Consider the following 57,671-nt stretch of genomic DNA (forward strand, 5'->3'; position numbering starts at 1 on the left):
ATCAACTTGACATGAGGCACTACGGTCCCCGACGAGACTCATGGAAAGTCCCCGGGTGAACAGGGGCCGTGCCTCATGTATTTTTCCCCGCGAAATTTGTGGGTGTATGGCGACCATGGGGTATGGATCGTGAGGGATTGTCATTGAAGGCCAGGTATGAGGTGACTAAGAAGTACGCTGCGGCTTATGCAGCGGCTTCGAAGAAGGAGAAGACCATCATCTTGGACCAGGTGGTCGCGGTGACCGGGTGGAACCGGGACCATGCCCGGCAACAGCTGCGGGCGCGGTTGCGTCAGCCCAAAGGCCGGGCCACTGCCACGATCGCGGTGATCGATCGGCGCCGCACCAAGGCCTATAAGTACTCCTACGATGCCCGTAAAGTACTCCAGAAAGTCTGGGCGGCCAGTGGTGGAATCTGCGGGAAATACCTCGCGGCCTCTATGGGTGACTGGCTTGACCAGATGGAAGCCGAAGGCGCTCTCACCAAAGGAAGCGACCGCTACAGCCACCAGATTCGTGAAGAACTCTTAGCAATGTCCGCTGCCACGATTGACCGCTACCTCACCCCAACCCGGGCCAAAGACCCCATCCGGGGCAAAACAACCATCAAACCAGGAACACTGCTGCGTAACTCGATCACCATCCGCAAAGCCGGTGACGAAGTCGAAGCCGAACCAGGATTCTTCGAAGTCGATACCGTCGCCCACTGCGGACCAACATTCAAAGGCGAGTTCTGCCGCACCGTGAACTTCACCGACATCCACACCGGATGGGTCTTTACCCACACCATCCGCAATAACGCCCACCAGCACATCCTCACAGCATTCAACCTCCTCACCACCACCGTGCCCTTCGATATCACCGGCATCGACTGCGATAACGGCAGCGAATTCATCAACCACGACCTCATGGGATGGGCCAACGAACACAAAGTGTTCTTCACACGCTCACGGCCCTACACAAAAAACGACCAAGCCACCATCGAGTCCAAAAACAACCACCTCGTTCGCCGCTACGGCTTCTACCACCGCTACGACATGTCCCGCGTCAAGTAGTTGGCAGGATTTCCTTGGTTTTGAATGTCGGGGTGGTGGGGTCGGCCAGGCCCAGGTGCACCTCCTTGGGCCGGTTCCATGAGATGGCCTCGTGGGACCGGAGCTCGTTGTACTCGATCCGGTAGTCCTCGGCCCGCTCGGCGAGCACGATCGCGTCGTCAATCTCGTCCAGGTAGAGCCGTTCGTACTTCAGCGTGCCGAAGCCGCGTTCACGGGACCCGTTCTGCCCCGGGGTCTTCACTCGGGTGCGCACGTGGTGTAGTTCGGGGTGGGCGGCGATGAAGGACTCGAAGCGGAAGGACCGGAACGGCCCGCCGTTGTCCGTCACGATGGTCACCACGGGCAACAGCTCACCGGTCTCGGGATCGACCGGGCAGGCCTCGACCAGCGGGTGACCGAACATGGCCTCGTAGTCGGCCAGGGCCAACTCGATCGCGTCGATCGCGTCGTGCTGGTTCCCGGTGGGCGAAACGTGGAAGGGGTGCTCGTACTTGGACCAGTAGTCCCGGCACCCGGCCAGCCGCCAGGTCCCTCCGGTGGTGGTCTCGAACTCGCTGAAGTCCAGCTGCCAGACTTGGTTCGGACCGGTCGGCTCGGTGGCGAACGCGGCCTTGCGCCGCTCGGCCAGCTTCCGTCGCTCCCGTTGGTACTGCGCGGGCAGAATCAGCCCCTCGTCGCGCAGGATTCGCAACACGGTCGCCTCGGAAAGAACATGCCCGTCGTGGCGGACCATCGCCCAGATCTTCCGATGCCCCCACGCCGGATGGGCCAGCGCGTGCTTGACCACCAGTTCCCTGGCGGCCTGCCGTACCGGTTGCGGCCACGGTCCCTTCACCGCCGTCCCGGTGCGGGCCTTGGCCTGCCAGCGGCGCCAGGTCCGCTCGGGCATGTCGAAGAGCTGGCAGAACCTCGCGGTCGACATGCCCGCTTCCACGCGGATCACCTCGAGGTCCTCGAAGGGCCCAGCCGGCCCTCCGCCGACTTCTTCCACACCCTGGCCTCCAGGTGTGCCTCGCCCAAGGCCTGGGTCAGCTCGGCGACCTCGGCCTCCAGCTGTTCCTCTCGGGAGGATGGTCCGGACCTGCCGGCCACCAGGGCGGTCTTGCCGGCTTCCAGGAACTCGGCCTTCCACCGTCCGATGGACTGCTCACTAACTCTCTCCTTGCGTGCCGCTTCGGCGATGGACATCTCGCCGGCCAGCACGCTCAGCACTATCCGGGTCTTCTCCTCCGCCGGAATCGAGGGCGGTCTACCCATGTCTGACTCTCCTTCAGGACCTACATAACAGCCCTGCCACTAAGTCTGACGCGCGACACAGGCATCCTCAACCCCACACAACAAGCCGAACTCACCGCATACAAAACCACACTGAAACCAACAGCCATCGCCCGCGAAATAACCCGCATCCAAAACGAACTGAGCCGACTCGCCGCAACCAAAACCCGCAAACTCGAAGAACAACTCCACCCACACACCCCACCCGATCGAACCAGCCCAGCCCGACCCGGTGCCTGTCCCACCAACCGAAAACAGCCCCGAACTCGTCGAGGAAGTCGGTCCGTCGACCGGCAGCCTCGACCTAACCGACACAGTCTTGGACGTCCTCACTAGCCCCAACCTGTAAACCACATCTGGCTTACCCCGAAAGCCCGTACCCCGACCACCTGGGTACGGGCCTTTGTCGTGTGCCCACAAACGGGAAGGAACCCACTTTCTATGTCGCTCAAAGCTATCTGGGCCACGATCCAAACCGGCCTGGCCGGGGTCGGGGCCGTCATCGGCGCGTTCCTCGGAGGCCTCGACGGCCTGGTATACGCGCTCATCGCCTTCGTCGTAGTCGACTACATCACCGGCGTGCTCGCCGCGATCGCCGAACGCCGCGTCTCCTCAGCCATCGGGTTTCGAGGGATCAGCCGCAAAGTCGTGATCTTCACCCTGATCGGACTTGCCCACCTGCTCGACGTGCACGTCATCGAAACACCTGGGGCGCTACGCACCGCCACCGTCGTGTTCTACCTGTCCAACGAAGGCATCTCCCTGATCGAAAACGCCACCCGCCTCGGGTTGCCTGTACCAGCCCACATCCGGCGCGCCCTGGACCTGGTCACCCGTGACGTGACAGGCAAACCCGACCTCGAACACCACCCCAACCAAACCACCACCTCAGCAGAAAAGGAGAACCTCTGATGAAGAACTGGGCCACCCTCGAAGCCGACGAAAACCGGCTGATGAACAAGCACTACAGTGCCGGGCGAAGCGGCCGGAAGATCAACAAGGTCATCATCCACCACAACGCAGGCAACCTCACCATCAAGTCCATCTGGGACGTGTGGCAGACCCGCCAAGCATCCGCCCACTACCAGGTCGACTCAGGCGGCCGGATCGGCCAGCTCGTGTGGGATCGCGACACCGCCTGGCATGCAGGCAACTGGGAAGCCAACACCACCTCCATCGGTATCGAACACGCCGACATCTCCTCCAAGCCCTGGCGTATCTCCGAGGCCTGCCTCGACAACGGTGCCCACCTCGTCGCGGCCATCTGCCACTACTACAAGCTCGGACGACCCGTGTGGGGAAAGAACGTGTTCGGCCACAAGCATTTCTCTTCCACCGAATGCCCGGCCTCGCTGGCAGGAAGCCAGCATGCGGCCTACATGGCACGCGCCCAGTACTGGTACGACCGCATGAGCGGCACCAAGCCCGCCCCGACACCACCGGCAAAGCCCACACCGCCCGCACCCAAGCCCTCCGCCAACATCGACGCCCTCGCCGACGCGGTCATCCGAGGCGAGTACGGCAACGGCGAGGAACGCAAGCGCCGACTGGGAAGCAACTACGCCGCCGTGCAGAAACGCGTCAACGAGAAGCTCACCGGAGGAAACCCCACCAAGCCCTCCGTCAACATCGATGCCCTGGCTGATGCGGTGATCCGTGGAGACTATGGCAACGGTGAGGAACGCAAGCGCCGCCTCGGAGCCAACTACGCCGCTGTGCAGAAACGCGTCAACGAGAAGCTCGGCATCAGCTAACCCACGCGAAATCAACCCTTGGCCCCGTCATCACCTTCATCGAGGTGGTGGCGGGGCCTTTTCTGCGTTTGCGGAGCTGGTGTTTACCGCAGGTCGTCGAACGGGTCGATGACGGACTGCACTCCACAGCTCGGGCAGATGAACGCGATCCTGATGCCTTGACCTTCGCCTGCAGCAAACGGGTCAGGGACACAATCTGAGCCGCATTCTGAACAGGTTCGGTACGACTGGTCGTCGAGAAACACCGGGAGTTCAAAGTCGTCGCCAGTCATCTTCACCCGCCCTTGCTCTGTCGCGGTTCACACGTCGATCGGCCCGCATTGTGAATTGAGCAAAGAATAACTGCCTTATCTGAATAGAGGCGCAGATCCCAGCCACGGGTGCGAACGCGGCAGGGAGCATTGTTTCTGTTGTCCGGTTTCGTCTGGCGTGACCGGCGTATGGGCGACCACCTTTCGCCTCGTTCCCAGGAGGGCCTGCTCATGGCTCTGAACCAGACTGATCGCCATCACATCCAGATGATGCGCGCTGCAGGAGTTGCCTACTCTCGTATCGCCGCGCACCTGGATCTCAACGCCAACAGCGTCAAGACCTATTGTCTGCGACACGGCATCACCGTCGATCCTGCCGTTGAGCAGGTCACGGACCCAGTTGGAGTGTGGTGTTTGCACTGCTGCAAGCCAATCGAGCTCCGGCAAGGATCGAAGTTCTGCTCCACGGCCTGTCGACGAGCCTGGTGGGCCACCCACCGCAGAGTGGTCACCGAAGAACTGGTCTGCGCGAACTGCCACCGACAGGTCACTGTTGCTCGCACGAGCCAGGTGAAACGCAAGTACTGCTGCCACCCGTGCTACATCCAGCACCGCTTCAACACACGTGGCGGTAAACGATGAACATGGCAGCCGAGCTGACGGCTCATCACCAACTCACGCAGGTCAAGCAGCTTCTCGAACGCGGCATCCTCACCCCACGCGAAGCCATCACCGTCTGCCAGCGCCTCGACACCCCAGATGCGCCGCTAGCCGCCCTACAAAGAGCCAGTTTCGTTGACTATCTCGAGGGTTTGAGTGATGTATGGATACAACCTGAAACCCTGTCTGACTAGGAGAAATACCTTGAAGAGAATGGAGCAAATCACCCCGCCACCGATCAGCACTTCTCCGCTTGTGAAAGTGGCAGCGTATGCCCGCATCAGCATGGAAACCGAGCGCACACCGCTGAGTTTGTCCACCCAAGTTTCCTACTACCAGCAACTCATTCACGACACTCCTGGCTGGACGTTCGCCGGAGTGTTCGCCGATTCTGGAATCTCTGGAACCACCACAAATCGCCCCCAGTTCCAAGAAATGCTGGCCCTTGCCCGGGAAGGGGCAATCGACCTGATCCTCACCAAGTCGATCTCGCGGTTCGCTCGCAACACCGTCGACCTGCTCGAAACCGTTCGCGAGCTGAAAGACCTCGGGGTGGAGGTGCGATTCGAAAAGGAGAACATCTCCTCAACCAGCGCTGACGGAGAACTCATGCTCACCCTGCTGGCGTCTTTCGCGCAGGCAGAATCAGAGCAAATCAGCCAAAACGTGAAGTGGCGCATTTGGAAAGGCTTCGAAGAAGGCAAAGCGAACGGCTTCCACTTGTACGGTTACACCAACTCCGCTGACGGCACCGACGTGCAGATCATCGAAGAAGAAGCAGCCGTGGTGCGTTGGATCTTCGCCCAGTACATGAAGAAGACCTCGTGCGAAAAGATGGCCGCGCAGCTCATCGCTGACGGTAGGGTTCCGCACCTGGCTGATAACAAGATGCCCGGCGAATGGGTCCGTCACATCCTGAAGAACCCGCACTACACCGGCGACCTCCTGTTGGGCCGTTGGTCGACTCCGGAAGGCAGGCCTGGACGAGCAGTACGCAACACCGGCCAGTTGCCGCAATACCTGGTGGAAAACGCGATCCCCGCGATCATCGACCGCGACACCTTCACCGCTGTACAAACCGAGATCGCACGCCGCCGTGAACTCGGGGCCCGGGCGAACTGGTCCATAGAAACTGTGGCGTTGACGTCGAAGATCAAATGCGTGTCCTGCGATTGCTCGTTTGTGCGCAACGTACGCAATCCGAAAACCCAAAACTCGATCTCCACCGAGCACTGGATCTGCACCGAACGCAAGAAAGGCCGCAAAACCGGATGCGGCACCTGCGAGATCTCTGACACGGCACTCAAAGGCTTCATCGCGCGAGTCCTGGGTATCGATACCTTCGACGAAGAGGTGTTCAACGAGCGTATCGATCACATCGACGTGCAGGGAAAAGACCATTACACGTTTCATTACACCGATGGCACCAGCAGCTCGCACACGTGGCGACCAAACCTGAAGAAGAGCTCGTGGACCCCAGCAAGAAAAGCCGCCTGGGGCGAACTCGTGCGTGCCCGCTGGGCCGAAGCCAAAAGGCTCGGGTTGGACAACCCACGGCAAGCACCAACACCACCAGAAGCATTGGTGAAGCACCGGGCCGTGGCCAAGGCAGAGGCTGAGCGCCTGCGCGCCGAGCGAGGCGAACGCTAAATGGCCCGCACCGTCACAGCAATCCCCGCCACCCGAGCGCTCCACACTGGTGCTCCACTTGGACAGACAACCCTGCGCAGGGTCGCCGGGTATGCCCGCGTGTCCACCGACCACGACGATCAGGTGACGTCCTACGAAGCCCAGGTCGACTACTACACCCGCTACATTAGCGATCACGCGGGCTGGCAGTTCGTGAAGGTCTATACCGATGAAGGCATCACAGGCACCTCAACCAAACACCGCGCTGGGTTCCAGCAGATGGTGATCGACGCGCTCGACGGCAAGATCGACCTGATCATCACCAAGAGTGTGTCCCGGTTCGCCCGCAACACCGTCGACTCGCTCACCACCGTTCGAGCCCTCAAAGACAAAGGCGTGGAGGTCTTCTTCGAGAAAGAAGGCATCTGGACCTTCGACGCCAAAGGCGAGCTCCTCATCACCATCATGAGCTCGCTGGCGCAAGAAGAAGCCCGCTCCATCTCCGAAAACGTCACCTGGGGGCACCGCAAACGCTTCGCCGACGGCAAGGTCACCGTCCCATATTCTCGGTTCCTCGGATACGACAAAGGCGAAGACGGCAGCCTCGTCATCAACCCCGAGCAAGCCAAACTCGTGCGCCGGATCTACAACATGTACTTAGGTGGCATGTCCATCGGAACGATCGCCCGCACCCTCACCGACGAACCAGAGACCTTCACCGCCGCAGGCAACAAGACCTGGTATTACCGATCCATACGAGCGATTCTCACCAACGAGAAATACAAGGGTGACGCTCTCCTGCAGAAGTCGTACGTCGCTGACTACCTGACGAAACGTCAAGTCATCAACCAAGGCGAAGTACCCCAGTACTACGTCACCGCCAGCCATGAGGCGATCATCAGCCCGGCAGTGTGGGACTTCGTCCAAGCCGAAATAGCTAAAGGGGCTAGAGATCAGCGAACCCAGCATCGCACCAGGCCCTTCTCATCGACCTTGGAGTGCAGCCAGTGCGGGCACTTCTTCGGCTCGAAAACCTGGCACGCGGGCAGTAAGTACGAAAAGGTCATCTGGCGGTGCGGCCACAAATACGCAGGCCAGGAAAAATGCGCCACCGGGCACATCAGCGATCAACGACTCAAGTACATGTTCCTCGAGGCTATCCGCCTCCGCTTCGGCTCACCTGCCGATGACACCGTCAACCACGCCGTACTCGACGCGCTCGACACCAGCGACCTCGAAGTCGAAGCAGCCGGACTGATCGCCCAGATCGACCAGGTAGCGAAAAAGCTCGAATCACTAATCACCCACAACGCACGCGTCGCGCAAGACCAACAGGTTTACGAGAAGGCGTTCAACGCTAGCCACGAACAGCACCAGGCGCTGTTAGCTGAGCACGCTGCCGTGGTCGACGAAATCCACAACAAGCACAACCGACTAGCCGCCTACCACTACTACAGGCAAGAGACCGCCAACCTTGAACTTGAACAGTTGGCCTTCAACCCATACCTCTGCGTAGCTTTGCTCGACAAAGGCACCGTTAACATCGACGGTACGGTGACTTTCCACTTCCGCGACGGCAGCACCCAAGTAGTAGCCATCAAGGCGGACATTGGGCAGGCGCCAGGGTGTGATTAGAGTTGCCACTCCTTAATCAAGATCTCCAAAAGCTCTTTCTGACGTCGCTCGATAACACTCGGAGTCCACACCGGTTCTCCAAGTACCTGCGTGGTGAGTGCGAACACCGCCACGCCTTTCCCCGACTTGAAGTACCTCTCCTTCTTAACATCGAAGTCATAATTGCAAGCACTGGAGTTTTTCCGGCGATTGAGTAGCAGTAGGTTCCCAAGACGATGTGTCCATACTTTTGCTTCGCAGAAAATGACGGGCTCGATGGTGCTGGTTTTGGACAGGTCATCGGAATAGACCGTGCCGCGCAGTGCGTGGGCTTTGCCCTCGACCCGGTGTGCGGGTAGGACGTTTTTTCGTGCTGCCAGCCAAGCTGGTTGCCCGTTAGACGCAACTCCACGGCTTTTGGCACGGCGGGATCGGTGAAGTCCCACGATAGGGATGCTGATTCTCCGCCGATCTCAAGATCGGCCCTCACATTGGTTTTAGCGACGAAGCTGGGGTCACATGACGTTTTCGTGACGGTCGCTGCCTGCCCGTCGATTATCACCTCGCTTTGAGTCTTGGCGAATAGAGCATCGAGTGGCTCGAGCTGAGCTTTGCGCTCAGGGCTCGGTGCGTACTGGCCGTTGGCTACCGACTGATACGGGTCGTCGCGATGATGGCTCTCGTCAGACGTGCAGTCGATCTCCGCTTGGATTTCCATAGCCTTGAGTTCGGCCGCACCGTCGCCGCTGATTTCACGCACGGAGGCCTCGATCCGCCAGCGGTCTGCGTCAACACTCACGAGCGGGTCACGTCCAAAGTAGTCGCCTCCCCAGGAGTGCAGGGTGTTGCCGGCTTGCCATATCACATCCTTGACGGCGCCATCGGCAACCTTGACGGTGAGCAACGACTGCGGCTGATCCGGTGTTTCGAATGACATCGTTGATTCCCCGTCGATCGTGGCGCACGCGGCAGATGTCAGGGGCTTATCCGTGCTGTCAACGCTGAGCTTTGCGCTGATGGAAGGAGCTGAGGTGGTCGGGGGGTGATCTCGTGGCAGGCGAGGCCGAACTCTCAGGTGCGGTCTCGTCGCCACAACCGGCGAGCGTAGCTGCAAAAACCAGAGCCATTGCTGCACAGCGTTTCTTGATGCCATCCTTTCAACCCGGCGGTGAGCTGGGTCACGTAGGCTAGGGCGTTGAATCTACCGTAGGGCTTGGCGGGAGCACTAGCGCACGCGCCAAGCGCTGGCGGCCTGCTGCTGGCGCCAGTATGCGGCGAAGCGGCCATCAAGGGCGAGCAGGTCCTCGATGCTGCCGTCCTCGATGACGCGGCCGGCATCGAAGAAGATGACGCGGTCGGCCTGGCGGATGGAGGACAGGCGGTGCGCGACGATGATGCGGGTGCGGGGCGTGGTCTCCGAGCTCAGGGCAGCGGCGACGGCGCGTTCGTTTTCGGTATCGAGCGCGCTGGTGGCCTCATCGACTAGCAGCACGGGGGCGCAGCTGAGCAGGGCGCGGGCGATCGAGACGCGCTGGCGCTGCCCGCCCGATAGCAGCGTGCCACCGTCGCCGACCATTGTGGCCATGCCGTCGGTGAGTTGCGCGGCAACGGCATCCACGCGCGCGAGTGCGGTGGCGCGCTCGATCTGCTCGCCGGTGGCGTGGGGATTACCGATGGAGATGTTGTCCAGCAGTGTGCCGTCAAACAGGTACGGGTCTTGGAAGATGACGGCGATGAGGGCGCGGCGGGCGGCGGGAGTGAGCTCGGCGAGGTCCGTGCCCTGGATACGGATGCTTCCGGAGGTGGGCTGGTGGAGCCCGGCCAGCAGGAACAGCAGGGTGGATTTGCCCGAGCCAGAAGGCCCGACGATCGCGGTTGTGGTGCCCGGCTGGAAGGTGAGGTTCAGGCCGTCAAGCACGGGGCGCTCGCGCGTGGCGTCATAACCGAAGGTGACGTCGGCGACCTCGATCTGGGGAGCGGTTGAGAAGGTTGGTGTCGCGGTTCCGGGGTGCTCGCGCGGTGCGGCAAGCACGGTGTGGATGGTGCGCAGTGCGTTCGTGGTCAGTTGCAAGCCGGCGGTGATATCGGCCACGAGCGCCAGGGGCTCCAAGAAGCGGACGATGACGACGATGAGCGCGATCGCGGCGGCGGGGGAAACCTCGCCGGTGACGGCGCGGCTGACCGCGAGGGCGCCGAGCGCAATGAGGGCGAGCTGGGTCAGCAGAGTGAAAACCAGCTGCTCGGGCGCGCGGTAGGCGAGCAGTCGACTCATCGCATGAGTGCGCGCGGCAAGTGCCTGGCCGACATGGCTGCTCTCGGTATCGACGCGGCGGGCGGAGCGCAACGCCTGCTGGGTGCGGGCGAACTCCAGGAGGCGCTCGGACAGCTGGGCGTGGGCGCGATCCGCGGCGGCGTCGGCGCTGCGCGCCAGGCGCATCGAGAGGACGAGGGCGCCAAGCAGCAGCGGCAGGAACGCCAGCGCTGCAGCGCCGAGCGTCGGAGAAAACCACAGCAGGCCGATGCCGATCGCGGCCGGAAGAATAAGGGCGTTCAGCAGCGGCGTCACCAGGTAGGCGATCAACCCGACGAGTTCGGGACCGGTGGCAGCGACCGCCTGACGCGTGGTGGCCAGGTTATCGCCGGTCAGCCACTGCAATCGGATGGTGGTGATGCGCTCGGCGACGGTGTGCTGAGCGTGATCCAGCAGCACGAAGCCAACAGCGTAGGCGTGGCGGGCCGCGGCGCTATCGCACCCCCAGCCAAGCGCCGTAGCGATCGCGATCATGGCCAGAGGGCGCCAGGCATCACCCGGCTGCGAGCTGAACAGGGCCGAGATGAGCGGAATGAGGGCGAGCGCCGCTGCGGCGCGTAGCGCGATACTTAGCGCCGTGAGCGCCAGGTAGGGGGTGATATGGCGGCGCTGGGCCGGTGGCAGCAGGTTAATGAGCGTGCGGATCATGAGGTGGCCTTCGTCTCGGCGGCTGCCCAGAGTTCGGCGTAGCGACCGCCGCGTGCGAGCAGTTCCTCGTGCCGACCCTGCTCGATGATCTGGCCGCCATCGAGCACAACGATGGTATCGACGCCAGTGATGGTGTGCAGGCGGTGAGCGATGAGCAGCACGGTGCGTCCGGCGGTCAGGCGGCTGACCGCCTGCTGGACGAGGTATTCGGATTCGGGGTCGGAAAATGCCGTCGCCTCGTCCAGCACGAGGATTGGGCAGTCGGCCAGCAGCGCACGGGCGATGGTGATGCGCTGGCGTTCACCGCCGGATAGGGCGATGTCAGCGCCCAGGATCGTGTCATAGCCGTCCGGTAGGGCGAGGATGCGCTCGTGAATGTGAGCGGCGCGGGCAGCCTGCTCCACCTCGTGCCGACTGGCATCCGGGCGGGCGAGCGCGATGTTCTCGTGGGCGCTGGCGCGCACCAGTTGCGGATTCTGGAAGACGAAGCCAACCCGCGAATACAGCTGTGATGCCTCGAGCGTACGAAGATCGTGGCCGCCGATGCGGATTGCGCCGTCGGTCACGTCGTAGAACCGGGCAAGCAGGCTCGCCAGGGTGGATTTACCCGCACCGGACGGGCCCACGAGCGCAGTGATGGTACCGGGCGCCAGGCGCAGCGAGACGCCCGACAGCACGGGGGTAGACGCGTCGTAGCCAAAGCTCACATCATCGAACTCGACGAGACCAGCGGGCCTCGGCGCGCTCGCCGCATGCTCGACCTCAGGCAGCGTGGACAGCTGCTCCTGGTCGAGCATGACCTGGATTCGGCGTGCCGCGAGCATACCGTCGCGCAGCGCCTGCAGACCGTAGCCGACGCCCAGTAGCCGCGCACCGAACGTCGTGCCAAGAAAGAGGAAGGGCAGCAGCGAGATCGGATCCATCATGCCCGCGGTGATGAGCGCGGTGCCCACCACGCAGCTGAGGAACAGGAACGTCGCGGGGCGCGTGACCAGATCGATGAAGGTTTTGCGGCCGCTGAGCGGCTGCTGCCAGGATCGCAGGAAATCGAGGTAGTCTCGCAGGCTCCGGGTGAAGGGCGCGGCGGCTGCACCCCCGAAGACGCGTACGACGGCCTGCCCCTGCAGGTAGGCGTCAGCAGCGCTGGCCATCTGCTGGCGCCACTGCGGCGCCTGCACTACGCGCGGGCCCGACTGCGTCATCATGATGTACATGCCGATCAGGTAGGCGAGCACCGGCAGCAGCAGGGTGAGCGCCACCCGCCAGTCGATCACGAACAGGTAGCCCAAGACGGCCACAGGCGCGACGATGGCGCCGACCGCATCGGGCACCGCATGCGTGATGAGGTAGTGCATCGCCAGCGGATCATCGTGCACCAGCTGCTTGATGTGCGCCGCGCTGCGGGTATCGAAAAACCCGAGGGGCACGCGTCCGAGCGTCATCAGCAGTCGGGGGCGCAGGTCCTGACTGACGCGCGCATCGACGATGTGCAGCCAGGTCATCAGCCCGGTCGTGAGTAGCGCGCCCGCGATAAGGACCAGGCCGGCCCACCAGCCCAGGCGGATGAGCGCGTCGGTGCCGGCGCCGACGAGCAGCAGCCGGGCGAGTTCGACGAGCAGGACGTAGGGGGCCAGCTGCGCGAGTGTGGCCAGCGCTTGCACGATCGCCGCCAGGATGAAGGTTGTGCGCAGCGGGGCGAGCAGGCGCCGACCGGCCTCAGCCCGCCACGTCCCGCTGATAGGCGCAGCCTCGCCGGCCGCAGGTACCTGCGCGGCGGCAGCCTCGGGCAGATCCTTGGGGCGTTTTTTGCCGAATGCCCGCCCATAACACCAGTAGGCGCGGGCTTGGATTTCGGACTTCGGGAAGCCAAAATCGTTCATCAGGCGGCGACGCACATATTTCAAGCTGTCGGACTCACACGCCACCCACGCGCTCCAGTTCGACCAGTCCCGCGCAGCCAGTCCCGCCGCCAGGCTCGCCTCATCGACGCGCGGCACCCAATGCACTCGCGCGCGCGGATGCGTGCGGATTTCCAGCATGTGGTCATCGAGCGTGTGCTCTTCCAGGTACAGTTCGACCGGCAGCTCGGATGGAAGCACCTCGAGGATTGAATTGATGGCGGGCAGCGACGCGGCATCACCAATGACGAGGTATCCGTCGGGTAGTTCCTCGGGCAGGACGAAACCCGTCGAGCCGAGCGTAGTGACCGCGATGGTATCGCCCGGCTGTGCCTGGCTTGCCCAGCTGGAGGCCGGCCCGGCAGGTTCGTGCAGCACCACGTCGATCGCGAACTCACCGGTATCCGGGTCGGCCTCGACGATGGTGTAGCCGCGCTGATGTTCCTGGTCGCTGCCGTCCGGATCGGGGAACCAGAACCGCAGCCAGGCCGTGGGCGCGAGAACGACCTCGGCAAGCAGACTTGCACTCACCAGGTGGATTCGCACGAAATGCGGGGCGAGGTAGGTCACGGCCGTGACTGTTGCGCTGTGGTCGCGCGCTCCAAATCCGCGCGTCAGCACGCCCTCAAAACCCCGTTTCGCCATGTGCATTCCCTCCTGCGCCGCACCACAAATTGAGGTGATCCTAACCTAAGTCGAGGGCGGGGTCAAATGCGTCGGCGCGGCGCCTAGGGCTGCAGGCTCGCCACCAGCTCGCGCACCCGAGCCTGAATCTCGTCGCGGATCACGCGCACGGTGGCAAGGTCCTGCCCAGCCGGATCGGCCAGCTGCCAATCCTCATAGCGCGTGCCGGGAAAAACGGACACGCATCGCCGCAGCCCATCGTGATGACGACGTCGGAGGATTGCACGTCCTCAGCCACCAGCACCCTCGGGCGCGCCGCGGCCAGATCGATCCCGACCTCCGCCATCGCCTCTCGTACCACGGGGTTGATCGAATCAGCGGGGGCGGAGCCCGCGGAGCGGACCTCAATGCGTCCGCCGGACAGCGTCTTGGCAAAAGCCGCCGCCATCTGGGAGCGGCCTGCATTGTGAACGCACACAAACATGATCGTGGGTCGGGTCATAGCTCCATTGAACCGCAGGCGTGGGCAATGGCCAAGGCAGGGTTTAGCCTGGAAGGGTGAGCCTATGGCGCGACAAGCAGCAAGCCCGTGCGGCCGAGGTGCCGCCCTGGCTACTCGCCGTCCTTGCCATGCTTTCGGTCCAACTCTCGGAAGCCTTCGCCGTTGGCTTGATCAACGACGTCGGGCCGCGCGGGGCTGCCTGGCTGCGCGTGGCCGCCGGCGCCGTCCTCATCCTGGCAATCGCGCGCCCGCGCCTGCGCGGTATGACCTGGCGTGACGCCGGTCTCGTCACCGCCCTCGGCGTCACCACCGGCTCGCTAACTTTCTTCTTTTTGCCGCAATCCAGCGCATCTAACTCGGCACCGCCGTGGCTCTGGAATTCCTCGGCCCACTCGTCCTTGCCGCGCTCACAAGCACCTCGCGGCGCGCCCTTTCCTATCCCGCCCTCGCCATGATCGGCGTCGTCTTACTGACCCGGCCCTGGATCGGTAACGTCGACGTCGTCGGCATCCTGTTCGCCCTCGGCTCCGGGCTCGGGTGGGCGCTGTATATCGTCTTAACCCAACGCGTCGGTGATCGGTTTTCCGGCATCAGCGCCCTCGCCTACACCATCCCGATCGTCGCCATCGCCTACGCGCCCATCGGGCTACCCGAGGCGCTGCCGTACCTGTCCCTGCCGGTCATCGCCACGGCGCCCGGGCTCGCACTCCTGATGCCGGTCATCCCTCTCGCCTTCGAAATCGTCGCGCTGCGTGCCATGGCCCCGGCCGCCTTCGGCACCCTCATGTGCTGGAGCCCGCGATCAGCGTGCTTATCGGCGCGCTCGTCCTCGCCCAAGTACCGCTGCCAATCCAGGTCCTTGGCATCGTGCTCGTCGTCGCCGCCGGAATCGGCTCGGAGCGCTTCGCCGCCCGCGATGTGTCGCCCACGCCCATCACGTGGCCGGAGAGCGACGAAGCCTAGGTCAGCAGGGCCCGCACCTTCGCGTCGGTCGCCTTACCCGAGATGACCGTGCCCTTTTCAAACAGCTCGATCACCCGCGGATTGATATAGGAATCGCGCGCGATCGCCGGCGTATTGTGTAGCCACTCGGCCGTCGTCTTGATCGCCGCCGTCACGGCCCCGGGAGAGGTATCGCCCGCCTTGGCCGCGCGCGACAGGGCCTGCGCCGCGACGGCAGCGAACAGACAATCGCGACCAGTTCCTAGTGGTCCTAGGACTCTCCTCTCGTCACCCGGGCAGTTAGACACGTTGAATAAAGTCATGAGCTTTCCGGCAACCGTTCTGCGCGTTCTCGTCGCCTCCCCATCCGACGTACCCGATGCCCGAGATGCAGTCGAGGGCGCTCTGCACTCATGGAATCGACTCCACGCGACGACTCGGAATGTAGTCTTACTGCCGTGGCGGTGGGAGACCAATTCTGTACCGCTGCTCGGAGGTCACTCTCAGGAGATCATCAACACCCAGGGAGTCGACGGAGCCGACATCGTGGTCGCGCTCTTCGACAGCCGACTCGGCTCACCAACACCAGATGCAGTGTCGGGAACAGTTGAAGAGATTGAGCGAGCAGTAAACAGCGGGAAACCGGTACACCTGTTTTTCTCAAGAGCCCCACTGCCTCATGACGTCGATACTGCGCAACTCGAGGGTCTCCGAAATTTCAAGAATGAAATCAAGGAGCGGGGACTGCTCGGAGAATTCGATGACATCCGCCAACTGGAGAACCAAGTCTGGGCTGCCGTCGAGCATGACCTAGTCAAAATCGATCTCTCCGTGGTCGGGGTGCGCCATGAGCCGCTCGGCGTCCGCTTCCGCGTCGAGTCAAAGAGCGAGCGACACGAAAAGGAAATTGACAAGCGCGGCAAGATCAAATAGGAAACGAAACACTGGTTTGAGGTTACCAATACTGGTGATCTCGCTGCTGAAGCGGTGACCTTCGAAGGCCAAGCCGCATCGGGCCTTATGAGACTCCTTGTGGATGATCAGCCAATCACGCTGGAACCTGGGGTCATCTGGAAAGTGCCAGTCTCGTATTCGATGGGCACCGCAGGCACAAAGCTAACCGTTCACTGGGTCGAAGATAATGAAAAACAGTCGAAGACTTTCGACGTCCAATGAAGCGCGAGGTTACGTCGGTGAACCAGTCAGGCAGCTAAATCGTAGTTCGCGCGCGTTTGTATCCGTTGTGACATGAAAGTTTCATACACACGCTGCACACTGTCCTTACCAATCACCGTCAAGCGCGCCAACAGTTCACTGACTTCCTGCGGCGTATAGTACTCACCACCCGACTTACCGGCCTGCGAGGCATACATCTGCATCAGGAATTCATAGGCGTCACCGAACATGTCGATGCCCTCATCGTGCTGCTCGCCCATATCCAGCTCACCGATCGCGTTAAGCAGCTTGCGCAGCTTCTCGTTACGGCGTTCCACCGTGTTACCCAAGCGGGTCGAGTTCACATCAAGATCATCGAACAGGCCCTTGAGGTCGTCCTCACTCGCATGACCCACCGACGAACCCTCGATACTTTGGAAGACCTTCTCCAGGGTCTCGTTCAGATTCTCATCCTGCGCCGCCCGCTTGCGCACATTCACGAACAGCTGCGAGGGAAGGATGAAGAAACCCTTCTCATCCACCATCATTTGGCGGATCGGCTCAGCCTGCTCATCCGTCAGGTCCGCATAGCTGAACCCCTCACCCTCATTCTTTTCGATGAAGGTCGCGAGGTTCTCCGAAATGAAGCGGTAAAACAACATCCCGAGCACATAGCTCTTAAAATCCCAACCGTCCACCGCACCACGGAGCTCGTTCGCAACCTCCCAAATAGTTCTGTGCAAACGGTCCCGCTGAACCTCACGCGACAAAGAACCCACAACAACCCCTCACAACCCAGGCACGCGAATGGAAGCCAAAAGAAAGCTTTCTGACAGGATATGCCAGCGTGTGACGGCGGGCTCGGTGGGCGCGCGGTGGTGGGACGCGAGGGTGAGGTGGGCGATGGCGGGGATACGAAGCGGTGGCTTGCAACCATGCCTCGCGCGCCAGACCCCACGCGTAGGGTGGTTGGCGTGAGTACATCTAAGAATGTCCTTGTCATTGGCGGCCACGGACGAGTTGCCCTGCGCACCCTGCCGTTGCTGACCAAAGCCGGCCACAACGTCGAGGCCCTCATCCGGAAGCCCGAATATGAGGCGGACATCGTAGCCCTCGGCGCACGGCCTCGCATCGCCGAGATGCTCGACTTCGACGACGCCGCGTGGGATGAGCTGCTACGCGACAAAGACGTCGTCATCTGGGCCGCGGGCAACGGCGGCCGCAACGGTGTCGACCAGACTTACGCGATCGACCGCGACGCCGCGATCGCATCGATCGATGCGGCCACCCGCGCCGCTAGCAAGCCGCGCTACCTGATGGTGAGCTTCGCGACCTCGTTCGTGCACCCCATCGATGAGGAAGACCCCTTCCACCATTACGTGCTGGCCAAGCGTGCCACCGACGAGCACCTGCAAGGCACCAGCCTGGACTACGCGATCGTTGGCCCGGGGCTCCTTACCGATGAGGATGCGCCCGCCGGTATGCAGCGTTTCGATCCCAACAGCGGTGTACCGGAGAACACGGAGACCAGCCGGGAACTCGTCGCACAGGTGTTGGCACACCTGGCTGACGCAGATCAGCTCCCGGAGGACCGGTTCATTGCGTTCATGGACGGGACAGACCCAGTAGCGAGCCTGTGAGTTAGTTTCTGCTGAGCCAGTTCCGGTTCACAACAGCTCTGGTTCGCAACAGCGGTGCCGAGCAGCCGATCACATAGGTGACGGCGCTCGGCACCGTTGTTGTTTAAGGATCTTGATAATCCTTGGCTAGGCCGGAGCGACATCCAAGGATAAGCGTTATCCTTGGGTAGAACACGGATCTGCCAAAGGATAAGCATTATCCTTGAGAGGAACGTCGATTCTTGGAAGGCTAGTGCTTATGTCGTGGACAGCTAGGGAATGGACTCCCTCTGACAATGCACGGCGCCCACGCGACCGTTGGCACGGAACCTACTGGGCGTATCAGCCGTTCTCACTCACCACACCGGAGTGGCGCATCGACCCGGCAATAGCAGCCGAAGCCGGTCGTATAGAACGTCGCATCCGAAACCTGAAGTTTCACGACGCCGCAGGCAAACTCGAAGCCGTGTCCCGCCACCTTCTGCGTAGCGAAGCAGTCTCAAGCTCGTACATAGAGGGCTTGCGTTCTAACCCGAAGAACATCGTGTTTGAAGAGCTCAAACAACTAGAACGCGGGACGAAGGGCGCCCCCGACGCGGGGCATCCATCGGTAGCGGCAGAAGTCGCCGCTAACATCGCGGCTCTCACCAGCGCCGTTGAACGCCTCGGGACAGCCGAAAACGTCACGTGGGCAGACATTGAAGCGCTACAGACAGAACTGCTACCCCACTTGGGCGTCTCAGGCATTCGTGACAGACAAAACTGGGTTGGCGGGAGCGAGTTCCACCCGGGCCAAGCCGAGTTCATTCCGCCCAGCGAAGACGCGCTAGTTCCCGCGGTTGAGGACCTGGTGGAGTTCATGAACGGCGCCGCCGTGGGGTCCCTGATCCAGGCCGGGCTGGTTCATGCGCAGTTCGAAACTCTGCACCCTTTCGCTGACGGTAATGGGCGCATCGGTCGTGCGCTCATCCACACCGCGCTTGTCCGTGGCGGTCTCACAGAAGGGTCCGTGCTGCCGATCAGCCAGGTTCTCCTGACGCGTTCGGATGAGTATGTTGCTGGGCTCATGGCGTTCCGTGGCATCCCGAACGGCACCGAACTCGCATCGGACGCTGAACCGGTCCGCGAGCTCAGCATCAGCGAAGGCATCAACGCGTGGCTCCGAACGTTCATCGCTGCCGCCAATGACGCTGTGGATCTTGCTTCTGATCTCAGGGATGAGCTCGACGAGTTTGAACGCGACGCCCACGCCATGATCACCGACTACGCTGAGCGGACCGGCATGCGTATTCCGCGTAGCGACTCAACCGTATGGAAGATCCTCGATGCCTTGCCGAAGTTGCCTGCTTTGACTGTCGATGTGGCAGCTCAGCTAACCGGAACCAGCGGCACCTCAGCACACAACGCCCTTGAATACCTTGCTGAGGCCGGTGTCCTAGACCAACGCAGTGTTGGCAAGGGCAAACGCGGTTTCGTCTGCAACGACATTTTCGAGTTACTAGCTTCCGGCTAGTCGGCGGTCGGTTTCGGCATCGCCCGGCGCAGCCGCTGACCCATAGCCTCGCGCAGGGTCTCGCGCGTCTCGGCGCTGAGTGCCTCGTCCCCGGTTCGCGTGCCAGCATCTGGCTCATCGGCACCGCTAGACCCCACGTCCTCGGCTCCCGCTGTCTGCTTATTCCAAGGAGCTCCAGCCAAGAGGGTTATGCCGCGGTCGACCGCCTCGTCAGACAACTGTGTGGAACCGGCCAGCGTCAACAAAGCGGCCCCATTGTCTAGCGCCATGAACAATCCGCCGAGCTCCTGAGCACTCAGCCCCTCCGCCTCGAGCCCAAGGTCCTCAGCCGCTTGCGCATAAAACCCCACCGCCCGGTCAATCCGCACGGCACACTGCGCAGCCAGCTCCGGGTCCCGCGCCGCATACGCCACGAACTCCAGGGTGGCCAGGCCCATCCCGCGCACCGCTTGCTGTTTCTCATCCGGCGTCATCCCGGCGGCATCCTCGCTCGCCTCAGCGCCCTCCCTGAACGCCGTCAGCGGCGGCTCTTCACCCACCGGATCCGTCAGCGAGGCGTCGATGTTCGCATCCAGTACGGCCAGGAATAACTGAGCCTTGTTGGCGAAGTTGGAATACACCGCGCCCTTGGAGAACCCCGCCTCTTTCGCGATTCGATCCAGCCGCGCCCCGTGGTAGCCCTCGCGGGCGAACGCGGCGCGCGCTGTAAACACCAGGCGCTCGCGGGTCATGCGCTGCATGTCCTGGCGGGAGAGAGGAGCGGGCAGGTCCGTCATAAAACCCATGATATCCGGCCGGATCGCCGCGCCAGAGCCCAACGGAGTCGCCGTCCCCTACCCGCCGCAAGCTAGCTTTACCCACCATTGACATACCGTCGGTATCTGAAATACCTTGGGTATGTCAGTTTCCTTGGGCGCCCGGGAGAGAACAATGATCCTAGACATCCACCAGCTCACCCGACGGTTCGGCAACGTCACCGCCAACGATTCCGTCTCCCTACAAGTCAGAGCCGGTCAGCTATCCGGCCTCCTCGGCCACAACGGGGCAGGCAAAACCACGCTCGTATCCCAGATCGTCGGACTGCTCCGCCCAGACTCCGGCTCCCTACATGTGGCCGGCATAGAGGCCATTCGCCGCCCCGCGCTGGCCCGCCGTGCGGTGGCCTTGCAAACCCAGTCCACCGCTTCTCTCGACGGCCTCACCCCGCGCCTGGCCATCACCTTGGCCGCCCGGCTACGCGGCTTGTCCGCCCGGGACTCCCGAGCCGCTTCCGCACGCCTACTCGAGGAGCTAGACCTCGGCCCTTGGGCTGACCGCGCCGCCCGCCCCGAAGGTGGCGGCCTCTCCGGTGGCGTGCGCCGACTCACCACCCTGGCCATGGCCCTGGCCGCTCCAGTGCCTCTACTGGTGCTGGATGAACCCACGAATGACGTGGATGCGGCACGCCGCCGCCTGCTCTGGTCCGCGCTACGGCGCCGCGCCGACGACGACGGAACCGCCGTCTTGGTGGTCACCCACAACGTCAACGAGGCCGAGTCCGTGGTGGATGAACTCACCGTCTTGGACCGCGGACGCGTTGTGGCCTCCGGAAGCCCCGCCCAGCTGCGGGCCCGGGCACTCGGCGAAAAAGCTGAGATAGATGCGGAGGGTGCCGGCGGTTACGACGACACACTACGGCTCACCCTCCGCCTGCCCGGCGAACCTGAACCCGCCCCCACAGACGCGGCCGCTGAGCCCCGCCAGGAGGAGCGCCGCAGGGAGGAACCCCACCGAGAGGCACTGGGGCTGCACCTTCCGGAACAGCTCGAGGTGCGGGGCAGCGTCGTCGTCGGCCGCCGCGTAATACTCACCCTGCCCGCGAGCCGGGCAGGCGAGGCCGTCGCCTGGTCTACCGGTCAACGTGCCGCCGGGGTCATCGAGGACTACACCCTTGGCCCGGCCAGCCTCGAGGACGCCTACCTCGCACTCACCGCACCGAAGGAGGAGACCCTTGCCTGAATCCACCGCCACCGCAACGCCCCGCGCCACCAACGCCACTTCCACATCCCAAACCATCAACGCCGCGCCCCGGTCGGCGGGGGCGCTGACCGCCTACCTCACCCTCCTGCGATGGCAACTGGCCCAGCTGGGGCCGATGGTCCCGCTGATCGCCGTAATCCAGGTGCTGCTGGCGGGCGGCATCGTCGTCGGCTTCGGGTTCCTGCTCAACGAGGGTGACACGGCCTCCATCACTTTCCTGTCCACCGGCACTCCGACCGTGCTGTTGCTCACCCTGGGGCTGGTGATCGTGCCGCAAGGCGTGGCCGCCGCCCGCGCCAACGGAACCCTGACGTATCTGCGTGCCCAGCCGGTACCGCGGCCGGTGCTGTTCTTAGCCGACCTCACCCTCTGGGTGCTTATGGCCCTGCCCAGCGTGGTGGTCGCCGCACTAGCTGCCTGGTGGCGGTTCGATGTGAAGTTCTCTTTGGACTGGCCGCTCCTGATTACCGGAGTGCTCCTGGTGACCGTGATGGCCACCGCTGTGGGTTACGCGATCGCTGTGACCCTGCCGGCGATGCTGGCGCAGGTCGTCAGCCAGGTGATGGTGTTTTTCGTGCTCATGTTCTCCCCGGTGAGCTTCCCGGTGGAACGGCTGCCCGGCTGGTACGCCCGAGTGCACGAGCTACTGCCAGTCATGCCTGCCGGGGACGTGATCCGCGCCGGACTGGTCTCCGACACCTACTCCGTCGAGGGACAGGCTCTGCTGGTGCTAGCGGCCTGGACCGTGGCGGGCATCGGGCTGACACTACTCGCCCTGACGCGCAGGAAGTAACGGGGCGATGCGCAGGAAGTGACGGGGCGGGCGATGATGCTGGCTGCGATCAGCTCTTGACGGGTAGCTCCGTTTGCCCCCTGTGACCTGCTACTACAACTCAGCACACGCGTCACCGTGGCCTGTTCTCCAGCTCGCGAATAATCCATTTGTCCAGAGAAAAGTCGTATTCCAGGACCATGGTGGAACGGAACGTGCTCGGGCTCGCCACCACTTGCGGTTTGCCATTCTCAACGAGGGTGACCTCGTTCTCAAAGAAATCGAACGTCGCGACAACCTGGCCCGGCCGGTCGGGGTGCGGCTTTACCTGTAACGTCCTTTCCTTATATTCGATGCCCTTACCGACATACCAGCTGCCCTTCGAATAGGTCAGATAGTTCGCACTGCTGGCATACACCCAGCATCCCGCGCAACTTGTCGGCGCCACTTGAGTTAGCGGCCTCGCGTTACCGGTCTGCCTGATGTACTCCTGAGAAGCCATGAAGTACCTCACGACCTCCTTGACCCCGGCTTTATCGTTTCTAATATTCGGGTCCAATTGCGGGATAGGCACATTCCGCGCGGGATGCTGAACCGTAGCTTTTTCATAAGGGCCCGACGGCGGGGTCGGCTCCGAAAGGTCAGGTTTCAGGCCGCCAGCACCTGGCTGATTCTGTTGCACGGAAGGGCTCGGCGCAGGCGACTGCTGCTGCCCCTGCTGCTGTTGCGGAATCGGCTGCTGGCCAGGGTTCTGCTGTTGTTGCGCATCGTTCTGGCCTTGGTTTTGATCCTGACCCTGATCCTGGGAGCAACTGGCCAAGCCAACGCTTATGAGCAGGGCGGTGAGAGTAGCTGTGGTGCGACGCATACGGAGCCTTTCAAACTCAAAAAACGATGGAGGCAAGCCCATGTTGGCTTTATTTCACCACAGCCGCACGAATAAGCGCTAGACCCTTACGGGCGGAGCCCACGCAAGTAGACGTCGATGAGCCACTCATGCAGATCTGGGATGTGCCCCTCCACGAAGTCTGGTAGTGGTCGGGTTGCCGCAGCGATCCCAACCAGGAATCGCATCGCGTCAATGTCCCCTATCAACCCGGCTTCACGCGCCCGCCTAAGGATAGGTTCGAGGCGAGCCAGCCGGTCCGCGCGAACCTCCGAGACCCTCTCTGATTCAACAAATTCCTGATTGTTTTCACCCAGTTACATCAAGAAGGCGCTCACTTGCGTGCACCCTATGCGGCCGCCTTCAAAGGGATGGCAACCCAGCTGGAAGCCGAAGGGCAAGAAGTCACTGTCAACGACGTCGCACCCATGACCGCCGAGGACCCTCAAGGCGTGGGGCTGAACTCAGCGTTGCTGCCGCTCATCTTTGGTGGCATGGCTTCGGCAGTCCTGCTCGCTATCCAGCTCACCTCTGCCGGTCAGCGGACCCTGGGCTCAGTCGGTGTGGATCGCGGCTGGGCTCATCATGGTGGCCATCGGAGCACGCCGCAACAGTCCGGTTGAGGCCGCATCGTAGGGCCCTGGCCGGGTACAGCTCACTTCTGTAAGGTGACATCATGACCTACCAGCCCGCCCATCAACGCAACTTCCTAGCGAGCACGCGCCTTGCCCACCGCTAAGACCGACTTGACCCTCACGTAACGTCAGGCATCAGAATTACGTTCATGAACAGCCATGAAGATCATTACTCCGTCGGGGAGGTTGCCCGGCAGTTCAAAATAACGGTGCGTACGTTGCATCATTGGGAAGACCTCGGTCTTGTCCGCCCTTCCGAGCGCACCTGCTCAAACTACAGGCTCTATACGCGCGCTGACCTGGATACAATCCAGCAGATCATGATCTATCGGGCCACCGGCATGAAGCTTGCAACCATCAAGGACGTACTTGCGGCGGGCACAGAACACATCGCACATCTGCGGAGGCAACGAGAAATTCTCACGTCTCAAATCCAGCAGACTCAAGAAATGCTCAGCGTGATCGACAAGCTGATAGCCAAGGAAACAGCCACGAAGAAACCAACGTTGAGCGAAGTCGGCGAAATCCTTGGCGAAACTCGCTTTGTTGAATACCGTTCACAAGCTGAAGACGCTTACGGCGATACAGACGATTGGAGCATAAGCCAACAACGGACCGCAGAGTGGAGTCACGCTGATTGGGCCGCATGTAACGATAGGTTCAACAGCGTTGAAGAACAGTGCGCCGAAGCCGTGCGCAATAACGTTTCAGCCTCCAGCGATGAGGCAGCAAGGCTAGTTCAAAAGCACCGCGAAGCACTTGGTGAGTTTTTCCCTGTCACGCCGGCCAAGCATTATTTGATCTCACGTAGCTACATCACCGTCAAGAGTTTCACTAACCACTACGACGCCAGGCAACCCGGCCTTGCCCGATGGCTTGCCGATGCGATTGAAGCTGTGGCAGTAGCCAGCGGAGTGAATATCAACAATCCTGAGTGGGTATAAATCCCCAGAACATAAGGTTCAACATGAATAGCACACACATCACGGTGGTCGAAAGTGGCGTCGAAATGAGCGCTCTACTGGATTGCCCACGGGAGCAACGAAACGATGCTCTCCGCCGGTTGTGGCAACCTGTAGCAGGCATGTACTCTTTCGGCCCTAGCGAGCCTGACCTCGTAGCAGTTCACGCTCAAAACTTCGGCTTCAGCCCAGAGGCCCCACAACAGCGAATGCTCGATGCGCTAGATAGCTTGGAAAAGGCCGATGCGTGGGGCCGCATCAAGCAAGCACTGATTCAAGGTGCAACAGATTTAGCTACCGCAATCCCCGGCCTTGAGATACCGGACATCACCGTGTTGTTGCTGTTGGGAGACCCGACCAACCAGCACTTTATGGAGGAATTGCAAGGGCTTTCGGCCTTCGGCGGTATCAGCGGCTACATCGCAATTACCATCTGGCCCACTGAAGTGATCCTCAACCGGCTTGAAGCTATTGCGTTACACGAGTTACACCACAACCTCCGCTATTCACCCGGCGGGATTGTATGGAATCCGATGACCGTGACTGTTGGCGAGCACGTCGTGGCTGAAGGTCTGGCCGACCTTTTCGCTGTCCGCTACTGCGGCCTGCGAGGCTACACCCACTTTGTTTCTGAAGAGACACGAGAAAGCGATGACGTGCTTCACCGCGTCTCCATAGGTCTCAACACCACGGGCATGCAGCACTTTGCGGGCTGGGTGCTTGGCGACGCGAGTGCCAGACTCTTCGGGTCATCGCCCGTCGGTCTGCCGACCGGCGCCGGTTACGCCGCTGGAACGCGCATCGTACAGGAATACCTCGATGCGACCGGCCGTACTGCAACGGAATGCCTTAGAACTCCTGCCGAGGAGATTCTGAACGTCGCCCTGCCTCGACTGGGGCTCAACACCAGGCCCTGACGCCCACCACCTTCCCCGGCTCGCCGCTCAGCACCCCGACCCGTCCGCGTAGTGACCGAGGCGCCGCTGGCATACGGCGAGAAGCAGACCATCACCGTCAAGACCGAGCTGCATGAGGCTCAGGACGGCGATGTTGTGGTCAACAAGGCTGTGGGCCGTGCTGAGAATACGAAGATGCGAATGCGCACCTCCGCCCAGTTCACCGTCACCGACACCCGCGAACCGGAGCCAAGCGACGAACCGACGCCGACGCGGAGTGACGAGCCGACGCCGGAACCAAACGAGGAGCCTGCGCCTTCGCCAACTCCGGAGCAACCGGAAGCCCGTGAGCGCGGCTTGGCTCCGACCGGCGCGGAGGTCGCGGGGCTCATCGGGTTTGCGACCGCGGTGTTGATGGGCGGCCTGCTTCTGATGAGGCGCGCTCGCCAGCACTAAACCACTGCCGAGCGGGCCGCGTTGGCGGGACACCCCTGCCAACGCGGCTACCTCTTGCTGATGAGGATCGCCGCGTTGTGCCCGCCGAACCCGAAGGAATTCGATAGAACCATCGTGTTGTTCTCCGGCGGCAGGCGGCGCGGTTCGCGCACGATGCTGAGCTCCGGGAACGCTGGATCGTCGAGGTTGATGGTCGGAGGGATAATCCCCTCCCGCAGCGAACACACACTGATCACGGCTTCGAGGACACCGGCGGCACCGAGCAGGTGGCCGGTCGAAGACTTGGTGGCGGTGATCGGGAGCTGGGGTGCGGTGGTGCTTGCCGGGCTCGTTTCGACACCGCCGCCGAACACTGCGGTGAGTGCCGCGGCTTCCGCGGCGTCTCCGGCCACTGTCCCGGTTCCATGCGCGTTCACGTGGCCGAGCGGGCCGCCATCGGGAGCGCCCGTGGCAAACTGTTCCGGCGTGAGGCCGGCGTCAGCGAGGGCCGCGCGCATCGCGGACGCGGCACCGCGACCATCGGGCAGGGGCGTCGTCGCATGGTGAGCGTCCGAGGACGCACCGTAGCCCGCGAGTTCCGCGAGTACATTCGCACCGCGGTTGCGCGCAACGGCTTCCCGTTCCAGAACCATCGCTGCGGCTCCGGCGGAGACCACGAACCCGGTCCGGCTGCGATCGAAGGGCCGCGATGCTTGCGCCGGGCGGGCCTCGTAGCCTGCGGCGAGCGCCCGAACGTTCGCGTTGGAGGACACGTTGATCGGGTTCACGCAGTCCTCAACACCGACCACGATCGCTGCATCGGCGTATCCGTGGCGTAGCGCGCGCATCGCCTCCCCGAGCGCAACAGCACCGGAAGCGCACGTAGCCGACACCGCGCGGGCCGGCCCCGTGACCCCGTACCGCTGACTGATGAGCGCGGCGGGAGCGTCGGGAGCGCCGTGCATCGTGAGGGTCAACGGGACACCGCGTTGTCCCTTATGTTCGAACCCGACCGCCCCTTGATGATGCGGGCGCAACGGCCCCGACCCCGTACCCACCACGACCATGACCCGCGCCGGATCCCACGGCAACGCTGCACCGGGTGCGACGCCTGTTGCTTCGGCTACAGCGGCAGTTGTTGCGGCGGGGCCACCACTGGCTTGGGCGAGGGCTTGGTCGGCGGCGGCGATGGCCCACACGTGCATGTCGTCGAGACGGCGAGCGAGCGGGCGCGGTACGTAGTCTTCGGGATTGAAACCGCGGACCTGACCGCCGATGCGCACCCCAAGTTCGCGGGCGTGCTGGGTTTCGAATTCGTCGCCTTCCAGGACGCGGATGCCGCTGCGACCGTTGGCGACGGCGTCCCACATTTCGGGGACGGCCAGCCCGCTCGGGGTGATGGCGCCGAGGCCGGTGATCGTGACCCGTTGGTGCGTCACAAGCGCTGCACCCCCTCGCTGCTTGTTCGGGCTGTCGCGCCGGAGCGGAGCAGTTCGGCGAGTTCAGCGGTCTTGACCTTGCCGCCCACGGTTCGCGGTATCCGCGACACCACGTAGTACTGCGCCGGCACAAACTGCGGCGCCAACCGGGCACGGCCCCACTCACGCAGCGCGGCCTTGGTCAGGCGGGGGTTGACGCGGGCGCCACCGCCCCCGGGGCCCTCGGTGCTCTGACCTGGATCTTCCACAGCGAGCGCGAGCACCGTCCCTAGCGTCGCATCCGGCAGCCCGACGGCAACCGCATCGAACGCCTGTCCATCCACAGTAAGGTCGGCATAGGCGCGAGTCACTTCCGGCAGTGCGACTTTGTGTCCGCCAGTGTTGATGATGTCGCCAGCACGGCCCACCACCTGGACCTGCTGCCGACCGTCCACGATGCGGACGCGGCCTTGGTCGCCGACGCTCGTCCAGCCTTGCTCATCCAGCAGGCCGCTGACAGAACCGTCAGCATTATCACTGCCAGCACCGCCGCCATCCGTAGGGCCGCCGCCGACCACGTACCCGTCGGAGCATGATGCGGCCCGCACCCAAATCGTGCTCAGTTCGCCATCGGGCATGGGCTCCCCGTCCTCGTCGCGGATCTGTACCTCCACCCCGTTATAGACCTCGTGCCAGCCGGGGTGGTCGGGGATTCCTTGGCCGATGAACCCGATTTCCGCGGCCCCGTAGTAGCTGATGAGTTCGGTGTGAGGGAGCACGGCGGCGAGCTCGTTGCGGAGGTTTTCGGGGAGGTCGGCGCCGCCCACGACGATGAGGTCCAGGTCTGCAAACTGTTCAGGCGTGCGGGTGGCTTGGGTGATGATGCCGCGCAGCATCGCGGGAACGGTCACGATGCGGGTGATGTTTTCGCGCGCGACTCGCTCCCCCAGGCCGGCCAACGTGAGAGTGTCAGTGTTGCTTGCGAGGTGGATGGTGCCGCCGGTTGCGAGTGTTTCGACCGCGGCGTAGAGGGTGAGCGAGTACGCGAACGGCCCCGGAGCGAACGTGACCACGCCAGGCCCCAGCCCGAGGTGCCGCTTGGAGACGGCGAGGTTCGCCCGGTATTGCCCGCGGGTTTTCAGGAATGCTTTCGGCGCGGCGGTGGTCCCGGAGGAGAACAGCATCAGGAACGGCTCAGAATCGGGGCGGTCCGCCGCACCATCAGGGCGGGAGGTGTCGGGACGGTTCGCCGCAACTTCGGCAACGCTGCCAGCGCCATGCCCCGCGCCATCCATTTCAGCGCCAACCGCGTGTTCGAGGTTGCGGAACTCCGTTAGCGTGCAGATGACCCCGCCCCAGTCCTCGCCGCACTCCTCACCCAGGGCTTCCCGGAGGGTTGCGGCGGATTCGGAGTCGTCCACGATCACCACGCCGATGCCCGCCGCGCGCACGATGTTGCGTTGATGCTCGGCCGGCCACCGAGGGTCGATCGACGCGAAAATATGCTCGGAACCGGCAAGCGCCGCCATGATCCGTGCCGCTTCAAACGCCGATGCGGTGCACACCGCGGTCACCGGCCGTGCCGCTAGCTCAGCCTTCTCCGCCAACCCAGTCCGCCCCGTCGTCGGCTGTGTTTCCAACCGCACTTTGCGGTGCAGCCAGTTGGCGGCGGCGATGATGCGGGGGCTTTCGTGCGCGAGGTCGCGGTAAGTGAGGGAACGGTTGCTGCTGGTGATGGCGAGCCGTTCGGGGTGCGCGGCTGCGGTGTCGTGGATGGATCGACTGATGGGCACGGCGGGTCCTTATGCGTGTGCTTCGGCGCGGTCTTCTTCAGCTCGGTGCAGCGTGCTTTCGAGATGTTGCATCTGCCCAGCGGGTTACGCGAGGGTCAGCTCGACGTGATCGGTGGCGCTCCACGCGCCTAGATGCTCGGCGAAGGGTGCAACAAACTCATGCAGGTCCATGCTCTGAATCTACCCGGAGGGATAGCGGCGGGCCATGAAGCTGTATTGGTCCGCCTCTACCACCTACCGAGCCGCGCGAGCGATATCGAATAAGCTCGCAGGCATCGGGCGTTCAAGTTCCCAAATGATCTGCATCGGCTTCTCCCCTGAATGCTTCACATAGCGGGCGTTACCGAGGCACGTGTACGGCTCCGTTCCCATCTCACCGTTCTTCGCCTTACGCACAAACAGCACCACGTTGGAGCCTTCCGATTCGTGGTTGATGTACCGCTGCCCGGTAGGCGATGCTTCCCGAGTGAGGCTTTGCGATTCCCAGTGGAACAGCGTGTCCGTCAACGCGTAGTCGTGATACATCGTGGTCGGTGAATAGTCGGCCTCCGATTTCTTCAGCGTCACCAGCAACACATCCGTCTGCAGTTCCGGAATCCACTTCACGCCTTCGCGGATACTGCCGGGCTTCTCCAAGTTCAGCGAGCCCACGCCCAGGCCCGCGAGCAGCTCCTCACGCGTATATGTCGCGTGGCTTCGGATGGGTTGGGTCTCAAGACCGCCGGATAGTGGCCGCGGGACGGCCCTCGAAACCACTTCCCGGAACTGCATGATTTGTTCCAGCTCTTCCCGCACAAATCGAGCGTTCAGAAGCTCCGCCATCCCGGCGGCTAGCCCCTTCTCATGGCCAGACGGCCAGAACGAGTAATACAGCATCAACGCCAGCGGATCCTGCAGCAACTCAGGCGTGACCTTGCCGCTGTTCAATACTCGCAGATATCCCTCAAAACGGACCGGGTCGTCCACGTGCACAAACTTGTTGGCTCGCTGCAGCAGCTTGCTTTCGGCTTCGCTCGGACGGAACGAGCTCCGCCCATTCGCCCACGCCTCGTATTGAACCCAAGCGTTCGGGCCTTTATCGCCGAGATATGTTCGGGTCGCGCCCGGTTTATATACCGACGGCAGGTCACGATCAGACCGCTCCAAATAGTCCTTGAGGTGCAACCCGGCCGTAACCTCAGCCGCCGTGCTCATCTGGCGCACATCCGCCAGGAAGTCCTTGGTGCTCATCGTCACCTGGCTCCGAAGGTTAGCCACAACTTCCTTCTGTGTGACCTCATCGAGCACAATCTGGCATCCCGCCGGCAGCACCGGGAAATTATGTTCCGCAGAACGCTGCAACTGCTTCCGGTCCTGACCGGTGAGTGCGTGCAGTTTGATGTCGAAACGGAAATTCTTGTGCTGGTGCCCCACGAAATCCAGCACCGTCAGGACGCTCTTATTTTGCCCTCGGCGTAGACCGCGCCCCAGCTGCTGGATGAAGATGGTCGCCGACTGGGTAGGCCGCATCATCAGGACCGTGTCAATAGCTGGCAGGTCGAAGCCCTCGTTGAAGACATCGACCGCCATGAGGCAGTTGAGTTCGCCTGCGGCAAGCTGTTTGATCGCTTGGTCGCGGTCCTCGCGTGAGGTCTTGCCCGTGACAACGCCGGATGCGATGTCGGCCTGGTTGAAAACCTCGGCCATGTAGGTGGCGTGGTCAACGGAGACGCAGAAACCGAGGGCTTTCATGTTGCCGGTGTCGGTCACGATCTCGCGGGTGGCTTGGATGATTTTCTTAGCACGCTGATCATTGCCGGTATAGAGACGGTCCAGGTCCGCAACCCGATACCCGCCGGCGCTGAACTGGGCACCGGACAAGTCCACACCATCGGCGATGCCGAAGTAGTGGAAAGGAACCAGAAGGTCGTTGTCCAAAGCCGTCCAGAGCCGGAGTTCGCTCGCGATCCGACCGTCAAAGTATTCGGCCACGATGTTCTGGCCGTCCATCCGCTCAGGGGTTGCGGTCAGCCCCAAGAACTCTTTACACCCATCGAAATGCTTGATGACGCGTTCGTACGTAGCGCCGGCACTGTGGTGGAACTCGTCAATGATCACCACATCGAAGTGATCACGGTCCAGCTTGGTGTAGACCGTTTCCTGAGACAGCGTCTGGATGGACGCGAACACATGGTCCCACTTGGTAGGCCGGTAGTTCCCGCCCAACAACTCACCGAAAGAGCCGTCACCCAGCACGTCTCGGAAGGTTCGCAGGGATTGCTCCAGGATTTCACGACGATGCGCCACGAACAGCAGCCGCGGGCGTGGGCCCTTGGTGTTTTCACATAGACGGCGGTAGTCCAAAGCGGCGATCACGGTCTTGCCGGTGCCGGTTGCCGCAACCACAAGGTTGCGGTGACGGTTGAGGACTTCGCGTTCGTGTTGGAGATCGTCCAGGATGATCGCCTGATGCGGGTACGGGCGAACATCCAAGTTCGTGGCCAAAAGCGAGTCCGGAACCTTGTCCGCGGCGCCGTTGTTGAGTGCTTGCTGGAGCCGTTCCCCATCCTTTTCAGGAATGTAGGGTTCGAAGATCGGTGACTGCCAATAGCTTTCGAACGTAGCCTCGAACTTTTCAACCAGCGCCGGGGTCTGGATGTTGGAGACCCGAACGTTCCATTCCAGCCCGTCCACCATCGCGGCCTTGCTGAGGTTGGAGCTGCCGATGTAGCCGGTGTGGAAGCCGGTGTCGCGGCGGAAGACCCACGCTTTGGCGTGAAGGCGGGTGGTTTGGGTGTCGTAGCTGATGCAGACTTCGGCGCCGCACTCATTCACTAGATAGTCCAGGGCGCGTTTCTCGGTTGCACCCATATAGGTGGTGGTGAGGAAACGGACGGGGACTCCGCGCCGGTTGAGTTCTTGGAGTTCCTGAGCGATCAGACGGATGCCGGACCAGCGAACGAAGGACATCACCACATCGACGGCGTCGGCGCTGAGCATTTCGGTTTTGAGCTCAGGGCCTAGGCGGGGGTCGCCTTGCGCATTGGTCAGTAGGGCGACTTCGGAGATGGGGATCGACGGTGACTGCGGTGCCGCGTGCGGTGGCTTAGCGGTGCTCAACAGTTGCTGGGGTTCCGGCCCTTCGATGTGTTCTCCGTGGTTCACCGAATTCATGGTTGTCAGAAGTTGGTTCACGAATTCGATGCGTTCTTCTTCGCCACTGATTTGCTGGAGTTCCTGCTCCAGGCGTTCTGCAACGAAACGGGCTGCGACGTGCGGGAAATCGGCCTTGTCAACCTTGGCAATCTGGGTTTCAAGCGCGGTCGCATCCAGTGCGAGCCGCAGGTCCCTGGTGACCAGGTTTTCACGCAGGCCTACCAAAAGAGGGTCCACGAACTCACTACTCATCGGTGCTACCTCATTCTTCATGCCACCGCTACTGCACGGCGGCTTCCCACTGCGCGTACGTCATTCCGTCACTGGTTTTCCACGCCGTCCGGCCGTTGCTACTACGGCCGAGGCATATCGCGGCCGCCGTGGAGGGCGAGTTGAACACGATGTCGCGGGTAGCAACACACACATCGTCCTCTACCCGTAGCGAACCGTCCGCGATCAGCTTTTGGTGTTGCTGCGCCAACGCCTCATAGCTGCGGCGGGTGTGCTCCGAACGTGCCGCACTGGTGTCCCATTGCTTGATCAGGCGCGAACCTTCCAGCACGAACAGTTCGCCATCCACCGGCCGCATCCGCGCATCCACACCACGGCTGGTGTGCACCAGAGAAAACACCGGCGACTCGTCCTTCACCCCACGCTGAACGGAAGGCGCCGCGCTCTCTTCCCCGCTAGCAGAGCGCAAGATGTTGACGCCCAGCATCGGCAGAATCAGCTTCACTTTGCGGATGAATTCGTTGACGGATGCCTCTTGCGATTCGGACAGCTTACGGGAGCGCGGGTTGTTCTTGTTCTCGTCCAAGCTGGACCGGCCGGCCTTCCGCGCCTCCTGCAGCAGCTTGGCTTCCATATATCCCCAGTGCCCTTCGTTGAAGGAATGGTGCAGGCTCAGGATGATGATGGCCCGCTGCCACTTAGGTTTATTCGCCTGATGGTTGCGCAGCCGCTCCGCGAAGTTCTCTGACCTGCCGATGTAGCACCACGTGTTGTTGATGGACTCGGCGTCCTCGCCCAAGAGGATATAGACGCCGTTCGACTGCGCCTCCTCGCGCGCCAGCAACGCACCCAACGACTTCCGCGGCGCGGCGATGATCTTGCCGGTCCACCCGGAAATTTCCGCGGCAATCAGGCCGCCCGGGGTCCCATCGGCAAGAAACAACTCAATCGACGTCGGTGTGGCCATATCGTTCAGCCTCCTGAAACACACACCGCGGCCAGCCCGCGGTGACCTCACCTAACCTACGTCACCGCCCCCGGCCTCCGCAGTACCTGACAGCGTCGCGAAGTTTCCCACCCGGGCCCCGCCGCATGGCACAGTTGGAATAGCCAACACCCAGCAAACATCCAACACCACGCGATACGCCGAGGAGCCCACGTTGCGGAACCCAAGCGCTTTCACTGACCTCACCGGAATCGAACTGCCGTTCATTGGTGCGCCGATGGCGGGCACCTCCACCCCGCAACTCGCCGCGGCGGTCAGCAACGCAGGCGGGCTCGGATCACTTGGTTTGGCGGGTAAGAACGTTGACCAGGTTCGCGAGGCCATCCGCGAACTTAAAGCCCTCACCACCCGGCCATTCAACCTGAACTTCTTCTGTCACGCCGAACCTCACCGGGACCCCGCCGTCGAGTCCGCATGGCTCGACTACTTGGCCCCTCTCTTTCACTCACTCGGCACCCAACCGCCAGCAGAGCTCAGCCCGTCCTATGAATCGTTCCTCGGCGATACCGCGATGCTCCAACTACTCGTGGACGAAAAACCCGCCGTGGTCAGTTTCCACTTCGGTGTCCCCGACGTCGCAACCATCAGCGCACTGCACGAAGCCGGCACCCTGTTGATGGCTTCCGCCACTAGCCAGGCTGAGGCGCGCGTAATCGAGGAAGCGGGCTTGGATATGGTCATCGCCCAAGGGATCGAGGCCGGCGGGCACCGAGGAATCTTCGACGAAAACGGTCCCGATGAACAGACCCCTACTGGGCGCCTCGTTCAGCAGATCGCCTCAGCAACACAGCTGCCTGTGGTCGCAGCGGGCGGCATCATGACCCGCGAACGCGCCGAGCACATGTTCAGCCTAGGGGCTTCCGCCGTTCAGGTCGGCACCGCACTCATCACGAGCCCCGAATCCGGGGCCAAAGATTCCTACCGTGAGGCTCTAGTTCAAGCCGCGCACGCCGCTCAGCACGCAAGCGGCGGCGCTGAAACTCGCTTGACTCGCGTGTTCTCGGGGCGGCCAGCCCGCGGGTTGCCTACCGCGTTTATGGAATTCGCTGAAGCGCCCGATGCACCAACCCCGCCGGTCTTCCCCGTCGCCTATTCAGCGAACAAAGCGCTGTCTGCCGCGGCCGCTAAGAGCGGCGCCGCAGGGATGGCACCACACTGGGCAGGCGCCAACGCACACCTGATTCAGCCGCGCCCGGCAGCGGAAGTCACCCACGCCATCGGCCGCGAACCCTGATCCCAGGGTTACCCACGCGGTAGCCGACCAAGCCCCACCTAGACGATGCTCTCGCCCTGGCCAGCCCCGGCCTGGGCTGGCCTAGTCGTTAGCGGCTCGTTGCGGTTATTCTCTGCTACAAGGATTCAGCACATCACCCGAGGAGATTCCTTGATCATTGAAACCCCGCAGGGCACGTGGACGCCCAAGGTCGCTTTGGACCACGACGCCGGCACCGACCAGTCACGAGCCCAGTCACGCGCGCAGTCACCCCCACAGGCGCCGTGCCCGCACGAGAAGGTCGCCAAGATGGTGGCCCACTCATCTGAACCGCCAAGCGATACCGAAAACTACGAGGCACCCGGCGCCCGGATATTCGATAACCCGGTGCTCTACGACAACATCTTCGGCTGGGACGCGAGCGAAGAACTCGACTTCATCACCTCCACCACCAACGCTGACCGGCTCATAGAGTTCGGGTGCGGGTCCGGCCGCGTGTTGCTTCCGTTGCTGGAACGCGGCTACCAGGTGGACGGCATCGACTCCTCGAGCGACGCCCTCACCCACCTCAGCGAGGCGGCGGCCGAACGGAAAACCAAACACACCCCACGGCTGATCCTCGGCGACCTCACCGAAGTCGCGCTCCTGCCCACATACCCGGGGGCTTTCTCCGCGCTCAACACGGTGCGTTGCCTCCCCACCCCCGAACTGGTCGCTGCCCACCTGCGTCGGGCCGCGATGAGCGTCACCACCGGCGGCAAATACCTGATCCACCTCGACTCCTTCGGCGCTGACCTGACCGAACGCCCACAGCCCGGTGAATACGGCGAATGGGAAGGCTTCGGCGACCCAACCGAGAATCCCGAATACCAGGACATCACGGTGCGTTGGGAGCTGGCGAAGCGGGAACCTCACGACGGTTACGACCTCGAAACGGAACGGGTACGCGTGTGGAGTGGCAAGGAACTCATTGTCGATGAACTCCTGCTTCAGCTCTCCTTGTCGATCACGGGCTGGCACAACCTTTTCACCGCCGAAGGCCTTTGGACAGTGCACAGCGTTGTTGACGAAGACGAATTCCAACCGCTCGATGCGCAACAACAGCGGACGGCCGAAAGCGGCAACTACTGGTTCATTCTGGAACGCACAGACCGCGCCGTCCCGCCGCTCTACAGTGCTTAAACGCCCCGCCGCTCTACAGCGCTTTAACACCTGCGGTGGGTGGGCATCTCGTTGATGCACACCCACCGCAGCTTGTCTCGGGTTTGTTTGGCCGCTGGTTTTCTTCGGCTCTTAGACGGCGGTGTAACCGCCGTCAACTAGGTAGTAGGCGCCCGTGACGAAGGACGCGTAGTCCGAGAGCAAGTACAGAACCAGGTTCGCGACTTCCTCCGGGCGACCCAAGCGACCCATCGGGTGCTTAGCGACGAGTGCCTCGCGGATCTCTTCCGGCAGGTTAGCCAGCAACGGGGTATCGATATAGGCCGGGCCAACAGAGTTAATGCGCAGCCCCTCCGGACCGTACTCCGCGGCCGCGTTCTTGGTGATACCCACAACGCCGTGCTTCGCGGCGGTGTAAGCGCCATTGCCGATCGCCGCGACCGAGCCATGAATCGATGCCATGTTCACAATCGCAGACTCACCCGCACCAACCTTCAGCATCTCAGGGATCTGGTAACGCATCCCGTACAGAACACCGTTGAGGTTGATGCCGATGACCTTGTCCCAAGCCTCAAGGTCAGTCTCCCCGGCAGGTGCTGCTGGGCCACCGATTCCCGCGTTGTTGACCGCATAGTTCAGCTGGCCATACGCCCGGATGTGGCTAGATCCTGATGGTCTTCGATGTGGCGCCAGTGGTCGCACTCGTCTGATCGAAGACGAAGCGGTACTGCTTCTTGAGCTTCGTCTTCACCTTGACAGTCGCCTTACCCTTCTTCAGCTTGACCGTCTTCACGGTCTTCCACTTCTTCCCCGACTTCACCTGCACCCGAGCCTTCTTAGCCCCATGCGCGACGTACTTGTTGGGCTTAGGGTTATAGCGCTGAGCCGACGCGGTCAGGGTCACAGTGTTCCCCTTACGCTTCCCCTTCAGCGCGGCCTTGCCCTTAGCCCGGACGTAGAAGTGTCCCTTGGTCCAGTCGGTATAGGACTGGTAGTCGTAGCCGTCCCGGGTGTCGGCAGATACGTATGAAGGACCAACCGTGTACTTACCGAGGCCGTGCACCCAAGGACAGACCGTAACACGAGTCTTTGAGCGGTCGCCAGAGTCTGAATAAAATGCCGTGTCCACCGAGCTGCCACCACGGTACACACCGGACATGACGTCCCAAGAGCCAACCTTCGGGGACATGGTTTTCCGCATAGCGACCGCCACGTCACGACAGTTGGAGTTGGAATAGTTGGAAACCACGATGGACTTGGCGCTGAACCCGGTCACGTCCACCAGGCGTGGTGCCGCTTGGCTTGGGACCGCGGTGCCGGCGTTCAGCCCAACGGCAACCAGAACAATCGCGAATGCACGGAAGAACCGTTTCATACACATTCCTCAAACTAGAACGAGCTAAATATGGGCGCAGAAATACTCAACGAATTCGATGATGAAGCTGCCCCAGTCCAGATGTGTACAAGTTCAAATCGGCATTAAAGTAACGAAAAAGAGTCAGTGCCCGGATTGATCATAACCAAGGAAGAGGGAAACTCCTAGACGCCGCGCCCGGCGTTACAGACACCACGCCCGGTATTGCAGCACCGCGCCCCGCGCTGCAGGCACCGCGCCCGGGTTACAGTTTCGCGACCCGCCAGGTGACACCACACGCTTCCTTTAACCAGCCCGCGAGCAAACTCAGGCAGAATTGAAGAAACCCTGATGAAAGAAGCTACAGGTATGGCAAAACCAAAGTTCATAAGCAATATTCGGCGGCTGCTCAATTTCAACTACACCGAGAGCCTGAAAACCAATAACAGGACCCTCGGCTCCATCAAGAAGACGCTGGACACTGCGAACACGTCCACCAATGAAGCACTTGCGCAGATCCAGAAGGAACTGGAAACGCTACGCAAGGAAGCCACACTTCAGCGCCGCCACGACGATGCGATGCGTAGCCTGGCTACGATGCCGCTGTTTGAAGAAATGCGGAAGGAATACCGGGCGAAGCAGCTGGGTCTGCTTGAAACAGTGCAGACCGTTTCTGAAAACAATCTCTCCTTTGTGCGCATCGGCGACGGCGAACTCAAGCTCGCTTTCGACATCACCACAAACCTTGGTTTCCAGAAGAACTCAACGGCACTTCAAAAAGACCTCAACGAAGCCATGAGCGGAAGCCTCAACCGTGACGACATCATCTTCGGCACCCCGCACACCTACCGTGACCGCCACTGGAGCATGATCTGGGCCCAATACTGGCCCGAATTCCGCGAAGTCATCGCACCAGCCACCCGCCTTGGCAACGCGCACGCGACCCGGCCGTTGTTCTTCGCTTCCGAAGGCGAGCAAGGCGTGGAAGCATGGCGTAGCGTCTGGGCTGGCAAGAAAGCGACCATCATCACCGGTAAAAGCTCGAGGTTCGACCTGATCCCACAGCTGTTCGGCAACCTGGCAGGTTCTGACCGCATCGATTCACAAGACCGTCACGCCTACGCGGACATCCCACGGATCATGAACGAGGTCCACAAGGCCACCGATACGGACATTTTCCTAGTCGCGCTCGGCCCCGCAGGCACGGTTCTATCCCACAAGATCGCCGAAACCGGACGCCAAGCAGTCGATGTTGGGCACATCTCCGATTCCTACCTTGCCGTGTTCGAAGGCGGCGCCCGTCCCGAAAGCCGGCCCTACTCACAGACGCCGGCAAAGCAGTAGTTGCCTCACGGGCTAAGAAAAGCTGGACTAACCGCCCGGTAGCAGGATCTTGCGTAGCTCCGCCATGCTCGTAGCGACCTGGCCTGGGTGCGCGGCGTCGATCTGTTCACGCGTCGCCGCGCCCCACGTCACGCCCACCGTGTCCACACCGGCGGCGTTGCCCGCCTGAATATCGGTAGGCGCATCCCCCACGTACACCGCCCCGCCCGGGCCGCCGGTAGGCTCAACATCCACCAACTCGAGCGCCTTCAACACCGGATCGGGTGCCGGCTTATGCCGTTCAACATCACCGTTACCCACCAGCGGGCTCAGCCTTGGCAAACCACACACCCGCAGGCCGCGCCGCGCCATCTCCGGCAGCTTCGCCGTCACAACACCCACCGTGCAGCCAGCCGCCTCAAGATCAGCCAACACCCGGTCCACGCCGGGGAACGGGGCTACCGCGTCGTCATGCATCTCTTGGTTGAACTTCCGGTACACAGCCACCCACTCATCGGCCGCGTCTTCACCGGCCACGGGGCGGAACGTGTCCTCCAACGTCAAGCCGATCCATGACTTCATGACCTCATCATCCGGGGCCTGCACCCCGAAATGCTCAAAGGTGCGGTGGAACGTCGCCACAATCAACGGGATCGTGTTGATCAGCGTCCCATCCAGGTCAAACAGCACAGTCTTCCAGCGCGGTGCACCAGCCACAACGGCCACGTCCTCTCCAGTTACGCGTTTCAGTCCGCTCATGCGTTCAAGTATTCGTCCACGGTCATGAGCGTGAGCATCGGGTTGAAGCAGTCCATGATCGCCATCGCCTGGTCGTGCACTTCTTTGGTTCCGCCGCCGCACGCATCCGTGAGCACCGTAACCCATTTGCCGGCATCCACGGCGCCCAGCGCGGTCCCGATCACGCAACAGTCCGTGGCAACTCCCGCCAACACTAGGCGGTCATAGTCCTTCGTCATTTCGGCGAGCTGTTCGCCCCACTTGGAGAACGTCGGCATCGACAACACCTGGTCGCTCTCGCGCACCGGGGAGGTCAAGTCCCACACCTCGGATTCGGGTTCGGCGCGGCATTCGTCCCAGCGGTCGTAATAGTCCGCCCACGCGCCGTGCTCTTCCGGGTCCCGCACAAAGCGAGTCCAAATCACCGGCGAACCATCCCGCTCACGCAACCGCGCCATCGCCTGCTCAACCTCGGCATAATTCGAGACACCCCACTGGCCGTCCTGGTCAGCGAAAATGTTCTGCATATCAATAAACACCAGCGCACCCTTGCGCGGGGTGCCCGTCTCAGGTGCTTGCTGCCCTGCAGCCGGTGCAGCGGCGTCCGATGCGGTACTCATCAATCCTCAACCTTCCGATTCAGTGGTGGGCTTGGTTTCAGTGTTGGGCCTAGTTTCGGCGGCCGTCGCCGAAGCGTCGGCGTCGGCCTCAGCGGCCGCTTCGGCTTCGGCCTGTTGGCGGGCCGCTTTCCGTGTGCGGAGCAGGCCCGTGGGTACGGGCAGCTTATAGGTCAGCATATAGAGCACCCCGGCGCCCAGGATCCCGGCGAGGAACCCGAGGTCCCCCATTGAACGGGAGAGTTCAGCGAGCGGGCCGGCCAGCAGTTCGGTATCCCAGAACAGCATCGAGACCAAGCATCCGCCGATCCATGCGAAGAAGCCCCACTCGAACCGGCGCCCGGTGTTATACAGCTCCACGGAGCTATCCACGGCGGGTTTACGCATCCGCAAGTAATAGTCCAGCAGCAACACCGTGCTGAACGGAACCACGAGGTAGGCAAGCACTGAGAGGAAGTTATAGAACCCGCCGTACGGGTCATCCTGCATCAACAAGGTCATGCCGAGACTCACCACAGCCACGATGACCACCGCAACAATACGGCTCACCGGGACCTTCAACGTCAACAGGGATAGCGCGCCGCCATAGAGGTTCATCGCGCTCACCGGGATCGTGGAGAGCACCACCGTGATCATCGCGACTGGCGTCCACGAACCCGTCAGCTGCGCCAACGCGGGGATCGCATCCAGCTCGCCCGCGAAACTGGAAACCAGAACCCCGATGCTGCCCAGCCACGTCAGCGCTAAGAAGCTGCCGCCAGCGGTGTAGAGCACGACCTTCGAATGCGGGGTGCGGCGCGGAAGATACCGCGAGAAATCCGATGCGAACGGAGTCCACGTCATCACGTAGGCGAAGAAGAAACCGGCGAACGTGATCCAGCCGGCGACCGGGCCCATGTAGCTGCCCGCATCGGGGTTAGCGGCGAGCGTGAAGTCAGCCTCACGCAGCGAAAGCACCGAGATCACCAGGAACAACACCGTCAGTACGACGGTGGCTACCTTATTCACAACATGCACCACGTTGTGGCCCCACACCGCGAACACCGCCTGCACCGCGAACATGAGTGCCGCGGCGAGCGCGAAGTTGATGTCCACCAAAACTTGGAGCGCGATCACCGCGAACACCGTGTTCACGGCCGTCCACCCGATCGCGGAGACAATGGTGAGCGACGTGATCGGTAGGTAGTTCCCGTAGAAACCCATCGGGCCGCGGCCCTGGACCTGCTGCGGGACACCCAGCTTGCTGCCGATACCGGCCAGCAACCCCATGACCAGCACGCCGCACAGCGTTCCAGCGGCAACCGCGGTGAGGCCCTGCACCACTGACAACCCGAATTGCGCGGAGAAGAAACCGGACACCATGACCGCGAGCACCATGTTCGCGGCGAACCAGAGCGTGAACTGGCTGCGTGGGCTACCGTGCCTCTCTACATCGGGGATCTGTTCCGTTCCGTACGGCTCCGCCTTGGTGAGGGATGAACCGTATGTTGCTTCGCCGGGACTCTCGGCAGCCATGCTCTCTCTTTTCGTTGAGGAACCTTTCACACTACCGTGACCGCAACCACAACATCAAAAGCGACCCCACAACCAACATTGGTTGTGGGGCCGCTGATGTGGATGCTGACGAGGTCAGCTCGCTTCTACACAGTCACGCTGTTTTACAGCGCGAGACCAAACACCCACACGAGCAGGGTCGAGCACGCGAGCGTGATGACGCCGATGCCGATGAGGTTCAGCCACACGCCGCCCTTGACCATCTCGCCGATCGTGACGTAACCGGAACCGTAGGCGACCGCGTTCGGCGGGGTCGCCACCGGAAGCATGAACGCGCACGTGGCAGCCAACGCGACAGGTGCTGCGAACAGCAACGGATCAGCGCCCATACCCGATGCGATACCCATCGCCACCGGAATGAACGTCGCCGCAGTCGCGGTGTTCGAGGTCAGCTCAGTCAAGAACAGGATCGCCGCCGCCAGGATCGCGACAACCAGAACCGGCGGGACACCGTCCAGCTTGCCCGCAAACGTACCGATGTCCTTCGTCAAACCGGACTTGCTGAACATGCTGGACAGCGCCAGGCCGCCACCGAACAGCAACAGCACATCCCACGGAAGTTCCTTAGCGGTCTTCCAATCCAACAGGCGCACACCGCGCTCAGCACCAGCCGGCATCATGAACAACACAACACCAGCGACCATCGCGATGCCCGCATCAGAAATAATCGCCGTACCACCATTCAGCTGAGCGACCGTCGGGATGATGATCCACGCAAGCGCAGTCGCAATGAACACGACGATCACACGGATCTCGCCCTGGGACATCGGGCCAAGCTTGCTCAGCTCCGAACGGATCAGATCACGGCCACCCGGGATCTCATCGATCTCCGGCTTGAACAGAACCTTGACCAGCAAGAACCATGCGACCGCCATCATCACGATAGAAATCGGGACACCCACCAGCATCCACTGAGCGAAACCGATCGTGACACCCAAGTTGTCGCTCATCGCGCCCGCCAACAACGCGTTCGGCGGAGTACCGATCAAGGTTCCCAGCGAACCGATCGAGGCGGCATACGCGATACCCAACATCAAAGCAGAACCGAAGTTAGTGCGGATCAAATCAACCGCGGACGTCACCGGCTCGCCATCTGCGTTGAGTGCGATCGAACCGGTCTTCGGGTTCGCGTCATCATTCTGCGTAATCTGGTTCACCAGCGACAACACAGACATACCGATCGGCAACATCATCACCGCGGTAGCCGTGTTCGAAACCCACATCGAAACGAAACCGGTCGCAATCATGAAGCCCGCGATCATCGCGCCAGGCCTATTCGGCATGACCCGCAAAACACCCAACGCGATCCGCCGGTGCAGATTCCACCGCTGCATCGCCAACGCGATGAAGAACCCGCCCATAAACAAGAAGATCGTGTCAGAGCCATACGAGGCACCCAACATGTTGAAAGTGACCGGCTCCGGGTCCTTCCCCTCCGCCTGAATCGGCTGAGCCAGCACAGGGAAAATCACGAGCGGCAGCAGTGCCGTAGCCGGGATCGGTAGCGCCTCGGTCATCCACCACACCGCCATCACAATCGCGGTAGCGGCAGTCAAACGCGCGTTATGCGACATCGAATCCGGGAGGATGAAATAGATCAGCACGCTCAACACCACACCGAGCGCGAGCCCACCCCAACGCACATTCACCGTGCGCTTCTCAACGGCCGGATCCAACTCGCCCGGCGACTTCTGCTTAACGTCACGGCCCTTCGACGGGTCCGGACGAAGACTCTCCAGATACTCCGGCATCTTCGGCTCAGCCATGCCAACCTCCTGGGTGCATATAGTTCAAACGCAGAATCGAGCGACAGCGGTCCGTTGGCACCCGACCTATCGCGAACAACAAAGAACTGTTAATGAAACAGTAAAGAGTGATGTGCCTCTCATGCTAAACGTAAGCGGTCCGAATCCGGAACTCGACTTCCAGAGCGGCGGTCACCCAACGCAACGGTTGCCCGGTGACTGTTTCCCGGTTGGCTGCTCCTTTGGTCAGCGATTCTGTCCCTTTGGTCAGCGATTTCCATGCCACCTGTTTCCCGCGCGACGTTGACCCGCTACGTTGGTTGCATGAGTACTTCACATGGTTCTGTTGCTGAATCTGCCGAGGCTGCTGAATCCGGTAAGCCGGTTGCGTTGATTACGGGTGCTTCGCGTGGGATCGGGTTGGCGATCGCCCGCGAGCTCGCCTCGACCCACAAGCTGATCCTGGGTGCTTCAAGCGAGGATTCACTGGCCGATGTGCTGGCCGAGTTCCCGGGTGCCCGCCCGTTCATCGCCGAGCTGACAGATAGGGACGCGATCGCCCGCGCTGTCGCGGACGCCGGCTTCGGCGGCGGCGCTGGCGCGGATGCGGGGGCGGGCGGTGCTGGCGCGCGGCTGGATGTTCTGGTGCATTCGGCGGGTGTGGCTGATGGCGAGACCGTCGCCGAGACCCCGTGGGATGTGTATGAGCGGGTGTTCTTCGTGAATGTTTTCGCGGTCGCTGAGCTGACGCGTCTGTTGCTGCCCGCGTTGCGTGCAGCGGGTGGTCAGGTTGTGACGATCAACTCCGGTTCCGGCTACTTCTCCGGCGTGGGGGCCGCGGTCTATTCGGGCTCTAAGTTTGCTTTGCGTGCGTTCTCGGATGCGTTGCGGGAGGAGGAACGCGGATCGGTACGGGTCACCTCGATCCATCCGGGCCGCGTGGATACTGACATGCAGGTCGAACTGCAGGCCTCCTACGGCAACCACGACTACGACGGCTCGCTGTACATCCGCCCCGAATCGGTTGCCGCGACGGTCCGGCTCGCGGTAGACGCAACGCCGGAGGCGATGATCGAAAACCTAGCCATCCGCCCCGTCCACAAATAGCTCCGCCCCGTCCACAAATAGCTCTGCCCGCCCGCAAATACCCGCGCCCCGTCCGAAAATGCTTTGGAGGTTTCGATGACGACCGTTTTTCATTCCGCCACCGTGCACACTATGGATGCCGCCGCCCCGAAAACTGATGCGTTCGCGGTGGATGCCGGCCGCATCGTTGCGGTGGGTGACGACGCCCGCGCGCTTCTGGAGCAAGGCGCGGACTCGGTTGACCTAACCGGTTACACGGTCCTGCCGGGCATCATCGACGTACATAACCATCACAATCATGGTGGCCGCCGCGAGCTCACCGACCTCACGTTCCCGCCCACCGCGAACCTGGACGAAATCCTCGCAGCCGTACGCGCCCGCGCCGCCGAAACCCCTGCCGGCGAGTGGATCTATGGCGGCTCGGTAGGTTCGGACCTCATCGGCACCATCGACACCGCGGAAGCGCTCGCCGCGCTCGATGAGGCCTCCGGCGATCACCCCGTGCTGCTCACGGATGATTCCCTTCACAACCGCTGGGCTAACTCGCTGGCGATGCAGAAGGCAGGGATCAGCGCGGACACCCCTAACCCCGACGGCGGGGTCATCTCCCGCGATGGCGCCGGCAACGCGACGGGTTGGCTCATCGAATCCGCGGGCGTTCTAGTGGAGTTGGCTAAGGCGGCGGATCAGCCGGAGTCGGCGGAGGCTCTCAAGGCGTCCACGGCCAAAGCGGTTGAGATGCTCAACGCGTACGGCATCACGGGTTTCCAGGATGCCGCCGCCTCCCTACAGATCATGGAGGCCGTCAAGGCGTTGGATGATGCGGGCGAGCTGAACTCGTGGGTTGTTTCCAGCACCCCGGTTGAGGAGTTCATTTTCGGTTATCAGCCGGTCGGGGAAGACGTCATTTTCGGGATGGAGCACACCCGCAGCGAGCACCATAAACCTGATTTCATCAAGATTTTCCTCGACGGCGTCCCGCCGGCTTTGACGGCGGCGTTCGTTGAACCGTACCTTCCCACGGACGGGCACGCGTGCACTCACGGCCACATGACCATGCCGTATGAGGAGCTTGAGACGTGGCTGCTGCGTACCGCTGAACGCGGGATCTCCGCGAAGATCCACTGCACGGGCGATGCCTCGGTGCGTTCCGTCCTGGATGCGGTGCAGAAGGTCCGCGAAGCTGGCTACGACGACGTGCTCTACCAGGTTGCGCACGGCCAGTTCATCACCGAAGAAGACATCCCGCGCTTCGCTGAACTGAATGTTGCGGCGGATATTTCGCCGTCGCTGTGGTTCCCTGGCGTGATCATCGAAGCTATCAAGTCTGTCCTGGGTGAAGAACGCGGAAGCAAGGCACACCCGAACCGTGCCTTGACGGAGGCTGGGGCGCTGATCGCTGCCGGTTCCGACTGGCCTGTGTCCGTTTCACCGAATCCGTGGGAAGCGCTCTATGGGCTCGTGACCCGCAAAGACCCGACCGGGGAATTCCCGGGCGAGCTGTGGCCGGAACAAGCACTCACCCGTGAGGAAGCGCTGGCTACCTACACGATCAACTCCGCCCGCGCGATGGGCCTCGGTGAACAGACCGGCTCCATCACTGAAGGTAAGGCGGCGGACTTTGTGATCCTAGAAACCGATCCGCTCACCTGCCCGGTCGAGGACATCATCACGATTCAGCCGGTCAGCACGTGGTTCGCCGGAAAGAAAGTCTTCACCGCCGCCTGAGCCTAGTCGCCTCTCTAGGCTGTGTCCGGGCCGCGGCGGCGATCCAGCGTCATATAGATCAGCACACCGAACAGCGTGAAAACCGGCCACAAAAGCAGCGGTAACCATAGTCCGGCAACCGTGCCCAGCACACCGCCGAGAATACTGCCCAGCGGAACCAAACCCATCGTGAGTGTGCGGCGGAACGCAGAAATCCGGCCAAGCAGGCGCTGTTCGACGGTGGTCGCGGCATAAATTTGCGAGGCCACGTTCGTGATGGTCAAGATGACGCCCCACACCATCGTGTGAATAATCAGCAACACGACGGCCGCTTGCGGCGCCGCGAACGCGAACAGCGGCAAGGACGCGGCAACACACTGCCCCATACCGCCCCACACGTACAGTTTCCTGACCGGAACTGCATCAGCAATACGGCCCGAGACGAACGACGCCGCAACCCCCGAAACAGCCGCCAAGAAACCAAGAATGCCGTAACACTCGACACCCAAATCCAAAGTTTGAATGACCAGAATCGATTCGACCGCGGCACCCATCGACAAGCCGGCGTTAGTGAACGCCGAAAGCCACGTCATACCCGCCAACTGACGGTCAGCGACCAAAACCGCCCAGCCATCCTTGACCTGTTCCCAAAACGTCTGCTTCGCAGGTGCCTGCGCGGCGGCTGGCTCGGCGTCGACGCCGGCCTCTACGTCCGCGTCCGATGCGTCCGACTCTTCCGGCGCAGCCTGCGTTGCGGCTGGCTTCGTAATCAGGAGCGCGAGAATCATCGCGAGCACCGCGAAACCGACGGCCGCCAGCAGCGTCCAGTTAGCGCCCAACCTCGTGACGCCATAAGCGACAGCGACCGGCGCAACAAGTGAAGCGATCCGGTCCCACGTGGCGATGTTCGCTACAGTCCGGCTGATCTGTCCGTCATGATCCACAAGAGCAGGGACCGTGGACACCTGCGCGGTCTCCGTCGCGACCGTCACAATACCCATGACGGTCGCGAACACGAGTAGAAAGGGGATGCTCAGGTGCCCACTCGCCGCCACCGCAACAAGCACTGCGGCGAGCGCAACCTTCGCCACGAGTGCAAGCTTCAAAACCCGGACTGCCTCGAAACGGTCAACAAAAACGCCGATGGGGATGCCCAGAATCATGAACGCCACCATGGTCAGCGCGTTCAGTAGACCCATCTGCCACGCGCTCGCGGCGAGGAGGGCAACCGCGACAATCTCAATCCACGGCCCGAACGCCTGCACGAAAAACGCGTCAGTAGCGTTCGAGGCTTTCGCCAACCGCAACCGGCGATTAACCACACCCATGACAACTCATTTCTGGCAATGGGACCCAGATAACAGCGCAGCCCCTCAACAACACAGCCCTCATCACCGCAGCCCCTCAACAGCGCGACCACAATGTGACCTACAACACAACATCCTGAATCCTATACCAACAACAACGGGGCCGGCCTGGTACGCAACCAAGCCGGCCCCGTCGCCGCCTCTCGGGCTAACTAATCGAGCGCTAACTATGCGCGCTTGAGTTCGATGTCGAGGGCTTCCTGAAGTTCGTCGAAGCTCATCCCGAACGTCTCCAGAACAACCACGCCGTCGTCGGTCAGGTCGAAGATCGCGCGATCCGTGTAAACGCGGGAAACACAGCCCGTACCGGTCAACGGGTAGGTGCATTCCGGAACCAGCTTCGGTTTGCCGTCCTTGGTGAACAGCGTCATCATGACCAGCACGTCCTTCGCGCCGATCGCCAAGTCCATCGCGCCGCCCACCGCCGGGATCGCGTCCGGGGCGCCCGTGGACCAATTCGCCAAGTCGCCGCCACCGGAAACCTGGAACGCACCCAAAACACACACGTCCAGGTGGCCGCCGCGCATCATCGCGAACGAATCCGCGTGATGAAAGAAGCTCGCCCCCGGCAACTCGGTCACTGGAATCTTGCCGGCGTTGATGAGCTCCTCATCAACCTCATCCTCCTTAGCGGCTGGGCCCATGCCGAGCATCCCGTTCTCGGTGTGCAGCGTCACGCCGGAATCAGCATCCAGGTAGTCAGCGACCAGCGTCGGCTGCCCAATACCCAAGTTCACGAACGAGTGATCCGGGATGTCCCGCGCCACCATCTGCGCCATCTCGGTCTTCTCCAGTGGGCCGCGGTCCGTGTGCTCAACCGTGCCGCGCGCCACGTCAGCGCCCGCCACGTCAGCGCCTACAGCGTCAGTGGCGCCTACGGCTTGATTCTTCACGTTGTCCTGGCTCATGCTGCGGTCTCCTCCTTTGGCAGGGCCGACAAGTCGAGGACGTCGTCGGTGTAAATCTTCGGGGTCACAATGTTCTCTGGGTCCAGCTCGCCCACCTCAACCACGTTGTTGACCTCAACGATCGTGCGGGTCGAGGCGGTCGCCATGACTGGCGCGAAGTTCCGGGCCGTCTTCCGGTACACGAGGTTGCCCATCTTGTCCGCGGTCTCCGCGTGAATCAGCGCCACATCGCCCTTGATCGGGTACTCCAGCACATAGTTACGGCCGTCAATCTCGCGGGTTTCCTTACCTTCTGCGAGCGGGGTTCCGTAGCTGGTTGGGCAGAAGAAAGCGCCGATGCCGGCACCAGCGGCACGCATACGCTCGGCGAGGTTGCCCTGCGGCACCACCTCAAGCTCGATCTTGCCCGCGCGGTAGAGCTCATCGAACACGTAGGAATCGGATTGGCGTGGGAACGAGCACACCATCTTGCGTACGCGTCCCGCCTGCAGCAGCGCCGCGAGCCCCGTATAACCGTTACCAGCGTTGTTCGATACGACCGTGAGGTCGCTCGCCCCCTGCTGAATCAGCGCGTCAATCAGCGTGACGGGCATCCCCGCCATACCGAAGCCGCCAATCAGTACAGTCGAGCCGTCCTTGATGCCTTCTACTGCGGCGAGCGCGGATTCATGGAACCGTGTCTGTGCCACATCGATCTCCCTTCAGTGAGTCCTACCTAAGCCTGCGTTACGGGTATTTGTTTGTTGTTGGGTCGGTCTGGATTGTCTGCGTCGGCGCTGACGACGTCGTTGTCCACGAGCGCTTCGATGACGTGCTTCACTACGGGGCTGGATGCTCCGGCGCGGGTCACGAGCGCGAGGTCAGTCGGCAGGGTTTCCGGCACGGACTTGAACACCACACCCTGCGGACGTAGGGCTTGCACGGATTCGGGGATGAACGCGACCCCAGCTCCCGCCGCTACGAGCGCGAGTAGCCCTGCCGTGCCTGGGGCGGTGTGCGCGATGTGCGGGGTGAATCCCGCGGCATGGCAGCTCGCTGCCGCACGGGCGTTGACGTTGGAGCGCGGGTCTCCGAAAGCGATGAAGTGCTCTTCCTCGAACTCTTTGAGGGCGAGCTCGCCTTCTACGGATGCGAGCCGGTGCCCTTCCGGCATCGCGGCCACGAGCTTCTCGGTTCCTAACGGATAGGTTTCCAGCTCAGGGTCCGATGTGTGTCCACGCAGAATCCCCATGTCCAGTTGCCCGTTACGGATCCGTTCAAGCTGGGCCGGGGTGAGCAGGTCAGTGTGCACTTCCAGCGTGATGTTCGGTAGGGCTTCACCCACGGCTTGTTTGATGCGGGCCAGTTGTGCGAAACCCGTGGTTCCGGTGAACCCGATGCGGATGATGCCTGCCGAGCCGCCGGCGATGTTGCGCACACCAGCGAACATCGAATCCACATCGGCCAGAACGCGGCGGGCCTCCCGGTTCAGGTACGCGCCAGCATCTGTGAGTTCAACCTTGCGGGTAGTACGGTTCAGCAGTGTTGTGCCGAGTTCTTTTTCTAGCCGGGCGATCGTCTGCGAAAGTACGGGCTGAGCGATATGCAACCGCATAGCGGCCTCGCCGAAGTGGAGGGTTTCAGCCACCGCCGTGAAGTACCTCAACGCTTTGATTTCCACGGCCACCTCCTTTGATAACTCTTCTTTAAGAGTAAGGAGCAATCAATAGGAACTGAAATATATATTTGGAGTGGATTGATAAGCGCACGAGATAAATCTAGGCGTCGGTCGCCACTGCACCCGCGCGCACGTTTCCCTGGCCGTTCTGTTCACGCACACCGCGTTCGCGTACGCCGCGCTGCCGGGCGAGCATCCCGTGGCGCGGCCCCAAAAGCCACGCCAACACAAAGATCACCGCGCATACCAGCACCACGGCGCCACCCGTCGGCAGGTCAACAGCCCACGAAACATAGATCCCCACGAACGCACCCAGCACACCAAAGCACGCGGCGGTGAGCATCATCGGAACCATCCTGTCGCACACCATCCGCGCGGCCGCCGCCGGGGTCACCAGAAGGGCAATCACCAGGATGTTGCCGATCGTCTGCACACTCATGACCACTGCGAAGGTCACCACAACCGCCAGCACAATATCCAGCGCCATGACCCGCATCCCGATCGCCGTAGCGTAACCGCGGTCCAGCCCCACCATCACCAAATCACGGTGGAACACCGCCAAAACAGCGAGGATCAGCACGGACCCGAGCACCGTGGTCACCAGCGCCGAATCCGGGATACCGGTCAACGAACCAAACAAGAACGTGCTCAAGCTTCCCGAATAGCCGGGCGCGCGAGACATCACCACAATGCCGATCGCGAACATCGTGACCATCAAAATACCGATCACCGTATCCGAACGCAGCCGCTCATTCTGACTCAACACCGCGATCAGAACCGCGGTCACCACCCCAGCGATCAGCCCGCCCCACAGCAGCGAACCCTGCAACACAAACGCCACCGCAAGCCCCGGGAACACGGCATGCGAAATCGCGTCCCCCATGAACGTCATCCCCCGCAACACCACGTGCGTGCCCACCACCGCGCACACCAGTGCCGAGAACGTCGCAACCACCAGCGCCTTCGGCAGAAACGCGAGCTGCGGGTTGAACAGATCCTGTAGAAAATCCAACGGCGTCAGCATGAGCGCACCCCTTCTTGTATGACTGCAGCCTCCGATGCGGTGGCTGGGGCCGATGTGAAGGCAGCCTCCGATCCTGTTGTTACTTCCGGCGCGGTTGCTGCCTCCGCAGCGGCGCCGGTGAAGGCGCCGACTTGGGTGAGCAGTGGCGAGGCTTCACTGACTTGGAAGGTGCGTTGCCAAAGCCCCGGATCGCCGAGTGCGTGTGGTGGGCCGTTAGCGATCACGGTGCGGTTCAGGAGCGTGACACGGTCGGCGATGGTCAGGGCGTGGCTGAGATCGTGCGTGGACATCACGATCGACGCGCCCTGCCTCGCCAACTCCACGAACAAGGCCGACAATTCTTCCTGGGTAGGCATATCCAGTCCCGTAAATGGCTCATCGAGTAGCAGGACGCTCGGCTCTAGAACCAGCGCGCGAGCGATCATGACCCGCTGCCGCTGCCCACCAGACATCTCCGAGATCGGACGGTCACGCAAGTGCGTCATCGAAACCCGCTCCAACGCGTGCGCAACCCGCTTCATATGCCCCACACTGAGGCGACGCCAGCGGGAAACCGAACGCACCAGACCGAGCCGCACCACGTCCGCTGCGGTCACAGGGAACGTCCAGTCGATGTCGTGGCGTTGCGGAACATAACCCAAACGGCCAGCCACACTCACCGAACCGCCCGCTAACGGAACCAGCCCCTGCAACGCACGCATCAACGTGGTTTTACCCGCACCATTCGGGCCAAGCAAAACATGGATCTCACCAGCGGAAGCGGTGATCGAGGCGTGCTCCAACACGGGCCGCTGCCCCAAATTCACGCACACATCGCGGCCCTCAAGCACCGTGCCGCCGTTATTCTCACTCACCGGCACCGCTACCCCACACTTCCGCCTCGGTTGCGCGGCGCTTGCGTTGCACCACCACACCAACAGCCACGCCCGCCGCGATCACGACGGCGGCGCCACCGGCAAGCCACCACGCCAACGACGCGCCTGCAGGCTTGGTCTCGCCCGCATCGGCTGCGGCATCGGCCGCCTTGCTGTCGCCGGCGCCGTTGTTCGCACCATCGTTTTCTGCATCGTCGCCTGCCGCATCGTGCCCGGCGGCCTCTCCCGCCGCATCCTTGCCAGTGGCGCTGTTGGTTTCCTTGGCCGCGGCGAGCGCCTCTTCGGTGTTCGTGGAGTCCCCTACCGCGAACACGAGCGAACCTGAGGCGGAGACCTTCTTACCGTCCTTGTCTTCGGCGGTCATCGTGAGCTGGGCCGTGTACTGGCCGGGGCGTGTGAAGACCCAGTTCGCGTGCGTGTGCGTGTTCTTCTCGATGAACACGCTGTTGTGTTCGGCGAGGTTGGAGCTATCCACTAACAGTTGCGGGTCACCGAAGTTACCGGGCTGCAGGAACAGGGTCATCTGCCCGGGTCCGGTTGCTTTGCTGAACTTCATGGTCACGCCGCGGTCTGCATGTTTGATGAGCTCGGGGTCCTGGGTGTTCCAGCCGAGCCACACCACACCGGAAATCTCCACCTGAGGAACAACCCAGGCCTCATCCCCGCCTTTCGCGCCGGTGAATTCGTAGCCGCTTTCCGGGATCTGTTGTTTACCGGCGTCATGCACCTGGATCACAACGTCTTCGAGGTTGCGCCACACCGCAGGGGAAGTCCGGTCATCACGCACTTGCATAACCCACTTGCCATCCACGCGTCGCATCCCTAGATCAGCGTGCCCCACATCCAAAACCGCGGCCTCGCCCGTGACGGTGCGTTCATCCGATTCCACCGTCTGCTCGAGTGCTGGATCATCCGAGGACGGCTCAGCGTGCGCGGCAGGAACCTGCCCGAGGCCACCCGCGAGAACCCCAACAACGACGAGCGCGAAAGCGATCATGGCGGCCAGCAAAAGCGTGGACAGCCGGGGCAATCCGCTGTGTGCTGCAGGCGCGGCTGTATGCGATGGCGTATGTAACTTCAGCATCGTGAGTGTCCTTATTAATTCCAGATTTCAGCAGTGAGTAGGGTCAGCGGCAAGAGGCAGTTAGCCTTGGGCCCTGCGGCAGGCAACGGCGGCCGCCAGCAGGCAACGGGGCCAGCGCCGGGGCGCAGTTAGCGGCCGGGCGCATCGTGCTCACCTAGGGGTTTGCCGCCGAGTGAACGCGCGAGCGAGTCAGCGTTGGCGCGCATCAGGAGTTCGTATGTGTTGACTCCGGGGGTGAATGCGTCGCCCCAGATCGGCGCGACGCCCACCCCGGCCAGTTGAGCGGCGTCCCGCAAAGATTGAGCGGTACCGCCCGCGGTTTGTTCGATGAACACGGCAGGAACGTTGAGGTCACGCAGGGTCGCAGCGAGCCTGCGACGTTCAGCCAGCGATGGCTCCTGCCCCGGCGAAGGTGAAACCGACCCCGCAACATCCAGCCCATACCGGTTCGCGAGATACCCGTAGGCCTCGTGTGTGGTCACGAGGTTCCGGTTGCGTTCCGGAATGGAGGCGATGGAACGCGCCACATAGTCATCGACCTCGTCCAACCGGGCGATATAGGCCGATGCGTTGCCGCGGTAACGGGACGCGTTCCGCGGGTCTTTCTTGATCACCTGATCGCGGATCACCTCGACATAGGCTTGCGCGTTGCTCACGTCATGCCACAAATGCGGGTCGATTTCGCCGTGAACATGCTTACCGAGCACCGCTTGCGGCAACTGATACACATCAGTACCGGGGCGGCCGATGAACCTGAACGCCGGGTCAGCCGGGATCGGTTGTAGCGCTTTCGGCGGCACATGGATCACCGTGTTCTCCAACGGAATGTCCTCCGGTTGCGGTTCATCCACACGCAACACGAGCCGCCGCTTCGCTGTATCCACCGTGATGTCCGCATGCCCCTTGCCCACGATGCGCGGCCCCGCCCCCGCAACCCCCGCCGGCATGTCTGCGATGGCATCCTCAGGGCTCACGCCCACCGCGATCCGCAACGTCGAGACCACCGCACCCGAAGCATCGGCGGCATCCGGTGAGGCCGTATCAGCACCGGCGCCGCGGGCCTCGCCGCCGAGTGTCCCGCCTGAGTTGTTGCCAAGCGTCCCGCTTGGCTTATTGCCGAGTGCCCCGCTTGTGGCAGGTGTGGCGCGGAAGGAAAGCGTATAGATGCCCGGTTCGGTGAACGCCCACGACATATGGGTGTGGGCGCCGGGCGGCAGGTTCGTGATGTTCTCGCGTGCGTTGTCCGGCAGCGAGGAGTCGAAGACTTTCTCTGGCCGCCCGAACGTTCCCGTCACGAACGCGAACACCGTCCCCGGGCCCTCCGCCGATACCAGCCCGAGCCTTGTCGCATCACCGCGGCGGGTCCCCGCGCCATTGGCGGTCGCGACTCGCAAACCGAGCCAGACCGCGTCGAGGGATCGTGACTCAACGAGTGGAATGATTTCGGCGCCGTAGCCGGAGGCTTCTTCGGCGAGCGCGATGTGGGTTGCGTCCGCGCCAATGTTGGCGTCGATCGCGCGGATGATGGATTGTTCTTCCAGCATGAGGTAGTTGGAGAACGCGAGGTCGGCTAGGGCGATGTCGCGCATCGCACGTGGTGTGGGTTCGAAGGAGTGCGGGTCAGCGCCTTCGGGCACCAAAGCGCTGACGTGCACATCGGGTCCGACTACGTTTCGGGTCAGGTCGGCGAGGATTCCGGTGGTTGCGACGATCCGCAGCCCGCCGGAGGTGAGGCCGCGGCTTGTTGTGCCGGGGAGGAAAACAGCCGCGGCGGCGGCTCCCGCGGCGAGCGTGATGAACGTTCGCCGCGAGAGCCCCCGCGTATGTGCCGGCCCGTTGGGGGCGGGCTGGCTGTTATCCGGTTGGTGTCCGCGCACGCGTTACTCCGCGCGGCGTGCACGGCGGTACAGCATGAACGCTGCCGCACCGATCACCGTCAGTAGGCCACCGGCAGCGCCGAGCTGTGCGGCATCGACGCCGGTGCGGGCCAGCGATGCCCCGCCAGCGTCCGGCAGTGCGCACGGCTGGCCGTCCGCGGTGCGGCCCACGGTGTCCATGATCATGACCTTGCCGTCCTTCTTGAACAGCTGGCCTTCCTTGGCGGAGGCCTGGTCTTTCGCGATCCCGGGCACCGTCACCTTGGGTGCGGATCCCCCAGCGTCCGATGTGCCACCTGCCGCATCTGAACCTTCACCTTGGCCTGCGCCGCCGCCTGCACCCTGGCCTGTTCCTTGTTGTTCAGGCTGGCCTGGCTTGGCTCCCTGTGGCTGGCTTGGTTTCTGGCCTGGCGTTGGGGTGCTTGCGGTGGAGTGGAACCAGCGTTGGCCGACGATTTGACCGAAGTTCCCGGAGGTGAACACGGCTACGTTGCCGGGGCCGGACACGGATTCGAGCGTCCATGTAACGGGTCCGGTGGTGTTTTTGAGGGATGGGTGCATCGTGTTCGCGCCGATCCACGGCACACCTGGGATCTGTGTGGACGGGACCATCCACACGTTGGAGCCTTGCGGTGCCACGAAGTCGATGCCTGCCGGGGCGGAAGTGCGTGCGGCATCACCGAGCGCGAAAGAGAGCGAACCTGGCTCAACCCACGCGGCTGGCTGTTTACGGTCGTCTTTGAGGGAGGCCTTGAGGGTGGAGCCTTTCAGTTGCGAACCGAGGTCGAAGTGTCCGCCCGTCACACCGGCGGCACCTGGGCCGACGTTGAAACGCAGCGTTGCGCGTGCTGACGCGGTCCCACCGCTCTTGAGGGTTGCGTTCTGCCGGATCTGTACCGTGTAGGAACCCGGCTTGGAGAACACCCAGTTCGGGTGCACGTGCGAGTTCGCTGGGATGGTCACACTGCCGCTGACCCGTGACGTCGGCAGCAGACCCGCCACGGAGAACAGGCTGGTGCCGCCCCTGGTGACGCCGCCGGTAGTTGCGGAACGATCAGCCGTCGAGCCCTTAGAGCCCTTAGAGCCCTCGGCTGTGGAGTCTTCCGTCTTGGAATCCTCTGCCGTGGAATCTTCGGACGATGTGGCCGCATCGATTTCAGCCTGCGTTGCCTCACGTGGTTCCTCTACCGGGGTGCACTCCGGGGTCGCCGGCGCAGCAGGCGCGCCCGGTGCTGGAGCTGGCGCGACTGGTGCTGGCACATCGGCCGGCGCGCCTGGAACTTGCGCACCTGGAGCCGGAGCATCTGGAGCCGGCGCCTGCGGCGCAGCATCACCCGGCGCCTGCGGTGAGGTGTCAGCTGGAGCTTCTCCGGTGCCCGGCGCTGGCGCTGGCTTCTCAGGCGCAGGCTTCGCTGGGGCCGTTTTCTCTGGCTTCGGCTGCTCAGGCTTCGGCTTCGGTGCTGGCTTCTCAGGCGAGGCCGACTCAGATGGTTCCGGTTTCGGCGCCGGCTTCGGCTTCGGCTTTTCCGGTGCCGGTTTTGGTTTCTCCGGAGCTGGCGCTGGGGTCGGCTTGGCTGACTCAGACGGCGCTGGCGCTGGCGTTGGCTTCTCAGGAGCTGGCGTCGGAGTTGGTTGAGGCGTCGGTTTCGGCGCTGGTTTTGGCTTCGGTGCCGGTTTTGGTTTCTCCGGAGCCGGCTTCGGCGTCGGCGTTGGTGTCGGCGCAGGTGCGGGTGCCGGTTTGGTGAACGCTGTTCCCTTGTGGGCGGACCCTACGGTGAAGTAGTAAGTCTGCGCCGGGGATTCGATGGTGGCCCCGGAGCTGGTTTGGGTTCCACGTGCTTTGAGCGTGATCTTGTACAGGCCCGGTTTGGTGAAGGCCCAGTTCGCGTGGGTATGGGCCGGATAGGTTTGTTCGCGCACCGCACCCGCTGTGAGTTGGGTCGCGCCGTTCTTCAAAAGTGGGCTCATCTGCCCGAAGCCGTTAGTCCCAAACAAGTACACCTTGCCCGGGCCTTGGACAGAGGTGAACACGAGATCCACGTGCTTACCGACCCCGCCGCCCTGGGTCCCGAGGGTGTCCCACCCCGGCCACAGCAGATTGTGGTCCTGGGTTTGCGGCAAGAAATAGCTTTGCCCAGCACCCGGCCAGCCTGCTGGGATGTCCCGCTTAGCGGCATCCTTGACATGCAGCTCAACCTTGGACGGGTCGCGGTGTACATGGGAGCCAGTGACGTCTTCTTTGAGGTTGAGCTTCAAAGCACCGTTCGATGCGGTGACATTGAACGCATCAACGTGGCCCGCCTCCAGGATCAGGTGGTCCGCAGCCGGAACCGTAGCGCTGTTATAGGCGGCCAAGCCCGTAGTTGCGTTATGAGCACCCAAACCTGCAACCGAGGTCTGGGCCGCGGCCGTGTTGGCTGGCGCGGTGTTGGCGTGCGCGGCCGCTACCGGCGAGATTCCCGCCAACAGCAGGGCCAACACACCCGTGGTTGAGGCAATGCGGGCCTTCGCGCCCTTGGCGGCGAATTGTTTGGTGCTGGAAGCTACGTCAGCAGAACGCGAGGCGGCACTGAAGGTATCGGCGCTGGTACGTGTGTCAGCGCTGACTCGTTCAGCGGAGTTGGTGGCGGGAAGCTGATTCCCTGGTGTCCCTAGTGGCGGCATGGCTGTGCGCTTTCTAGTGAGAAGAATACCGTTATTGCTATTGCGACTCATTTGCAATAGCTATACATTCCTACCACAC

At 62.4% G+C, this 57,671-nt stretch carries 51 protein-coding genes and 3 pseudogenes; 25 read left to right on the plus strand and 29 right to left on the minus strand.

Annotation, left to right across the window (positions count from 1 at the left end):
• The first annotated feature begins 161 nt into the window (after positions 1-161).
• Entirely contained in the window at positions 162-1,055 is an 894-nt protein-coding gene (locus tag HMPREF3175_RS05485) for an integrase catalytic domain-containing protein (protein WP_070491095.1), read from the plus strand.
• On the opposite strand, the gene HMPREF3175_RS05490 is transcribed toward HMPREF3175_RS05485, so the two are convergent.
• Entirely contained in the window at positions 1,048-1,998 is a 951-nt protein-coding gene (locus tag HMPREF3175_RS05490; protein ID WP_070491097.1) for an IS3 family transposase, read from the minus strand. The genes HMPREF3175_RS05485 and HMPREF3175_RS05490 overlap by 8 nt on opposite strands.
• Positions 1,995-2,312 (minus strand): helix-turn-helix domain-containing protein, encoded by a 318-nt coding sequence (locus tag HMPREF3175_RS05495; protein WP_083289428.1) that lies wholly within the window; start codon positions 2,310-2,312, stop codon positions 1,995-1,997. The genes HMPREF3175_RS05490 and HMPREF3175_RS05495 overlap by 4 nt, the downstream gene beginning before the upstream one ends.
• 459 nt (positions 2,313-2,771) lie before the next feature.
• Between HMPREF3175_RS05495 and HMPREF3175_RS05505 the strand changes: the two genes are divergently transcribed.
• The 6 genes from HMPREF3175_RS05505 (at position 2,772) to HMPREF3175_RS05535 (ending at position 8,259) form a co-directional block, all read left to right on the plus strand.
• The gene (locus HMPREF3175_RS05505; protein ID WP_070491100.1) at positions 2,772-3,242 is read left to right on the plus strand and encodes a phage holin family protein; all 471 of its coding nucleotides are present in this window, start codon (positions 2,772-2,774) and stop codon (positions 3,240-3,242) included.
• Positions 3,242-4,084, plus strand: a complete 843-nt coding sequence (locus HMPREF3175_RS05510) for an N-acetylmuramoyl-L-alanine amidase (protein WP_070491102.1) — start codon at positions 3,242-3,244, stop codon at positions 4,082-4,084. The genes HMPREF3175_RS05505 and HMPREF3175_RS05510 overlap by 1 nt, the downstream gene beginning before the upstream one ends.
• A gap of 482 nt (positions 4,085-4,566) precedes the next feature.
• Entirely contained in the window at positions 4,567-4,977 is a 411-nt protein-coding gene (locus HMPREF3175_RS10145; RefSeq protein ID WP_049157412.1) for a hypothetical protein, read from the plus strand.
• Positions 4,978-4,979: 2 nt separating this feature from the next.
• On the plus strand, positions 4,980-5,189 hold the full coding sequence (locus HMPREF3175_RS05525) for a dihydroorotase (RefSeq protein WP_256276287.1): 210 nt from the start codon (positions 4,980-4,982) through the stop codon (positions 5,187-5,189).
• A gap of 19 nt (positions 5,190-5,208) precedes the next feature.
• Complete coding sequence (locus HMPREF3175_RS05530; RefSeq protein WP_083289429.1) at positions 5,209-6,645, plus strand: recombinase family protein; 1,437 nt, start codon at positions 5,209-5,211, stop codon at positions 6,643-6,645.
• Positions 6,646-8,259, plus strand: a complete 1,614-nt coding sequence (locus tag HMPREF3175_RS05535) for a recombinase family protein (protein ID WP_049157410.1) — start codon at positions 6,646-6,648, stop codon at positions 8,257-8,259.
• Here HMPREF3175_RS05535 and HMPREF3175_RS10635 read toward each other — a convergent pair.
• Positions 8,256-8,684 carry a GmrSD restriction endonuclease domain-containing protein gene (locus tag HMPREF3175_RS10635; RefSeq protein WP_070491109.1) on the minus strand — a complete coding sequence of 143 codons (429 nt, stop codon included), beginning with the start codon at positions 8,682-8,684 and terminating at the stop codon, positions 8,256-8,258. The two genes, HMPREF3175_RS05535 and HMPREF3175_RS10635, sit on opposite strands and share 4 nt — an antisense overlap.
• A gap of 260 nt (positions 8,685-8,944) precedes the next feature.
• On the opposite strand from HMPREF3175_RS10635, the gene HMPREF3175_RS10640 reads away from it, so the two are divergent.
• Entirely contained in the window at positions 8,945-9,172 is a 228-nt protein-coding gene (locus HMPREF3175_RS10640) for a hypothetical protein (RefSeq protein WP_141742478.1), read from the plus strand.
• Positions 9,173-9,463: 291 nt separating this feature from the next.
• On the opposite strand, the gene HMPREF3175_RS05550 is transcribed toward HMPREF3175_RS10640, so the two are convergent.
• From HMPREF3175_RS05550 to HMPREF3175_RS05560, 3 genes and pseudogenes are all read right to left on the minus strand, one after another.
• Positions 9,464-11,197 (minus strand): ABC transporter ATP-binding protein, encoded by a 1,734-nt coding sequence (locus HMPREF3175_RS05550; protein ID WP_070491114.1) that lies wholly within the window; start codon positions 11,195-11,197, stop codon positions 9,464-9,466.
• Complete coding sequence (locus HMPREF3175_RS05555; RefSeq protein ID WP_070491188.1) at positions 11,194-13,740, minus strand: ABC transporter ATP-binding protein/permease; 2,547 nt, start codon at positions 13,738-13,740, stop codon at positions 11,194-11,196. The genes HMPREF3175_RS05550 and HMPREF3175_RS05555 overlap by 4 nt, the downstream gene beginning before the upstream one ends.
• An 83-nt stretch (positions 13,741-13,823) precedes the next feature.
• Positions 13,824-14,221, minus strand: a pseudogene (locus tag HMPREF3175_RS05560) (arsenate reductase ArsC).
• Between the two features lie 56 nt (positions 14,222-14,277).
• Here HMPREF3175_RS05560 and HMPREF3175_RS10495 point away from each other — a divergent pair.
• Together HMPREF3175_RS10495 and HMPREF3175_RS10500 are read left to right on the plus strand one after the other, a co-directional pair.
• Positions 14,278-14,676 (plus strand): DMT family transporter, encoded by a 399-nt coding sequence (locus HMPREF3175_RS10495; RefSeq protein WP_232751614.1) that lies wholly within the window; start codon positions 14,278-14,280, stop codon positions 14,674-14,676.
• A gap of 331 nt (positions 14,677-15,007) precedes the next feature.
• Complete coding sequence (locus tag HMPREF3175_RS10500; protein ID WP_256276290.1) at positions 15,008-15,184, plus strand: hypothetical protein; 177 nt, start codon at positions 15,008-15,010, stop codon at positions 15,182-15,184.
• Here the strand turns inward: HMPREF3175_RS10500 and HMPREF3175_RS05570 are convergent.
• Positions 15,181-15,486, minus strand: a complete 306-nt coding sequence (locus HMPREF3175_RS05570; protein ID WP_049157405.1) for a hypothetical protein — start codon at positions 15,484-15,486, stop codon at positions 15,181-15,183. The genes HMPREF3175_RS10500 and HMPREF3175_RS05570 overlap by 4 nt on opposite strands.
• On the opposite strand from HMPREF3175_RS05570, the gene HMPREF3175_RS05575 reads away from it, so the two are divergent.
• Together HMPREF3175_RS05575 and HMPREF3175_RS10390 are read left to right on the plus strand one after the other, a co-directional pair.
• The gene (locus HMPREF3175_RS05575) at positions 15,485-16,096 is read left to right on the plus strand and encodes a nucleoside 2-deoxyribosyltransferase (RefSeq protein ID WP_218078887.1); all 612 of its coding nucleotides are present in this window, start codon (positions 15,485-15,487) and stop codon (positions 16,094-16,096) included. The genes HMPREF3175_RS05570 and HMPREF3175_RS05575 overlap by 2 nt on opposite strands.
• A 99-nt stretch (positions 16,097-16,195) precedes the next feature.
• Positions 16,196-16,339 carry a hypothetical protein gene (locus HMPREF3175_RS10390; protein WP_218078888.1) on the plus strand — a complete coding sequence of 48 codons (144 nt, stop codon included), beginning with the start codon at positions 16,196-16,198 and terminating at the stop codon, positions 16,337-16,339.
• An 80-nt stretch (positions 16,340-16,419) separates the two neighbouring features.
• On the opposite strand, the pseudogene HMPREF3175_RS05580 reads toward HMPREF3175_RS10390, so the two are convergent.
• Positions 16,420-17,097 (minus strand): annotated as a pseudogene (locus HMPREF3175_RS05580) (type I restriction-modification system subunit M); the annotation flags it as partial.
• A 195-nt stretch (positions 17,098-17,292) separates the two neighbouring features.
• Here HMPREF3175_RS05580 and HMPREF3175_RS05585 point away from each other — a divergent pair.
• Entirely contained in the window at positions 17,293-17,958 is a 666-nt protein-coding gene (locus HMPREF3175_RS05585; RefSeq protein WP_176745135.1) for an NAD(P)H-binding protein, read from the plus strand.
• A gap of 238 nt (positions 17,959-18,196) precedes the next feature.
• Positions 18,197-19,450: a Fic family protein gene (locus HMPREF3175_RS05590; RefSeq protein WP_070491118.1), complete on the plus strand. Its 1,254-nt coding sequence runs from the start codon at positions 18,197-18,199 to the stop codon at positions 19,448-19,450.
• Here HMPREF3175_RS05590 and HMPREF3175_RS05595 read toward each other — a convergent pair.
• Complete coding sequence (locus HMPREF3175_RS05595; protein ID WP_176745136.1) at positions 19,447-20,226, minus strand: TetR/AcrR family transcriptional regulator; 780 nt, start codon at positions 20,224-20,226, stop codon at positions 19,447-19,449. The genes HMPREF3175_RS05590 and HMPREF3175_RS05595 overlap by 4 nt on opposite strands.
• A gap of 154 nt (positions 20,227-20,380) precedes the next feature.
• Between HMPREF3175_RS05595 and HMPREF3175_RS05600 the strand changes: the two genes are divergently transcribed.
• Together HMPREF3175_RS05600 and HMPREF3175_RS05605 are read left to right on the plus strand one after the other, a co-directional pair.
• Positions 20,381-21,448 carry an ABC transporter ATP-binding protein gene (locus HMPREF3175_RS05600; RefSeq protein WP_070491122.1) on the plus strand — a complete coding sequence of 356 codons (1,068 nt, stop codon included), beginning with the start codon at positions 20,381-20,383 and terminating at the stop codon, positions 21,446-21,448.
• Positions 21,441-22,262: an ABC transporter permease gene (locus HMPREF3175_RS05605; RefSeq protein WP_218078889.1), complete on the plus strand. Its 822-nt coding sequence runs from the start codon at positions 21,441-21,443 to the stop codon at positions 22,260-22,262. Before HMPREF3175_RS05600 ends, HMPREF3175_RS05605 begins: the two co-directional genes overlap by 8 nt.
• A gap of 112 nt (positions 22,263-22,374) precedes the next feature.
• Here HMPREF3175_RS05605 and HMPREF3175_RS05610 read toward each other — a convergent pair whose 3' ends face one another.
• Entirely contained in the window at positions 22,375-23,109 is a 735-nt protein-coding gene (locus HMPREF3175_RS05610; protein ID WP_070491124.1) for a DUF6318 family protein, read from the minus strand.
• A gap of 356 nt (positions 23,110-23,465) precedes the next feature.
• On the opposite strand from HMPREF3175_RS05610, the gene HMPREF3175_RS05615 reads away from it, so the two are divergent.
• The 4 genes from HMPREF3175_RS05615 (at position 23,466) to HMPREF3175_RS05630 (ending at position 26,076) form a co-directional block, all read left to right on the plus strand.
• Entirely contained in the window at positions 23,466-23,750 is a 285-nt protein-coding gene (locus HMPREF3175_RS05615; RefSeq protein ID WP_070491126.1) for a hypothetical protein, read from the plus strand.
• A 161-nt stretch (positions 23,751-23,911) separates the two neighbouring features.
• Positions 23,912-24,706 (plus strand): MerR family transcriptional regulator, encoded by a 795-nt coding sequence (locus tag HMPREF3175_RS05620; protein ID WP_070491128.1) that lies wholly within the window; start codon positions 23,912-23,914, stop codon positions 24,704-24,706.
• A gap of 23 nt (positions 24,707-24,729) precedes the next feature.
• The gene (locus tag HMPREF3175_RS05625) at positions 24,730-25,641 is read left to right on the plus strand and encodes a DUF2268 domain-containing putative Zn-dependent protease (RefSeq protein ID WP_070491129.1); all 912 of its coding nucleotides are present in this window, start codon (positions 24,730-24,732) and stop codon (positions 25,639-25,641) included.
• A 51-nt stretch (positions 25,642-25,692) separates the two neighbouring features.
• Positions 25,693-26,076 carry a hypothetical protein gene (locus tag HMPREF3175_RS05630; protein ID WP_070491131.1) on the plus strand — a complete coding sequence of 128 codons (384 nt, stop codon included), beginning with the start codon at positions 25,693-25,695 and terminating at the stop codon, positions 26,074-26,076.
• 47 nt (positions 26,077-26,123) lie between these two features.
• On the opposite strand, the gene HMPREF3175_RS05635 is transcribed toward HMPREF3175_RS05630, so the two are convergent.
• The 4 genes from HMPREF3175_RS05635 to HMPREF3175_RS05650 form a co-directional block, all read right to left on the minus strand.
• Complete coding sequence (locus tag HMPREF3175_RS05635) at positions 26,124-27,494, minus strand: beta-ketoacyl-[acyl-carrier-protein] synthase family protein (RefSeq protein ID WP_070491133.1); 1,371 nt, start codon at positions 27,492-27,494, stop codon at positions 26,124-26,126.
• The gene (locus tag HMPREF3175_RS05640; RefSeq protein ID WP_070491135.1) at positions 27,491-29,266 is read right to left on the minus strand and encodes a class I adenylate-forming enzyme family protein; all 1,776 of its coding nucleotides are present in this window, start codon (positions 29,264-29,266) and stop codon (positions 27,491-27,493) included. Before HMPREF3175_RS05640 ends, HMPREF3175_RS05635 begins: the two co-directional genes overlap by 4 nt.
• Positions 29,267-29,500: 234 nt before the next feature.
• The gene (locus HMPREF3175_RS05645) at positions 29,501-32,653 is read right to left on the minus strand and encodes a DEAD/DEAH box helicase (protein ID WP_083289432.1); all 3,153 of its coding nucleotides are present in this window, start codon (positions 32,651-32,653) and stop codon (positions 29,501-29,503) included.
• Between the two features lie 28 nt (positions 32,654-32,681).
• Complete coding sequence (locus HMPREF3175_RS05650; RefSeq protein WP_070491138.1) at positions 32,682-33,599, minus strand: GIY-YIG nuclease family protein; 918 nt, start codon at positions 33,597-33,599, stop codon at positions 32,682-32,684.
• 193 nt (positions 33,600-33,792) lie between these two features.
• Here HMPREF3175_RS05650 and HMPREF3175_RS05655 point away from each other — a divergent pair, with 193 nt between their 5' ends.
• Both HMPREF3175_RS05655 and HMPREF3175_RS05660 read left to right on the plus strand, forming a co-directional pair.
• Positions 33,793-34,872 carry an NAD(P)H-dependent flavin oxidoreductase gene (locus HMPREF3175_RS05655; RefSeq protein WP_070491140.1) on the plus strand — a complete coding sequence of 360 codons (1,080 nt, stop codon included), beginning with the start codon at positions 33,793-33,795 and terminating at the stop codon, positions 34,870-34,872.
• 150 nt (positions 34,873-35,022) lie between these two features.
• Complete coding sequence (locus tag HMPREF3175_RS05660) at positions 35,023-36,033, plus strand: class I SAM-dependent methyltransferase (protein WP_070491142.1); 1,011 nt, start codon at positions 35,023-35,025, stop codon at positions 36,031-36,033.
• 111 nt (positions 36,034-36,144) lie between these two features.
• Here the strand turns inward: HMPREF3175_RS05660 and HMPREF3175_RS05665 are convergent.
• Positions 36,145-36,669: pseudogene (locus HMPREF3175_RS05665) on the minus strand (SDR family NAD(P)-dependent oxidoreductase); the annotation flags it as partial.
• Positions 36,670-36,673: 4 nt separating this feature from the next.
• Positions 36,674-37,387: a hypothetical protein gene (locus HMPREF3175_RS05670; protein ID WP_070491143.1), complete on the minus strand. Its 714-nt coding sequence runs from the start codon at positions 37,385-37,387 to the stop codon at positions 36,674-36,676.
• Positions 37,388-37,735: 348 nt separating this feature from the next.
• On the opposite strand from HMPREF3175_RS05670, the gene HMPREF3175_RS05675 reads away from it, so the two are divergent.
• Positions 37,736-38,710 (plus strand): GT-D fold domain-containing glycosyltransferase, encoded by a 975-nt coding sequence (locus HMPREF3175_RS05675; RefSeq protein WP_176745137.1) that lies wholly within the window; start codon positions 37,736-37,738, stop codon positions 38,708-38,710.
• Between the two features lie 27 nt (positions 38,711-38,737).
• Here the strand turns inward: HMPREF3175_RS05675 and HMPREF3175_RS05680 are convergent, their stop codons facing one another.
• The 4 genes from HMPREF3175_RS05680 to HMPREF3175_RS05695 all read right to left on the minus strand — a co-directional run bounded on the left by HMPREF3175_RS05680 (position 38,738) and on the right by HMPREF3175_RS05695 (position 43,364).
• The gene (locus tag HMPREF3175_RS05680) at positions 38,738-39,448 is read right to left on the minus strand and encodes an HAD hydrolase-like protein (protein ID WP_176745138.1); all 711 of its coding nucleotides are present in this window, start codon (positions 39,446-39,448) and stop codon (positions 38,738-38,740) included.
• A complete protein-coding gene (locus tag HMPREF3175_RS05685) occupies positions 39,445-40,047 on the minus strand; it encodes a cysteine hydrolase family protein (protein WP_083289436.1) in 603 nt (200 codons plus the stop codon). The genes HMPREF3175_RS05680 and HMPREF3175_RS05685 overlap by 4 nt, the downstream gene beginning before the upstream one ends.
• Before the next feature lie 6 nt (positions 40,048-40,053).
• The gene (locus HMPREF3175_RS05690) at positions 40,054-41,559 is read right to left on the minus strand and encodes a purine-cytosine permease family protein (protein WP_070491147.1); all 1,506 of its coding nucleotides are present in this window, start codon (positions 41,557-41,559) and stop codon (positions 40,054-40,056) included.
• A 143-nt stretch (positions 41,560-41,702) separates the two neighbouring features.
• The gene (locus HMPREF3175_RS05695; RefSeq protein ID WP_256276292.1) at positions 41,703-43,364 is read right to left on the minus strand and encodes an SLC13 family permease; all 1,662 of its coding nucleotides are present in this window, start codon (positions 43,362-43,364) and stop codon (positions 41,703-41,705) included.
• Positions 43,365-43,667: 303 nt separating this feature from the next.
• Here HMPREF3175_RS05695 and HMPREF3175_RS05700 point away from each other — a divergent pair, with 303 nt between their 5' ends.
• Both HMPREF3175_RS05700 and HMPREF3175_RS05705 read left to right on the plus strand, forming a co-directional pair.
• Positions 43,668-44,450, plus strand: coding sequence for an SDR family oxidoreductase (locus HMPREF3175_RS05700; RefSeq protein ID WP_070491198.1), 783 nt, complete (start codon positions 43,668-43,670; stop codon positions 44,448-44,450).
• Positions 44,451-44,525: 75 nt separating this feature from the next.
• Positions 44,526-46,157 (plus strand): amidohydrolase, encoded by a 1,632-nt coding sequence (locus tag HMPREF3175_RS05705; RefSeq protein ID WP_070491149.1) that lies wholly within the window; start codon positions 44,526-44,528, stop codon positions 46,155-46,157.
• A gap of 14 nt (positions 46,158-46,171) precedes the next feature.
• Here the strand turns inward: HMPREF3175_RS05705 and HMPREF3175_RS05710 are convergent, their stop codons facing one another.
• The 9 genes from HMPREF3175_RS05710 to HMPREF3175_RS10300 form a co-directional block, all read right to left on the minus strand.
• Positions 46,172-47,464, minus strand: coding sequence for an MFS transporter (locus HMPREF3175_RS05710; RefSeq protein WP_070491151.1), 1,293 nt, complete (start codon positions 47,462-47,464; stop codon positions 46,172-46,174).
• Between the two features lie 206 nt (positions 47,465-47,670).
• Positions 47,671-48,336, minus strand: a complete 666-nt coding sequence (locus tag HMPREF3175_RS05715) for a 3-oxoacid CoA-transferase subunit B (protein WP_370991832.1) — start codon at positions 48,334-48,336, stop codon at positions 47,671-47,673.
• Positions 48,337-48,407: 71 nt separating this feature from the next.
• A complete protein-coding gene (locus HMPREF3175_RS05720) occupies positions 48,408-49,100 on the minus strand; it encodes a 3-oxoacid CoA-transferase subunit A (protein ID WP_035756536.1) in 693 nt (230 codons plus the stop codon).
• Positions 49,101-49,126: 26 nt separating this feature from the next.
• Positions 49,127-50,071, minus strand: coding sequence for a LysR family transcriptional regulator (locus HMPREF3175_RS05725; RefSeq protein ID WP_070491153.1), 945 nt, complete (start codon positions 50,069-50,071; stop codon positions 49,127-49,129).
• 97 nt (positions 50,072-50,168) lie between these two features.
• Complete coding sequence (locus HMPREF3175_RS05730; protein WP_070491154.1) at positions 50,169-51,092, minus strand: anchored repeat-type ABC transporter permease subunit; 924 nt, start codon at positions 51,090-51,092, stop codon at positions 50,169-50,171.
• Positions 51,086-51,946: an anchored repeat-type ABC transporter ATP-binding subunit gene (locus HMPREF3175_RS05735; protein ID WP_083289444.1), complete on the minus strand. Its 861-nt coding sequence runs from the start codon at positions 51,944-51,946 to the stop codon at positions 51,086-51,088. The genes HMPREF3175_RS05730 and HMPREF3175_RS05735 overlap by 7 nt, the downstream gene beginning before the upstream one ends.
• The gene (locus HMPREF3175_RS05740; protein ID WP_083289439.1) at positions 51,939-53,051 is read right to left on the minus strand and encodes a choice-of-anchor M domain-containing protein; all 1,113 of its coding nucleotides are present in this window, start codon (positions 53,049-53,051) and stop codon (positions 51,939-51,941) included. Before HMPREF3175_RS05740 ends, HMPREF3175_RS05735 begins: the two co-directional genes overlap by 8 nt.
• A gap of 128 nt (positions 53,052-53,179) precedes the next feature.
• Positions 53,180-54,928 (minus strand): metal ABC transporter solute-binding protein, Zn/Mn family, encoded by a 1,749-nt coding sequence (locus HMPREF3175_RS05745; protein WP_083289440.1) that lies wholly within the window; start codon positions 54,926-54,928, stop codon positions 53,180-53,182.
• 3 nt (positions 54,929-54,931) lie between these two features.
• The gene (locus HMPREF3175_RS10300; RefSeq protein ID WP_070491158.1) at positions 54,932-57,592 is read right to left on the minus strand and encodes a choice-of-anchor M domain-containing protein; all 2,661 of its coding nucleotides are present in this window, start codon (positions 57,590-57,592) and stop codon (positions 54,932-54,934) included.
• Positions 57,593-57,671: the final 79 nt, after the last annotated feature.

The sequence above is a fragment of the Arthrobacter sp. HMSC08H08 genome, assembly GCF_001807575.1.
Lineage (GTDB): Bacteria > Actinomycetota > Actinomycetes > Actinomycetales > Micrococcaceae > Pseudoglutamicibacter > Pseudoglutamicibacter albus.

Excerpts from the sequence above, each read along its gene's own strand:
- HMPREF3175_RS05670 (WP_070491143.1), bottom strand. The coding sequence starts at position 37,387 with ATGAAACGGTTCTTCCGTGCATTCGCGATTGTTCTGGTTGCCGTTGGG.
- HMPREF3175_RS05705 (WP_070491149.1), top strand. The coding sequence starts at position 44,526 with ATGACGACCGTTTTTCATTCCGCCACCGTGCACACTATGGATGCCGCC.
- HMPREF3175_RS05495 (WP_083289428.1), bottom strand. The coding sequence starts at position 2,312 with ATGGGTAGACCGCCCTCGATTCCGGCGGAGGAGAAGACCCGGATAGTG.
- HMPREF3175_RS05575 (WP_218078887.1), top strand. The coding sequence starts at position 15,485 with ATGAGCTTTCCGGCAACCGTTCTGCGCGTTCTCGTCGCCTCCCCATCC.
- HMPREF3175_RS05710 (WP_070491151.1), bottom strand. The coding sequence starts at position 47,464 with ATGGGTGTGGTTAATCGCCGGTTGCGGTTGGCGAAAGCCTCGAACGCT.
- HMPREF3175_RS05550 (WP_070491114.1), bottom strand. The coding sequence starts at position 11,197 with ATGATCCGCACGCTCATTAACCTGCTGCCACCGGCCCAGCGCCGCCAT.
- HMPREF3175_RS05590 (WP_070491118.1), top strand. The coding sequence starts at position 18,197 with ATGTCGTGGACAGCTAGGGAATGGACTCCCTCTGACAATGCACGGCGC.
- HMPREF3175_RS05645 (WP_083289432.1), bottom strand. The coding sequence starts at position 32,653 with ATGAGTAGTGAGTTCGTGGACCCTCTTTTGGTAGGCCTGCGTGAAAAC.
- HMPREF3175_RS05555 (WP_070491188.1), bottom strand. The coding sequence starts at position 13,740 with ATGGCGAAACGGGGTTTTGAGGGCGTGCTGACGCGCGGATTTGGAGCG.
- HMPREF3175_RS05525 (WP_256276287.1), top strand. The coding sequence starts at position 4,980 with ATGGCAGCCGAGCTGACGGCTCATCACCAACTCACGCAGGTCAAGCAG.
- HMPREF3175_RS05700 (WP_070491198.1), top strand. The coding sequence starts at position 43,668 with ATGAGTACTTCACATGGTTCTGTTGCTGAATCTGCCGAGGCTGCTGAA.
- HMPREF3175_RS05695 (WP_256276292.1), bottom strand. The coding sequence starts at position 43,364 with ATGGCTGAGCCGAAGATGCCGGAGTATCTGGAGAGTCTTCGTCCGGAC.
- HMPREF3175_RS05675 (WP_176745137.1), top strand. The coding sequence starts at position 37,736 with ATGGCAAAACCAAAGTTCATAAGCAATATTCGGCGGCTGCTCAATTTC.
- HMPREF3175_RS05570 (WP_049157405.1), bottom strand. The coding sequence starts at position 15,486 with ATGACTTTATTCAACGTGTCTAACTGCCCGGGTGACGAGAGGAGAGTC.
- HMPREF3175_RS05505 (WP_070491100.1), top strand. The coding sequence starts at position 2,772 with ATGTCGCTCAAAGCTATCTGGGCCACGATCCAAACCGGCCTGGCCGGG.
- HMPREF3175_RS05740 (WP_083289439.1), bottom strand. The coding sequence starts at position 53,051 with ATGCTGAAGTTACATACGCCATCGCATACAGCCGCGCCTGCAGCACAC.
- HMPREF3175_RS05685 (WP_083289436.1), bottom strand. The coding sequence starts at position 40,047 with ATGAGTACCGCATCGGACGCCGCTGCACCGGCTGCAGGGCAGCAAGCA.
- HMPREF3175_RS05510 (WP_070491102.1), top strand. The coding sequence starts at position 3,242 with ATGAAGAACTGGGCCACCCTCGAAGCCGACGAAAACCGGCTGATGAAC.
- HMPREF3175_RS05625 (WP_070491129.1), top strand. The coding sequence starts at position 24,730 with ATGAATAGCACACACATCACGGTGGTCGAAAGTGGCGTCGAAATGAGC.
- HMPREF3175_RS05730 (WP_070491154.1), bottom strand. The coding sequence starts at position 51,092 with ATGCTGACGCCGTTGGATTTTCTACAGGATCTGTTCAACCCGCAGCTC.
- HMPREF3175_RS10300 (WP_070491158.1), bottom strand. The coding sequence starts at position 57,592 with ATGCCGCCACTAGGGACACCAGGGAATCAGCTTCCCGCCACCAACTCC.
- HMPREF3175_RS05535 (WP_049157410.1), top strand. The coding sequence starts at position 6,646 with ATGGCCCGCACCGTCACAGCAATCCCCGCCACCCGAGCGCTCCACACT.
- HMPREF3175_RS05595 (WP_176745136.1), bottom strand. The coding sequence starts at position 20,226 with ATGACGGACCTGCCCGCTCCTCTCTCCCGCCAGGACATGCAGCGCATG.
- HMPREF3175_RS10145 (WP_049157412.1), top strand. The coding sequence starts at position 4,567 with ATGGCTCTGAACCAGACTGATCGCCATCACATCCAGATGATGCGCGCT.
- HMPREF3175_RS05620 (WP_070491128.1), top strand. The coding sequence starts at position 23,912 with ATGAACAGCCATGAAGATCATTACTCCGTCGGGGAGGTTGCCCGGCAG.
- HMPREF3175_RS05600 (WP_070491122.1), top strand. The coding sequence starts at position 20,381 with ATGATCCTAGACATCCACCAGCTCACCCGACGGTTCGGCAACGTCACC.
- HMPREF3175_RS05650 (WP_070491138.1), bottom strand. The coding sequence starts at position 33,599 with ATGGCCACACCGACGTCGATTGAGTTGTTTCTTGCCGATGGGACCCCG.
- HMPREF3175_RS05610 (WP_070491124.1), bottom strand. The coding sequence starts at position 23,109 with ATGCGTCGCACCACAGCTACTCTCACCGCCCTGCTCATAAGCGTTGGC.
- HMPREF3175_RS05680 (WP_176745138.1), bottom strand. The coding sequence starts at position 39,448 with ATGAGCGGACTGAAACGCGTAACTGGAGAGGACGTGGCCGTTGTGGCT.
- HMPREF3175_RS05530 (WP_083289429.1), top strand. The coding sequence starts at position 5,209 with ATGGAGCAAATCACCCCGCCACCGATCAGCACTTCTCCGCTTGTGAAA.
- HMPREF3175_RS05690 (WP_070491147.1), bottom strand. The coding sequence starts at position 41,559 with ATGGCTGCCGAGAGTCCCGGCGAAGCAACATACGGTTCATCCCTCACC.